At 67.6% G+C, this 53,482-nt stretch carries 64 protein-coding genes (1 of these 64 cut by a window edge); 14 read left to right on the forward strand and 50 right to left on the reverse strand.

Translation table 11 applies throughout. The features are described from left to right. Positions 1–120: 120 nt before the first annotated feature. The 14 genes from ACWGH1_RS13035 to ACWGH1_RS13100 form a co-directional block, all read right to left on the reverse strand. A complete protein-coding gene (locus tag ACWGH1_RS13035) occupies positions 121–1,155 on the reverse strand; it encodes a hypothetical protein (RefSeq protein WP_453357470.1) in 1,035 nt (344 codons plus the stop codon). A 107-nt stretch (positions 1,156–1,262) separates the two neighbouring features. Continuing rightward, complete coding sequence (locus ACWGH1_RS13040) at positions 1,263–2,033, reverse strand: hypothetical protein (protein WP_453357469.1); 771 nt, start codon at positions 2,031–2,033, stop codon at positions 1,263–1,265. Between the two features lie 332 nt (positions 2,034–2,365). Continuing rightward, positions 2,366–2,605, reverse strand: a complete 240-nt coding sequence (locus tag ACWGH1_RS13045; protein WP_453353877.1) for a hypothetical protein — start codon at positions 2,603–2,605, stop codon at positions 2,366–2,368. Positions 2,606–2,674: 69 nt separating this feature from the next. Next, the gene (locus tag ACWGH1_RS13050) at positions 2,675–3,439 is read right to left on the reverse strand and encodes a hypothetical protein (protein WP_453353878.1); all 765 of its coding nucleotides are present in this window, start codon (positions 3,437–3,439) and stop codon (positions 2,675–2,677) included. Positions 3,440–3,569: 130 nt separating this feature from the next. Further along, positions 3,570–6,374 (reverse strand): hypothetical protein, encoded by a 2,805-nt coding sequence (locus ACWGH1_RS13055; protein ID WP_453353879.1) that lies wholly within the window; start codon positions 6,372–6,374, stop codon positions 3,570–3,572. Positions 6,375–6,599: 225 nt separating this feature from the next. Further along, positions 6,600–7,106, reverse strand: a complete 507-nt coding sequence (locus tag ACWGH1_RS13060) for a hypothetical protein (RefSeq protein WP_453353880.1) — start codon at positions 7,104–7,106, stop codon at positions 6,600–6,602. Between the two features lie 189 nt (positions 7,107–7,295). Further along, entirely contained in the window at positions 7,296–7,553 is a 258-nt protein-coding gene (locus tag ACWGH1_RS13065) for a hypothetical protein (RefSeq protein WP_453353881.1), read from the reverse strand. Positions 7,554–7,555: 2 nt separating this feature from the next. Further along, positions 7,556–8,383 carry a hypothetical protein gene (locus ACWGH1_RS13070; RefSeq protein ID WP_453353882.1) on the reverse strand — a complete coding sequence of 276 codons (828 nt, stop codon included), beginning with the start codon at positions 8,381–8,383 and terminating at the stop codon, positions 7,556–7,558. An 87-nt stretch (positions 8,384–8,470) separates the two neighbouring features. Continuing rightward, positions 8,471–8,866, reverse strand: coding sequence for a hypothetical protein (locus ACWGH1_RS13075; protein WP_453353883.1), 396 nt, complete (start codon positions 8,864–8,866; stop codon positions 8,471–8,473). 81 nt (positions 8,867–8,947) lie between these two features. Next, entirely contained in the window at positions 8,948–10,192 is a 1,245-nt protein-coding gene (locus ACWGH1_RS13080) for a hypothetical protein (protein ID WP_453353884.1), read from the reverse strand. Between the two features lie 120 nt (positions 10,193–10,312). Further along, entirely contained in the window at positions 10,313–12,379 is a 2,067-nt protein-coding gene (locus ACWGH1_RS13085; RefSeq protein WP_453353885.1) for a hypothetical protein, read from the reverse strand. 120 nt (positions 12,380–12,499) lie between these two features. Then, entirely contained in the window at positions 12,500–14,275 is a 1,776-nt protein-coding gene (locus ACWGH1_RS13090; protein WP_453352303.1) for a hypothetical protein, read from the reverse strand. 480 nt (positions 14,276–14,755) lie between these two features. Next, entirely contained in the window at positions 14,756–15,016 is a 261-nt protein-coding gene (locus ACWGH1_RS13095; protein ID WP_453352304.1) for a DUF3263 domain-containing protein, read from the reverse strand. Further along, entirely contained in the window at positions 15,013–16,071 is a 1,059-nt protein-coding gene (locus ACWGH1_RS13100) for a hypothetical protein (protein ID WP_453352305.1), read from the reverse strand. Before ACWGH1_RS13100 ends, ACWGH1_RS13095 begins: the two co-directional genes overlap by 4 nt. A 221-nt stretch (positions 16,072–16,292) precedes the next feature. Here ACWGH1_RS13100 and ACWGH1_RS13105 point away from each other — a divergent pair, with 221 nt between their 5' ends. Next, complete coding sequence (locus ACWGH1_RS13105) at positions 16,293–16,496, forward strand: hypothetical protein (RefSeq protein ID WP_453352306.1); 204 nt, start codon at positions 16,293–16,295, stop codon at positions 16,494–16,496. On the opposite strand, the gene ACWGH1_RS13110 is transcribed toward ACWGH1_RS13105, so the two are convergent. Continuing rightward, entirely contained in the window at positions 16,471–16,974 is a 504-nt protein-coding gene (locus ACWGH1_RS13110) for an ATP-binding protein (RefSeq protein WP_453352307.1), read from the reverse strand. The two genes, ACWGH1_RS13105 and ACWGH1_RS13110, sit on opposite strands and share 26 nt — an antisense overlap. 305 nt (positions 16,975–17,279) lie before the next feature. On the opposite strand from ACWGH1_RS13110, the gene ACWGH1_RS13115 reads away from it, so the two are divergent. Beyond that, the gene (locus tag ACWGH1_RS13115; protein WP_453352308.1) at positions 17,280–18,167 is read left to right on the forward strand and encodes a Scr1 family TA system antitoxin-like transcriptional regulator; all 888 of its coding nucleotides are present in this window, start codon (positions 17,280–17,282) and stop codon (positions 18,165–18,167) included. A gap of 29 nt (positions 18,168–18,196) precedes the next feature. Next, complete coding sequence (locus tag ACWGH1_RS13120) at positions 18,197–18,397, forward strand: DUF397 domain-containing protein (RefSeq protein WP_453352309.1); 201 nt, start codon at positions 18,197–18,199, stop codon at positions 18,395–18,397. A 67-nt stretch (positions 18,398–18,464) separates the two neighbouring features. Here ACWGH1_RS13120 and ACWGH1_RS13125 read toward each other — a convergent pair whose 3' ends face one another. Continuing rightward, on the reverse strand, positions 18,465–19,160 hold the full coding sequence (locus ACWGH1_RS13125) for a VVA0879 family protein (RefSeq protein ID WP_453352310.1): 696 nt from the start codon (positions 19,158–19,160) through the stop codon (positions 18,465–18,467). 23 nt (positions 19,161–19,183) lie between these two features. Next, on the reverse strand, positions 19,184–19,372 hold the full coding sequence (locus ACWGH1_RS13130) for a hypothetical protein (protein WP_453352311.1): 189 nt from the start codon (positions 19,370–19,372) through the stop codon (positions 19,184–19,186). 508 nt (positions 19,373–19,880) lie between these two features. On the opposite strand from ACWGH1_RS13130, the gene ACWGH1_RS13135 reads away from it, so the two are divergent. Beyond that, a complete protein-coding gene (locus tag ACWGH1_RS13135) occupies positions 19,881–20,384 on the forward strand; it encodes a hypothetical protein (RefSeq protein WP_453352312.1) in 504 nt (167 codons plus the stop codon). Positions 20,385–20,388: 4 nt separating this feature from the next. Next, a complete protein-coding gene (locus ACWGH1_RS13140) occupies positions 20,389–21,189 on the forward strand; it encodes a hypothetical protein (RefSeq protein WP_453352313.1) in 801 nt (266 codons plus the stop codon). 640 nt (positions 21,190–21,829) lie between these two features. Here the strand turns inward: ACWGH1_RS13140 and ACWGH1_RS13145 are convergent. Further along, positions 21,830–22,285, reverse strand: a complete 456-nt coding sequence (locus ACWGH1_RS13145) for a hypothetical protein (RefSeq protein ID WP_453352314.1) — start codon at positions 22,283–22,285, stop codon at positions 21,830–21,832. 189 nt (positions 22,286–22,474) lie between these two features. Here ACWGH1_RS13145 and ACWGH1_RS13150 point away from each other — a divergent pair, with 189 nt between their 5' ends. Next, positions 22,475–23,497 (forward strand): hypothetical protein, encoded by a 1,023-nt coding sequence (locus tag ACWGH1_RS13150; protein ID WP_453352315.1) that lies wholly within the window; start codon positions 22,475–22,477, stop codon positions 23,495–23,497. An 82-nt stretch (positions 23,498–23,579) separates the two neighbouring features. Here the strand turns inward: ACWGH1_RS13150 and ACWGH1_RS13155 are convergent, their stop codons facing one another. Then, the gene (locus ACWGH1_RS13155; RefSeq protein ID WP_453352316.1) at positions 23,580–23,807 is read right to left on the reverse strand and encodes a hypothetical protein; all 228 of its coding nucleotides are present in this window, start codon (positions 23,805–23,807) and stop codon (positions 23,580–23,582) included. Positions 23,808–24,011: 204 nt separating this feature from the next. On the opposite strand from ACWGH1_RS13155, the gene ACWGH1_RS13160 reads away from it, so the two are divergent. The 3 genes from ACWGH1_RS13160 to ACWGH1_RS13170 all read left to right on the forward strand — a co-directional run bounded on the left by ACWGH1_RS13160 (position 24,012) and on the right by ACWGH1_RS13170 (position 26,493). Further along, complete coding sequence (locus ACWGH1_RS13160; protein ID WP_453352317.1) at positions 24,012–25,013, forward strand: LuxR C-terminal-related transcriptional regulator; 1,002 nt, start codon at positions 24,012–24,014, stop codon at positions 25,011–25,013. Between the two features lie 65 nt (positions 25,014–25,078). Further along, positions 25,079–26,056, forward strand: a complete 978-nt coding sequence (locus ACWGH1_RS13165; protein ID WP_453352318.1) for a tyrosine-type recombinase/integrase — start codon at positions 25,079–25,081, stop codon at positions 26,054–26,056. A gap of 71 nt (positions 26,057–26,127) precedes the next feature. After that, positions 26,128–26,493, forward strand: a complete 366-nt coding sequence (locus ACWGH1_RS13170; protein WP_453352319.1) for a hypothetical protein — start codon at positions 26,128–26,130, stop codon at positions 26,491–26,493. A gap of 47 nt (positions 26,494–26,540) precedes the next feature. On the opposite strand, the gene hemC is transcribed toward ACWGH1_RS13170, so the two are convergent. The 5 genes from hemC to ACWGH1_RS13195 all read right to left on the reverse strand — a co-directional run bounded on the left by hemC (position 26,541) and on the right by ACWGH1_RS13195 (position 29,702). After that, positions 26,541–27,476, reverse strand: coding sequence for a hydroxymethylbilane synthase (gene hemC / locus ACWGH1_RS13175; RefSeq protein ID WP_453352325.1), 936 nt, complete (start codon positions 27,474–27,476; stop codon positions 26,541–26,543). 18 nt (positions 27,477–27,494) lie between these two features. Beyond that, positions 27,495–28,088 carry an O-methyltransferase gene (locus ACWGH1_RS13180; RefSeq protein ID WP_453352320.1) on the reverse strand — a complete coding sequence of 198 codons (594 nt, stop codon included), beginning with the start codon at positions 28,086–28,088 and terminating at the stop codon, positions 27,495–27,497. Beyond that, the gene (locus ACWGH1_RS13185) at positions 28,081–29,064 is read right to left on the reverse strand and encodes a hypothetical protein (protein WP_453352321.1); all 984 of its coding nucleotides are present in this window, start codon (positions 29,062–29,064) and stop codon (positions 28,081–28,083) included. The genes ACWGH1_RS13180 and ACWGH1_RS13185 overlap by 8 nt, the downstream gene beginning before the upstream one ends. Positions 29,065–29,256: 192 nt before the next feature. Next, positions 29,257–29,460: a hypothetical protein gene (locus ACWGH1_RS13190; protein ID WP_453352322.1), complete on the reverse strand. Its 204-nt coding sequence runs from the start codon at positions 29,458–29,460 to the stop codon at positions 29,257–29,259. Next, positions 29,457–29,702, reverse strand: coding sequence for a hypothetical protein (locus ACWGH1_RS13195; RefSeq protein WP_453352323.1), 246 nt, complete (start codon positions 29,700–29,702; stop codon positions 29,457–29,459). Before ACWGH1_RS13195 ends, ACWGH1_RS13190 begins: the two co-directional genes overlap by 4 nt. A 215-nt stretch (positions 29,703–29,917) precedes the next feature. Here ACWGH1_RS13195 and ACWGH1_RS13200 point away from each other — a divergent pair, with 215 nt between their 5' ends. The 4 genes from ACWGH1_RS13200 (at position 29,918) to ACWGH1_RS13215 (ending at position 32,549) form a co-directional block, all read left to right on the forward strand. Beyond that, complete coding sequence (locus ACWGH1_RS13200; RefSeq protein ID WP_453352324.1) at positions 29,918–30,538, forward strand: hypothetical protein; 621 nt, start codon at positions 29,918–29,920, stop codon at positions 30,536–30,538. A 712-nt stretch (positions 30,539–31,250) separates the two neighbouring features. After that, the gene (locus ACWGH1_RS13205; RefSeq protein WP_453357762.1) at positions 31,251–31,739 is read left to right on the forward strand and encodes a hypothetical protein; all 489 of its coding nucleotides are present in this window, start codon (positions 31,251–31,253) and stop codon (positions 31,737–31,739) included. Between the two features lie 222 nt (positions 31,740–31,961). Beyond that, positions 31,962–32,120 carry a hypothetical protein gene (locus tag ACWGH1_RS13210; protein ID WP_453357761.1) on the forward strand — a complete coding sequence of 53 codons (159 nt, stop codon included), beginning with the start codon at positions 31,962–31,964 and terminating at the stop codon, positions 32,118–32,120. 171 nt (positions 32,121–32,291) lie between these two features. Then, positions 32,292–32,549, forward strand: coding sequence for a hypothetical protein (locus tag ACWGH1_RS13215; protein WP_453408673.1), 258 nt, complete (start codon positions 32,292–32,294; stop codon positions 32,547–32,549). A 236-nt stretch (positions 32,550–32,785) separates the two neighbouring features. Here ACWGH1_RS13215 and ACWGH1_RS13220 read toward each other — a convergent pair whose 3' ends face one another. Then, positions 32,786–33,805, reverse strand: coding sequence for a hypothetical protein (locus ACWGH1_RS13220; RefSeq protein WP_453351496.1), 1,020 nt, complete (start codon positions 33,803–33,805; stop codon positions 32,786–32,788). A 408-nt stretch (positions 33,806–34,213) separates the two neighbouring features. Here ACWGH1_RS13220 and ACWGH1_RS13225 point away from each other — a divergent pair, with 408 nt between their 5' ends. Beyond that, entirely contained in the window at positions 34,214–35,083 is an 870-nt protein-coding gene (locus tag ACWGH1_RS13225) for a hypothetical protein (RefSeq protein WP_453351495.1), read from the forward strand. Positions 35,084–35,124: 41 nt separating this feature from the next. Here the strand turns inward: ACWGH1_RS13225 and ACWGH1_RS13230 are convergent, their stop codons facing one another. The 25 genes from ACWGH1_RS13230 to ACWGH1_RS13350 all read right to left on the reverse strand — a co-directional run. Next, a complete protein-coding gene (locus ACWGH1_RS13230; RefSeq protein ID WP_453351494.1) occupies positions 35,125–35,850 on the reverse strand; it encodes a hypothetical protein in 726 nt (241 codons plus the stop codon). 168 nt (positions 35,851–36,018) lie between these two features. Then, positions 36,019–36,606 (reverse strand): hypothetical protein, encoded by a 588-nt coding sequence (locus ACWGH1_RS13235; RefSeq protein WP_453351493.1) that lies wholly within the window; start codon positions 36,604–36,606, stop codon positions 36,019–36,021. 154 nt (positions 36,607–36,760) lie between these two features. Next, positions 36,761–37,819 carry a DUF2637 domain-containing protein gene (locus ACWGH1_RS13240; RefSeq protein WP_453351492.1) on the reverse strand — a complete coding sequence of 353 codons (1,059 nt, stop codon included), beginning with the start codon at positions 37,817–37,819 and terminating at the stop codon, positions 36,761–36,763. Between the two features lie 146 nt (positions 37,820–37,965). Further along, positions 37,966–38,475, reverse strand: a complete 510-nt coding sequence (locus ACWGH1_RS13245) for a hypothetical protein (RefSeq protein WP_453351491.1) — start codon at positions 38,473–38,475, stop codon at positions 37,966–37,968. Positions 38,476–38,555: 80 nt separating this feature from the next. Next, a complete protein-coding gene (locus ACWGH1_RS13250; RefSeq protein WP_453351490.1) occupies positions 38,556–39,290 on the reverse strand; it encodes a hypothetical protein in 735 nt (244 codons plus the stop codon). Positions 39,291–39,321: 31 nt separating this feature from the next. Further along, on the reverse strand, positions 39,322–40,107 hold the full coding sequence (locus tag ACWGH1_RS13255) for a 2'-5' RNA ligase family protein (protein ID WP_453351489.1): 786 nt from the start codon (positions 40,105–40,107) through the stop codon (positions 39,322–39,324). Between the two features lie 41 nt (positions 40,108–40,148). Next, positions 40,149–40,286 carry a hypothetical protein gene (locus tag ACWGH1_RS13260; RefSeq protein WP_453351488.1) on the reverse strand — a complete coding sequence of 46 codons (138 nt, stop codon included), beginning with the start codon at positions 40,284–40,286 and terminating at the stop codon, positions 40,149–40,151. Positions 40,287–40,410: 124 nt separating this feature from the next. Beyond that, a complete protein-coding gene (locus ACWGH1_RS13265) occupies positions 40,411–41,151 on the reverse strand; it encodes an HNH endonuclease signature motif containing protein (protein ID WP_453351487.1) in 741 nt (246 codons plus the stop codon). After that, positions 41,129–43,228: a GNAT family N-acetyltransferase gene (locus ACWGH1_RS13270; RefSeq protein WP_453351486.1), complete on the reverse strand. Its 2,100-nt coding sequence runs from the start codon at positions 43,226–43,228 to the stop codon at positions 41,129–41,131. Before ACWGH1_RS13270 ends, ACWGH1_RS13265 begins: the two co-directional genes overlap by 23 nt. A gap of 337 nt (positions 43,229–43,565) precedes the next feature. Beyond that, entirely contained in the window at positions 43,566–45,686 is a 2,121-nt protein-coding gene (locus ACWGH1_RS13275; protein WP_453351485.1) for a hypothetical protein, read from the reverse strand. A 116-nt stretch (positions 45,687–45,802) separates the two neighbouring features. Further along, complete coding sequence (locus ACWGH1_RS13280; protein WP_453351484.1) at positions 45,803–46,054, reverse strand: hypothetical protein; 252 nt, start codon at positions 46,052–46,054, stop codon at positions 45,803–45,805. Continuing rightward, on the reverse strand, positions 46,054–46,488 hold the full coding sequence (locus ACWGH1_RS13285) for a hypothetical protein (protein ID WP_453351483.1): 435 nt from the start codon (positions 46,486–46,488) through the stop codon (positions 46,054–46,056). Before ACWGH1_RS13285 ends, ACWGH1_RS13280 begins: the two co-directional genes overlap by 1 nt. Then, positions 46,485–46,919 carry a hypothetical protein gene (locus ACWGH1_RS13290; RefSeq protein WP_453351482.1) on the reverse strand — a complete coding sequence of 145 codons (435 nt, stop codon included), beginning with the start codon at positions 46,917–46,919 and terminating at the stop codon, positions 46,485–46,487. The genes ACWGH1_RS13285 and ACWGH1_RS13290 overlap by 4 nt, the downstream gene beginning before the upstream one ends. Further along, the gene (locus ACWGH1_RS13295; RefSeq protein ID WP_453408674.1) at positions 46,916–47,296 is read right to left on the reverse strand and encodes a hypothetical protein; all 381 of its coding nucleotides are present in this window, start codon (positions 47,294–47,296) and stop codon (positions 46,916–46,918) included. Before ACWGH1_RS13295 ends, ACWGH1_RS13290 begins: the two co-directional genes overlap by 4 nt. An 11-nt stretch (positions 47,297–47,307) precedes the next feature. Further along, the gene (locus tag ACWGH1_RS13300; protein ID WP_453351480.1) at positions 47,308–47,598 is read right to left on the reverse strand and encodes a hypothetical protein; all 291 of its coding nucleotides are present in this window, start codon (positions 47,596–47,598) and stop codon (positions 47,308–47,310) included. A 14-nt stretch (positions 47,599–47,612) separates the two neighbouring features. After that, complete coding sequence (locus ACWGH1_RS13305) at positions 47,613–48,605, reverse strand: hypothetical protein (protein WP_453351479.1); 993 nt, start codon at positions 48,603–48,605, stop codon at positions 47,613–47,615. Between the two features lie 56 nt (positions 48,606–48,661). After that, entirely contained in the window at positions 48,662–49,309 is a 648-nt protein-coding gene (locus tag ACWGH1_RS13310; RefSeq protein WP_453351478.1) for a hypothetical protein, read from the reverse strand. Further along, the gene (locus tag ACWGH1_RS13315) at positions 49,306–49,608 is read right to left on the reverse strand and encodes a DUF7236 family protein (protein ID WP_453351477.1); all 303 of its coding nucleotides are present in this window, start codon (positions 49,606–49,608) and stop codon (positions 49,306–49,308) included. The genes ACWGH1_RS13310 and ACWGH1_RS13315 overlap by 4 nt, the downstream gene beginning before the upstream one ends. Continuing rightward, positions 49,605–49,988: a sigma factor-like helix-turn-helix DNA-binding protein gene (locus ACWGH1_RS13320; protein ID WP_453351476.1), complete on the reverse strand. Its 384-nt coding sequence runs from the start codon at positions 49,986–49,988 to the stop codon at positions 49,605–49,607. Before ACWGH1_RS13320 ends, ACWGH1_RS13315 begins: the two co-directional genes overlap by 4 nt. Positions 49,989–50,140: 152 nt before the next feature. After that, complete coding sequence (locus ACWGH1_RS13325; RefSeq protein ID WP_453351475.1) at positions 50,141–50,830, reverse strand: hypothetical protein; 690 nt, start codon at positions 50,828–50,830, stop codon at positions 50,141–50,143. After that, a complete protein-coding gene (locus tag ACWGH1_RS13330) occupies positions 50,827–51,462 on the reverse strand; it encodes a hypothetical protein (RefSeq protein ID WP_453351474.1) in 636 nt (211 codons plus the stop codon). The genes ACWGH1_RS13325 and ACWGH1_RS13330 overlap by 4 nt, the downstream gene beginning before the upstream one ends. Before the next feature lie 44 nt (positions 51,463–51,506). After that, positions 51,507–52,232: a hypothetical protein gene (locus tag ACWGH1_RS13335; protein WP_453351473.1), complete on the reverse strand. Its 726-nt coding sequence runs from the start codon at positions 52,230–52,232 to the stop codon at positions 51,507–51,509. Beyond that, positions 52,229–53,068, reverse strand: a complete 840-nt coding sequence (locus tag ACWGH1_RS13340) for a hypothetical protein (RefSeq protein WP_453351472.1) — start codon at positions 53,066–53,068, stop codon at positions 52,229–52,231. The genes ACWGH1_RS13335 and ACWGH1_RS13340 overlap by 4 nt, the downstream gene beginning before the upstream one ends. Then, the gene (locus ACWGH1_RS13345; protein ID WP_453351471.1) at positions 53,065–53,448 is read right to left on the reverse strand and encodes a hypothetical protein; all 384 of its coding nucleotides are present in this window, start codon (positions 53,446–53,448) and stop codon (positions 53,065–53,067) included. Before ACWGH1_RS13345 ends, ACWGH1_RS13340 begins: the two co-directional genes overlap by 4 nt. After that, positions 53,445–53,482: the 3' end of a hypothetical protein gene (locus ACWGH1_RS13350; protein WP_453351470.1), read on the reverse strand. Its footprint extends 211 nt past the window's final position; only the last 38 of its 249 coding nucleotides appear in the window; the start codon falls outside the window, past its right edge; it ends in the stop codon at positions 53,445–53,447. Before ACWGH1_RS13350 ends, ACWGH1_RS13345 begins: the two co-directional genes overlap by 4 nt.

A 53,482-nucleotide genomic window follows, 5' to 3' on the forward strand; every position in this document is an offset into this window, starting at 1 on the left:
TTGGGGCCGGGGGCTGGGGGGGTGTGGTTTGAGTTGTGGTGCTCCTTTCTGTGGGGGGGGGGGGGGGGGGGGGGGGGGGGGGGGGGGGGCGGGGCGGCGCGGCCGCCCCCCGGCGGGTGTTCAGGTGGTTCGGCGGTCCGGCCCCAGGTCTTTGTCGTCCACGGCGACCGCCCATGTCTTGTCACCGGCGGCGGGGCGCAGCTTGCCGGGGTGGTTGTCCATGCCCTGGGGGGTGCGTCGGGCGGGGGCGGCCTGGTAGGCGTCCTCGGTGAAGCGCAGCTTGGGCTGGCCGGTCTCGGGGTCGTTGAACAGCTCGGTGACGGTGCCGTGGCGCCAGAAGCCGTCGCGGGTGCGGTAGGTGACGCGTGCGCCCGGGGTGTAGGGGGTGCCGGTGCGGCTGTGGGCGCGCGCCATGGGCTGCGGCGGGGCCGGGACTGCCTGCGGTGAGTCCGGGGCCTGTACGGGCTCCGTGGCGGGCGCCTGGGGCTGTTCGCGGGCGGGTTCCGGCTGGGCCTGCCGGGTCTGCTGCGCGCGCTGCTTGCTGGCGCGGGCGCGGCGGTCGGGGGTGGAGCCGGTGATTTTCAGGGCGTAGTGCTGGTGTGTTTCGGACTGTTCGAAGATCCATCCCTGGGCGTGCAGCGTGTCGGTGACGGATTCCAGGTGGATGTCGTCGGCGACGGCGATGCGGGTGTGGTCGGGCTGGTCTACGACGGTCGCGGCCCGGTAGTCGGTGATTCCCGCGTGTTCCAGGGCCTTGCGGACGAGGGTGGCCCGGGGCACGCCCTTGGGGCGGGCGGGGAGTTCGGCGCGGGCGGTGACGTACACGCTGCCGCCGCTTACCTGGACGTTGTAGCGGGGGGCGAGGGCTTCGGCGTACTGGCGGGCGATCTGCTCGCCGTGGGGGCTGGTCGGTACGTCGGCGACGTCGGTGAGGCCGAGGGCGTCCATGCGCTGGAAGTAGTCGTGGTCTCCTTCGCGCCAGCGGACGTCGACCTCGCCGGGGCGGCCGCTTTCGCGGACGTAGAAGCCGGAGGAGGTGGGCTTGCTCCTGGCGTCGGTGAAGCGGGAGTGCTGGAATCCGGCTGCTTTCAGGAACTTGATCACGGCGGTGACGGTCGGGGTGCCACCGGGCTTGGGCGGGGTGGGGGTGGTCATGTGGTCCTCCTTGGCGGGCTGTAACCACACCTTAGTGCATACCGAAGTGCGATGGCTGGTGTTTTCAGAACTGTGTCCCTCCCGTTACCAGTGGCCACAGCAGCCGATCAGGCCTGCACGTCCGGGTGCGAGGCGTCGATGTACCCGCCGCCACCGGCGCGGTCGCACCAGCCGCGCACGGTCAGGGCCGTGCGGGCCGCGTCCAATGCGCCGGTGGCGTCACCCTGCCCCGCCCGGCGACTGGGCTCGACGGCCAGGGACCCGCGCAGCACGCTGACCGCCAGACCGTTGTACTCCATCCAGGTGCGGCGGCCCTCGGGGGCCGGGGCGCCCAGGTGCTCCAGTCCCAGGGCCAGCACACGGGCGTCCAGGGTGCGGCGTTCCTCCCGCCCCAGGGCCTGGTAGGCGGCGGTCCGCTCCTGCTCGGCGGCGCGGTGCTTGGTCTCCTGCTGCCACCTCTCGGCGGCCTGCATGATTTCTGCTTCGAGGGCGGACTGGGCGGCGGGGTCGGTCAGGCGGTATTCGGCGGGCCACGCGGGCGTGAGGCCCTTCTGTGCGGCGCGCTCAAGCATCTTGTACCCGGCGCGCCCGGCGGCGGTGTCGGCGCCGTCGGTGCCGCCGCCGAGTTCGGTTTCGGCGACTCGCCCGGCCAATTCGAGGAACGCGCCTGCCAGGATGCGGGAGATGGTCATGACCCGGACGGTGCCCTTGCCCGCACTGTGCTCCCTGGCGGCCGTCCAGGCGGCGGCGATGTCGCGGTAGACGGCCGCGTCGGGGTCGGTGTTGTGGGCGTCGTCGCCTCGGCTGCGGTCCCAAGCGCGTCCGAACGCTCCCGGGACGCGGATGGTGATGGTGTCGGCGGCCGGGGTGGTGGTCATCGGGGCTCCTTCTCGGCGGGTATACCCACACCCTAGCGCATACCGGAGTGCGCTAAAGGGGAAATGAGGCCAAACAACGGAATCAGTTGCTGACGGCCCACGAGGCAACGAAAACCGTGTCTCAGTCCCTAGGGGCGGACAACGGAATCCGCATCCAGCGCGCAGAGCAGGCACCGCCCAGCCTCACGGTCTGGGGCGGCGTGCCGGGCCGTGGGTGGCCCGGCACGCCAGGGCGAGGCTGTCAGGCGCACGGACGCCGGGGCGGCATCCAGGGATTCGAAGCGGCGGGCGGCGACTAGGGCGGCGCGCCCTGGAAACGAATCCGCAGCTTCCTAGCCGGTGAACACCACGTCGTCGTTCACCTTCACCCGCAGGGGCACCGTGCCGTCCGGGCGAGCCAGCGCGGTGACGTCGCCCGCGTCCAGGTGCACGCTGACTCGCAGCGTCCCGGACTCGTCCACGTACGCATACACCTGCGCCCCGGCGATCTCGATGCACGGCAGGGTGTCCGGCTCTTCCGGGTCCATGGGCAGGTAGGTAGCGGCGGCGTTGTGGGCGGTGGCGTCGGTCATGATGGGTCCTCCTGAGGTGAGTGATCGTTCGGGGGACGGCCCGGGGCGGGGCCCGGGCCGTCAGTTGGGTCAGGCCGTCGCCGCTTCCAGGCGGCGGGCGGCTACCAGAGCCGCCGTCACCCGCTCGTACTGGAGGATCGCGGACATGCAGGCGGTGGGCCCGTTGTGCTTGAGTGCGCGCCGCATGACCGCGCCCGCCCTCTCGAGCTCCGCTGCCAGCGTCACGGAAGCGGGCTGGGTGCGCGCGGTGTCACGGTGGGAGAACGGCAGCCACTGCATCGCGTCCTCGACCGCGTCAGCCACGTCGTGAGGGGTCATCTTGGCCGCACGCTCCTCCGTACCCTCCGGGGCCCCCTTGGGGAGCGGCTGGGGCGCCGGGGCGGGCGTCTTCCATGCCTCGGGCAGCAGGGCCGGAGCCGCGTCCACGGACAGTTCGAACGGCGTGCCGCCCCCGGGCACCCGGCGCGCGTAGGCCAGCGCCTCCGCGTGGGTACCGAACGAATGCGACTCCTGCCCGTTGGGGCGGCGCACGGCGTACCGGGGCGCCGGGGTGCTCGCGGGCGCCACGGGGGCGGCGGGGGCGGGTGCGGAGGCCTGCTCCCCCGCGAGGCGGCGGGCCTTGGTCAGGCCGTCCTCGGTGAGCACCAGGCCGTGCGTGCGTACCTGGTGACCGCGCTTGTCGGTGATGCGGGTGCGCAGCTTCTGGTGACTGACCAGGCCGCGCTCGATCATGGCGCGTTCGGTGTTGGTGGCGGCGCCGATCATCTCGTGGTTGTCGTCGGTGAGTGCGGCGAGCAGCTTCTGGGTCATCGTCTTGCTGATCTTGGCGGCCATGGGGTGCTCCTTGGTGGTGGACCTTGGCGGGTGACCCCACTCTAGTGCACTCCAGAGTGCGATGGAAGGGGTTTGCGGAAACACGAAAGGGGCGGGACAGCCAACCGGCCGCCCCGCCCCTCCCCCGCACCTACCCCGCCAAGGGCCGGAACGTGGTCTCAAAATCCCCGAACGCCATACGCAGCACACCGCCGGTAAAACCCTCCAGAGTGCCGCCCTCCGTGATCCCCGCCGCCAGCAGCGCCACCGCCCGCGCACGCCCCAGCGCCAGCGCCTGCGACTCCACCCCGCCGCGCACCACCCGGTGCTCATACCGGGCCGCATAAGGCAGAGTCAGTTCCGCCAACCGCTCAGCCGCCGCCAACTCCCGCACGTCGGTGCAGTTCAGCAAGTAGAACGCGTGCAGGTGAGCCACCCGCCCGCAGTCCACGCACCGCAGTTCCGCCACCGTCCACTCCGGCCGCCCCATCGGCACCGACTCCCCCGTGCCGAACACACGGTGCCCGTAGACCTCCCACGGCGCCTGTACCGTCCCCACAGCCACCGCCGGACCCTCCGGGGCCACCACCGGCTCCACGGCCGCCGCAGGGGCCTCCGCGCCCGCAAGGTTGTGGGCCCGCTCGAACGCCACCCGCTCCGCCTCGGTCGGCTCCACCGGCTCATCACCCCCGGTCGGCTCCCACAGCAGAACGAACGGCTCATCCTCGTAACCCAGCTCGTTGCCCGCTGACATACGCACCTCCCCGTACTCGGCCAGCACCTCGTCGTGGTGCCGCTGGCACATCGCGCGCCCCGGCGCCTTGCGCTCCCCGCAGTACTCGGAGCCCATCCGGCCCACCGTCACCTGATAGCCGCACACCTGCCCACCCCGCCACGGCTCACGGGGAACCAGCACCGGCACGGCCACATCCACGGGGGCCGGGGTCGGCTCCACCGCCTCCACCGGGCGCTGACGGCACCGCATGGACACCCCGCCCTCACGCTCCGCCGTCTCCCGCACTACAGGCAGCCGGTACGCCTCCCGCCGCGCTTCCTCCACGAACACGCCCTCGACCGTGGCCAGAACGTCACCAGCCTCATTCTTCACGTCCCACACGTCCGACAGCTCCAGCGGCGTCAGCACCACCGTGCGCTCCCCCACGATGTTCGTCGGCGACTTCGTCACCACGATCACCCCACCCGCCCGGTACGAGACACTCGCCGTCGTGTGGTGCCCCACGATGCGCTCCGCCTGCTCCCCCTCGATCACCACCGCCGGGTGAACCAACTCACCCGCACCGGTGCGCACCTCCTGCTGGTAGGCGGCGGCGAACACGTACTGCGCGCCCCCGGGGGCCACGTCGGCGTGCCCGGCCGTGTCGATCACCGGCTCGAAGAACGAGTAACCCACCCGGATCACACCATCCCCCAGCGGCTGCGCGTGGTTACCGCGCTCCCACCCGTTCATGATCGCCGTGCGCACCTGGGCCGCCGACACCTCGCCCATGTCCTTGGCGTCATCCCGAAGCACCCCGACGAACATCCGGTAACGCGCGCCCTCCACCGGCTCCACCATCTCCCCCTGGGAGTCGGGCACCGCCACGGCCGCCGGGGCCGGGGTCGGCTCGGACGCGCCCCCACGCTCCGGAACGTAGCGGCGATCCTCGACGCAGATGGCGCCGTCGGCGTCCTGCCAGAACTCCTTCTTCTTGAAGCGCAGGTTGCTCACGAACGTCCGAACGCGCTCACTAGGCAGACCCGCATGGCGCAGCGCGCCGCCCACGTACAGGGAGTGCGGCGCATCCACCACGTCACCTACCGTCACCGGCGCCGGGGTCGGCTCGGCCGCCGGGGCGCCCCCGCCCTCGGAACGCCGCCGGTAGGAGAACGCCATCTCACCCGGGCCGCCCTGCACCCCGCGCCAGTCGACAACGAAGAGATCCGCGTCACCCTTCACCCGGGCGCCGTCCCCGTGCTTGATGCCCACCTCGAGCGCCAGCCGCTTGCCGTCCTGCTCGGGGCACGGGTGCTCGCCGTCGGCGTCGTGCCGCGTGACGTCGTACACCACGCCATCCATCTCAGCCGCGCACAGGGAATCGACCAGCGCCGAGTACTCCGCCGTAAGCCTCTCGGCCCGCTCCTCCCACATCTCCGCCACCTCACGCCCGTACCCGGCCAGCGTGTCCAGGTGCGTCGTCTCCAACGCGTACTGCATGCGCAGCCGGAACGCGACGGGCACCGTGCCCCGGATCGCCTTCCGCGTGTCCAGCACCCGGAACAGCTCGGCCGCCCGCTTCATCAGCAGGGCCAGGCTGCTGCTGTTGTTGGTTCCGGTCATGGAAGCCATGCACGTCTCGAAGCTGCGCCGCACTTCCTCGATGGCCACCGGCTCACCCTTCACCGGGATGTACGTCACGTTCATCGTCATCCGGGTCCACATGGTGATCCGGCCGTCGTCGCTGAACGTGAGCCGCTGGCCGTTGCTCAGGATGTTGCCCAGCTGCCCCACCGCGTCCTCCACGGTGAGCTGCTCACGGAAGTCCTCCTTGGAGTCGGCACGGTTACGGCCCACGGTCTCAACCGACTCCACGCCGTCGCCCAGCATGAACGCGGCCACCGCCTCAGACTGCTCGCGGCTGCTGGCGATCACGTCCTGGTACGCCTGGTCACGGTCGCTGCCGCTCTTGGCCAGCACCACCGTGAGCGCCTCACGCAGGAATGCCACGCACTCATCCGTCAGCCACACATTGGTGCTGGCGAACCAGGCGCTGTCGTTCGCTCCACGGATTTCCTTGGCGGCGCCGGTCTCGACCTTGCCCCGCGCCTGGAGCGCCCGGGTCGTCGAAGCCGAGCACTGGACCTGATAGACGGTCTTGCCGTCCATGGTGGTGAAGCGGCGGGTAAGGGCTTCGAGGATGACGCGGATCATCGTGTCGCTGAGCTTGCTGGTAGCCATGTGGCGCTCCTTGCGGGTTGGTCTCCTTGGCGGGATGACCCCACCCTAGTGCACACCTGGGTGCGCCACAAGCCCTTGCGGTGAACTTGTCGAGCCACACCACGGCCCCACCCACACCCGTACTTTCAGGTCATAGACCCTGATAGACCCACATGAACGCATACAAAAAGCAGGGGCGGGGGATCATGTCCCTGCCCCTGCTTCAATGTGCTCTCTGCCCCTGGGTCACTCCTTGGTAGGGAACCCCGGTACCCGTTCCTCGATCCTGCGGAATCCTGCCTGCCCTACCCGTGTCGCGTCCAAGACGTACTGCCACCCGTGGGTGATCAGATCCTCGCTGGTGAAGATGTCCGCGTGAGCCAGGGAGTTCACCGTCATGTGCCCAAGGGGGTCGTGACCCAACAGCTCCTGCAATGCCCCTCCTCTGCACCTGCGGCTGTCGCACGCGCTTGGGGGCTCGGTGGGCTTCTGACGGCCCTCCAGTGCGTTGGCGACCGCTACGGACTCCCGTTCCACCATGAAGCGCGCCACGGTCCGCAGAGCGCCATCCGTGGCTCCGGGCATGAACTCCTTCAACTGCTCGGCCATGTCCTCTATGGCGAGCGCGGCCCGGTCGTAGTCGTTGCCCTCGTAGAACTCCCTTGCGTGACTCAGGGACGACTCGAACCGGCCCAGGTGATCCTGGAGCGGCGTGGTCCGGTGGAACAGTTCGTGTCCGTCGGCGTCAGCCATCAGTGCCCCACCCACCGGCCGAGGAGGAGAGCACCGAAGATGATCGGTGAGAAGATCCCGAGCAGATTGATGGTCGTCATCAAGGGTCCGTCGCCCCTGCGGATACGGACGCGGGTCACGTGGTTCGCTCCCTCTGCAAAGTGGTACGGCGCGGGCGCTTAGGTCTGCGCGGGCGGCGGGGGTGTGCGGTCACTGGTCGGGTTCCTGGTCCTGCAACGAGGTCTCGCTCAAGTACGTCTTGGGGACGCTGTTCCAGCGGCCGGTTTTCGAAGAGCGGTAGTACAGCTGTTCCCGGTTGCCCCACTCGGGCCGCCATTCGTGCTCAGCCGCACTGGCACCCAGTCTCGCGACCGCCTTTGCCTTCACCTCCTCCTTGTCGAATCCGGCGTCGAGCACGAAGCCGGATTCGCTAGTGGTGACGTACAGAGGGCGGGAAGCCTGGCTCATGATCAGCTCTCCTTGACGGCCGTGTTCAGGCCGAGCGTGCGCAGGTGTTCCAGAGCGGCGGCGTGCTGGGTGTCGTCGAGCCTGCCGACGGCGTTGAGTCCGGCGAGGTAGATCCGCATCCGGTTGCCCTTGCGGAGCCACTCCTCCTGAATGTCAGGGGACTCGTCCCAGACGCTGAGCCTCAACAGCTTCTCACCCGCGATCCGGTTGAAGTCGGCGACGGCGGTCCGCAGCGGGGCGAGGCGCTTTTCCTGCTCGGCGACCCACTTGGCCGTGTCGGCCGCTTCGGCCTTCTCCTCGATCAGGGCGGCGGCGTAGGCGGCTTCCCACTCGGTGTAGAGCGGGTGGGCGGCCAGCTTCGCCCGGATGTCCTCCACGGTGCCCAGACGGGCGAGGAGGCGCTTAGCGGACGGCAGCCGGTACGACACCGTCTCGGAGTGATCCCGGTCGGCCCCCAGCATCCTGAGATCAGCCCCGGCGATTCCGCCCTGGGGGTAGTTCACCATATTGCGCACGCGCAGCGTCTTGTCAGCGGCGGATTCCACGCGTACTACGTCCGCTTGGAAGTGGCCGACCGCTTCCCGGGCGGTGTGGGTGAGCAGGGACTCGGCGGTGTAGTGGTAGTTCCGATCTACGCGGAGCGACAGCACCAGGTCGCCCGGCTTCACGTCGTTGCCGGACGTGAGAGGGGCGAGGCGAAACGAGGGATCGGGGCGCTGGTTGTCCCGGTGGCGGCGCTGGGGGATGTCGTTCATCTCGATATGGGGCCAGATGCCCCGCCAGATGTCTCGGGCCAGATTGGCGGCCTTGGTGCGGGCTTCGTTGCTCATGGGTGTCCCTGGGTCTTGGCGGGCTTGGATGGCCCCGGGCGGGATTTGATCCCGCGCCCTCACGGCGTGGATGCCGGGGCCGGTGGGTCACTCGAAGTCGACGAACGCGGTGTCGGCGAGGAACTGGCGGGCGGCATTCTCGCTGGCCTTGTCGGCGACGGCGTAAATGCCGGGGTGGGCCGGGCGGTTGGCCAGGAGGTACTGGAGGCTGGTCCGGCGAGCGTCGGTGATCCGGTCGATCACCTTTGCGTCGTCGAATGAGGTCTGCCCGTTCTCGTCGAGGTTGAGGGCATCGGAGTAGATCCGGTACTTGGCGCGGGCTTCCAGGAAGCTGTCGAGATGCATCCCGTCGATATCCAGCGTCTTACCCAGAGTGGTGCCGTCCGTGGTGAAGATTTTCGCGGCCGTGACGAATCCATCCCAGGCGTTACGGGCGTAGGTGCGGACACCGGTGGCCGCCTGGGACGTGTCGAGCTCGGCCATGATCTTGTTCTCCTCGTGTGGTGTGGCGGGCTTGACGGGCGGGGTGGGCCGCCGCCGCTCGGGGCGGCGGCCCGGGTGGTCCTACTGGTTCATCTCGTTCATGACGTGGGCGGTGTAGCCCTCGGGGCGCTTGAGGCCCTTGGCGGAGTCCACGGAGGAGTACTCATCCGAGTCGAGGATGTCCTGACGGATGCGCTCGGCGGCGGCGACCGTGAGGTTTCCGTCCTCGTCGTAGTCCTCGTCCCCCTGGATCAGGTCGGCGACCTGCTCGCCGGTGGCGTGGACGGTCTGCGCGCCCTCGTAGTGCTTGTTGGTGGTGGCGATCACCCACAGGGGCTCGGTGCCGTCCCGGTGCTCGGCAGGCATGGGCACCAGCACGTTCTCGCCGTACGCGTTGGCGAGTTCCTGGATGTGCTCGGTGGTGATCCGAGCGCCGACGCGCCGGAGGGCGACCGTGCCAATGTCGATGATCTCGTGGCCCGGGGAGGCGGATCCGTCGATGATCTCCACCCGGGCGATGCCGTTCAGCTTGCCGTCCGTGTTGCGGTGCAGGTCGATCACCTGCACGCGCTTCTTGCCGTCGGTGTAGATGCGGCCGACCTGGACCCCATTGAGGTTCGCGCCCTCGGTGGTCTCGTTGGGGTACTCCTCGAAGTCGAGCTGCGCAATGTGGGCGCGCAGTTCGGCGGGCTTGACCTTGTAAGCCTGAATGGTTCCCTTGGCGTGAGAGGCGCCCTGGATGGTGCGGAGGCGGAAGTCGGGGGTGTTGCGCAGGCACTTGCGGGCCCCGGCGACCATGCGGCCGAACTGGGTCGGGCCGTACCCGCTCATGTCAGCGTGCAGGTGGTACTGCTCGGCCGCGCCGAGGAGGTACGAGGCGACGTTCTGCGGGCTGTCGGTCAGGCGCTCCGGGTCGGTCGGGATGAAAGCGCATCCGGTCAGCTTGTCAAGGTAGACGCGGATGTCCTCGATGTCCTGGGGCGTGATCTCGGGGGTGGTCTCGGCGTCGAGGCCCTTGAAGTGGCGGCCGTCGGCGATGCCCTTGTCGTACCACTCCTTGAGCTTGTCGTCGCTGGTCAGGGCGTACAGGTCCGTGTACTGCTCGGGGAGTTCGCCGTTGTAGGCGACGATCACGCCCAGGTGGTACGCGATGGCGGCGCGGCCCTCACCCTTGGCGCTCAGCCAGACGTGCTGGTTGGCCTGGTTGCTCTGCCAGCGGGAGCCCGTCCCGTCAAGACCCGCGCCGCTGGAGGCGTCGAAGCGGCCGTTGCTGGCGGCCTTGGCGAGGGCGATGACGTCGTTAACGAGCTTGGCGGTGGCGCGCATGGTGGTTCTCCTTGATTTTTTGTGGCGGTCTCTCTTGGCGTGATCCCCACCTTAGTGCACACCAGAGTGTGGTGCAAGTGGCTGCTTTGAAGGTGGGCCACGCCGACACATAGCGCCAGGTCAGAGCGGGCGCTTGCTGAAAATGACCCCCTCGTCGGTCACCTGGACCTCGGTCCATCCGTGCCCCCGGAGAATGCTTGCGTAGTCGTCGGTCTCCTCATCCCAGCGCGCGGCGGCTTCGGGGAAGGTCCCGCCGTCGGGGCGCCGGTGCTCGCCGTTGGCGACGCGGGAGACGATCACGCGGTCGGCGTGGCCGGGTACGGGGCGCACCCAGGGGCCAAAGGCGCGGGTGTTGAGGGTTTCCACGGGAGACAGCAGGCTGTACCCGGCGCCCATGATGATCTGTCCGGCGTCCGCCACCACGGCGGGCACGACACGGCGCGTCCAGGACTTGGACGGGCTGCGGTGCCCCTGCTCGTTGAAGACGACATGGACGGTGCGCCACATGGCGCCGTTGCGGGTGATCTCCAGGTACGGCCCGGCGTTCGGCCGCTCCTCCCCCGACTGGTCGCGGTCATGCTGCAACAGTGCGCGCACGGCGGCGCCATCAAGGCGCTGGGGCGCCCCCTGGGGGATGCCGCCCCGGGTGGTCGTTACCTCGTAAAGGGTGGCATCGTCCAGGGAGTCCAGGGCGGCGCGCTCGGCAAGGGCCGCCTGACGCGCCCGGATCATCCCGGAAGCGATGGAGCGGTACGCGTCGGCGCTGCGGTTCCACGTCTCTACGCTGTAGGCGGGCACTCCGTGGCCCTTCTGCCACAGCCGGACGGTTACCTTGCCGGTAGGCCGGTCGTCGGCGGTCACGGTGACCTGGTGGCCTTCCAGGGACGGAAGGTCAAGCAGCGCGGCGCGTACGGAGTCCCAGTCGGTCTCGTCCATCTGCTGCTGGCTCATGCCGTACGCGTGGTAGGCGACGAACCGGCCGATGTCCAGGCCGTCCTCCGCGCGCTCCACGATCTCTGCGCGCTTGGCGTGGATCTTGACCGTGTCCACGATCTCCTCCACGGTCGGCAGGGAGGCGGCACGCACCTGGGCGGTGGTGGGGCTGTCCTCGGCGTACATGCGGACCACCATGGCCGTGCGGCCGGGCATCCGGGGCGCACTCCAGCCGTCGAGGTCGGAGAACAGGCGGCGGTACTGCTTGACGGCGGGCCAGGTGTCGCGCTCGGGCGTGCAGCTGGCGCCCTCGACCAGGTGGTGAATGTTCATCCGTCCGTTGCCGCGCGGGTCGATCATGAAGCCGGTGCCGCGCGCGGTGTCGTTGTCGTCATCGTCGTACTCGCCGGAGACCAGCGCGGGGGTGTGTCCGGCGGCCGTGAGTACCGCGACGGCGGCCACGGCGTCCGGGTTGTTGCTGTGCTGCGGGGCGGTGCCGAGTGCCTGTCCGGCGGGGACCAGCGTGCCCTCGACCACCTTCTCAGGGGTGGCGGCCGGTACCGGCGCGGTGGTGACGGGGGCGGGCTCCACGGCGGCCGGAGCGCCGTCGGCGTCGCCAGGGATGGGGAAGAGCAGCAGGTTTCCGCGCTGCTTGCTGTCGCGGACGTACAGGCCGGTGACACCCTCCTGGCGGCGGTATTCCAGGTCTCGCATGATCGCGTCGTCGTCGAGGACATCAGTGCGGGGGTTGCGCAGCAGGTTGGCGATCTTGGCGACGACGTCAGCGCGGGCGAGGGTGAGTTCGCGGCGGGCCCAGTCGGGGAAGGTGGTGAGGCGGACGCGGACGCGGGAGGTGGAGGGCACCATCTCGTCAGCGAGGGCGTCGGCGTTGGCGGCGCGCTCCTTGCGGGCGGCGCGGTCGGCCAGTTCCTCGGGGCTGATCACCAGGACAGCAGCCTTGGTGACGGCGCCGCTGGTGGCGGTGACTCCACGGCGGGCGGGGATGTTGGCGGCCTCGGCGTGGTACCCGGCGGCGGCCAGAACCTCGATGGCGCGCTCGGCGTCGTCGGCGGGCAGGGTGACCTGCACGACGGGGAAGCGGGCGCCAATGGACTGGTTGAGGTTGAAGTCGATGCGCTGGCCGGTCTCGCGGGTGACCTTGTAGCCGTTGGTGGTGCGGTTTGCCTTGGTGAAGCCGTGGGAGTTCAGGATGCGGCTTACCTGCTGGGCGTTGGGGTTCTTGATGTCGGTCATTCGGTGTTCCTCCTTGGCGGGTATGACCACACTCTAGTGCACACTAGAGTGTGGTGCAAGGGGTTCCAGAAACCAGGAAGGCCCGTCGCGGCTGGTACCGCGACGGGCCTGGTGCCAAGGTCACCCAGAGCGCTGCACCCCAGTGACCAGCTCCCCCTCGCTGTCGGCATACACCCACCCGAACCCCGGGAGGTCCGCCCCCGCCACCATCCCCACCGTGCTGCCCCGGCCGTGCTGCATAGCCCGCAGGAACGCCCCCAGCGTCGAGGTGAATGACACGGACGGCAAGAAGTCGGCGGCCACCCTCTGCGCAGGGGAGTAGCCCCCATCTGCCTCCCTGGTGAACAAGGTGACGTCCACGGTCATTACAGGGGGGTGGTCAGCCTGCTTCTGCTTGGTCGGCGCCGGGCTGGACTTGCCGTCGGCCTTGCCCGTCACTTTGATGACCGAGCCGAAAATGGTGTCCTTGCGGGTGAAGGCGTAACCGGCGCCGGTAAGGGCCGATTCGGCGGTGCGGGCGGCCTTGTCGAGCGCCTCGGGGGTGAAGCTCCCGGCAACGCCCCAGGGGCAGACCTGGACGCGGACGTGGTCAGCTTCCTGGACCGTGGAAGCGCCGTGGTGGTTACTGGGGCCGCTGCTGTAGCTGGCGGGCACGCCCCCGTCCCGCAGGACCTGCTCTACTTCCTTGGCCGTGGGGCGCCCCTTGGCTGCTTTCGGCTTGTTGGGCAGCGCCGATACCGTAATGCTGCTCCCGTACACGTCCACGGTGTAGCGGGCGGACAGTGCGTCCGCGTACGCGGCGATGCACTCGGAAGTCTGGGGCGCTTCCTCCAGCTTGGAGAAGTCGGCGAGGCCCGCCTTGATGCGGCGCTCGATGCTGTCATCGAGGCTTTCCACGTAGCTGACCGACACGGACCCCCTGAGGGAGGTGGCGACCTTGAAACCGCCCGTGGTCCGCTCCGCGCTCTGCACGCTCCGCTTGAACCCGGCCTTGGCCAGGAACCGGGAGACGGACATAAGGGTGGGCGCAGCGCTGGGCCTGGCCGTCGTGTCGGCGGGCTGGGACGTCTCCGCCTCGGGTGCGGGCTGCGGGGGTGCTTCGGCGGCGGGCGCGGGCTGCGGGACGGCCTTCGTGTCCGGCTCGTGCTTGCGCAGCTTGCCCGTGGATGTCACGTGGACATCGGGCTTGCCGCAGTGCGGGCAGGTGACCCAGTTCGACCGGCGCTGGCGCTGCTTCGCGGTGAGAGTCACGGCCGTGCCCGATCCCGCGCAGAACCCCTGCTCTTCCACGGTCTTGCCGCGCGTCCACTCCACGGGAGCGCTGGGAAAGCAGACCGTGCACATGGTGGGGCCGAGTGCCTTCACCGCCTCCTGCTCGGTCTTGCCGGACAGGTCCGGACGCCACTGCAAGACGGTGGTGAACCTGAGGGTGGGGCAGGAGGATCCCCAGCCGGAAGCGTTCTCCTTGTGGATGTGGCCGTCCTGGACGGTGAAGAACCGGCTCCAGCCGCCGCGCCGCTCCCACTCGCCTACCAGGGTCTTGCGGGGCCCCTGGTTCAGCTTGAGCGTTTCCTCACCGAGGGAGTCCAGCCGCGTCAGGGCCTTTTCGATGTTCCCCCGGGACAGGGCGTCACGGGTTCCGTCTTCCAGGATCTTGCGCGCCCTGGTCTCCAGCTCGTCGCGGCGGGAGGGCCAGGCCATGTCGCCGTAGCTGTTGACCTTCCTCTCTCCGGCGGCCCGGTGCAGCTGGTCCCAGGCCGACTCGGTCAGGCGGCCCAGGCGGCCGTACTCCACATACAGGGCCTCGAAGAGCCGGTCGGCCTCGACCGGGGTCATCTCGGCCAGTGTCTCGGGGGTGGTGGCCAGCACGTCGTCCATGGTGCGCTTCGTCGTCATCGTCATCTCCTTGGCGGGCTACTGACCACACCGTAGTGCACACCTGAGTGCGATGTCTACCAGGTCGGGCAATCCGACCCCCGGGCAGCGTCAGGGCAACGACCGACAGCGGCCACGGCGCATGAAGCCGTGGCCGCTACCGTACGGGCCAGCCAGGACAAGGGCTCATCCCGGCGTGCCACCAGAGTGTGGTTACAGCCCCCTTCTACCGCCTCTCCTTCCCTGACTCCTGCGCCCACGCCCTCACCGCATCGGCGGCGCTCCCCGTACGGCCCGTCCGGGAGGCACGCGCCGCCAGCTCAGCCAGACCCGTCCGTCCCGCACGGCGACCGTCCGGCAATGGAGCCGCTTCCCAGAAGACCCCGACCGCGCGGCAGTGGTGGAAGCCGGTCATGTCATGTGGGGCCCGGTCGCACGCCACGCCTTCCAGGTCCGGGTGCTGGGCGCCGCATGCATCGCTCACGCGATCTCCGTGGGCGCTCACCAGTACTTCCTTCGGTTCTCCTCGCGCAGCCGACGGCGGCGCTTGATGGTCTGGGGCTTGTACTGCCAGGCGTCGGGTTCGTCCAGCAGCCAGCGCAACAGTTGGAAGTAGCGAGCGGGCTGCAGCCCGAGAACCTCGCGGATGTACTTCTCGCGGGGGCCAGCGTCGAGTGCGGACAGCCTGTCGTCCACGTCGAGGATGGCGCGGTGCAGATCCCCGAATACCTCCGGTTCCAGCCCCGCGCTGATGTCCGTCATGCCGGAACCTGCACCAGTTCCGGGGTGACCTTGAAGGCGGGCGGCAGCGCGGCCCGGTGCAGGACGTAGTAGCGGTTTTCCAGCCCGGTGTGAGTGCGGTAGTGGCGGCCGTCGACACCGGTCGATTCGACGTTCATCGTGGCGCGTACGGGCTGGCGCCAGACGTCATCGACGACGGCGACCGCGCTGTACGGGGAGCCGTACGAGGTGATGACGGTGTCGCCCGGCTCGATGTCTGCGGCGCTTACCAGTTCGCCGGGGCGCGGGTCCGTGGCGTACAGGGTCCGGGTCCGGCCGGAGTCCTCGTGCTGCCCGGTCCCTCCGACGGCGGTGCTCCACATGAAGTGCCGCATGGGATGAAGGGACTTCTGCAACAGACGCACCGTGACGGTGGTGGAGTGCAGGTGCGGGACCAGGTCTGCGACCTCCAGCCGACCGCCGCCGGGCAGCCGCATGACGTCGCCTACGACCAGGTCACCGATCGCACGGGCGGGCATCGGAATGCCATCCACGTACAGGTGCGGGGTGTGCCCGGCGGGCAGGTAGCTGTACCAGCCGTAGGGGCTCGACTCGCTCGGGTTGCTGACGACGGCCGCGATGTTCCGGAACGGCGTCACCACCATGCCGGTTTTGCCGTGGCTGATCTGCAGCCACTCCACGCCGTTGAACTCGAAGGCGTTGCCGACGCCCAGCCGGAGCGCGTCGTGCCAGTTCATCAGGATGCGGTCACCGGCGGACGGATCGCTGGGAACGAAGCAGCGGGGTACAGCGGGCAGGCTGCCGATCGAGGCACGGTCCAGGCGGTGGCGGTAGATCGTGACGGTCTTCGTGCGGGTACGGCGCAGCTTGATGTTGTGGCCGCCGTGCAGGTGCCGGACCGGGACCAGGGTCGAAGTCTTGTTCAGCGGCTGCAAGGGGGCGGTGACGACGTGGCGCGCCCACTCGCCGTCGGCGATGACACATCCCGGCGTGAGATGTTCGGTGCGGACCTGGACGGTCTCGGCGTTCGGAGAGCGCAGCTCGTAGAGGAGCTGCTCAAGGCATACGGGGTCCATGGGGACTCCTGAGGGTGGCGGGTAATTGGTGGCGGGCGAGTCACCCCAGGGGTCCGTTGAATTGGCGGGACGGACCGGTGAGGCGTTCTCGATGGCACCAGTCTCACTCAAGAGTTGCGCTAACGCAACTAGTTCGGGAAAGTGATCCTGGCATCGCCAAACCCAGCGAAGGGAATCCATATGAGCGAGTTCAAATGCCAGGTGATGATGGGGGCATCCGGGTGACCGCCACCTTGATCACGGTGACCGGGCTCGCCCGCCGGTTCGGCGTCACGCCCTCGTACGTACGGAAGCTGATGCAGGAACGGGACTGCCCCGTCCGCGAGGTCGAGATCGAGGGGGCGGACCGGGCTGCGGTCTACCCCCTCGCACAGGCCGTCGCGTGGCTGACGGGAAGGATCAAGCAGCAGATTCCGGCGGGTTGACGTCGGGCGCGGCTTCGGCCGCGCCGTCGTCCAGACGGAACTCGCACCAGACGGACTTTCCGTGGGCGCCCCGCTCGGCGACGACTCCCGCGCGGTCGGACAGGGCGGCCACGATGGCCAGGCCGCGACCGCTCGGGCTGTCGGTGTCCATGTCGAGCAGCATCTCCGGCGCGAGGTCTTTCGGCGGGAAGGTGGGCACGGCCGCCTGATCGGGGTCGTGAACCTCCAGGCGAAGGTAACGGCGGCGCTGGCCGACGAGCTTCACCGTGACGATGAAGCGGGGGCGCGGCCGGTCCTTTATGGCGTGCCGGACCGCGTTGGCGGCGACTTCGGATAAGCACAACAGCGCGGACTCGGTCAGTTCCTCGTTCAGGCCCGCTCGCTGGGCGGCCATCTCCAGGTCGCGCCTCGCGACCGGGACGCTGTCGGCGATGCCCGCGTACGGCTTGCTGTACCTGACGTGTCTGAGGCGTCCCATACGCAGCGGCGGTGCGTTGAACGGCTGTTCTAGTCGCGAAGTGCAGGGCAGGTCGAGACTGCCGAATGCGATGCTGGCGGTAGAAGGGGAGTGCATGGTGTTAACTCCCGGGGCGTGGTTGGCGGGTGGGACCTGGCCACGGCGTGTTCGGTACCTGACGCTTTACCAGGCTAGGATCTACCGTCCCGCAGGTTTCACGATTCTGCAAGCCCTCGGTATCGAGAATTCTCACCATCGAGTGGTGGCCGAGTCGCAGGGTTTCAGGGCACACTGAGCCGGACACACCGGCCCACCAGGGGAGGGACATGGCCGCCTACCAGAGACCAACCATCGGCCGCAAGATCCTGGGTAAAAAGCTCCAGAAGTGGCGAGAGGCCGCCGGGCTGCCCGTCGAGGTCGTCTCGAAGGCCGCTGGCCAGTCCGAGGCTGCAACGTACCGGCAGGAGTCTGGGGCCACTGCGATCAAGGAGACTTCAATCCCCTTCTTCGCGAAGCTCTACGGCATCGAGGACGAGAAGGAGATCCAGCACCTCGCCGACTGGTGCCGTAAGGCGAAGATCAAGGGAACGTGGACCACTGCTGGGACGCAGGTTGGCCCGACCTTTCACGACTTCGCAGACGCCGAAGAACTCAGCGACGAGATGCGACTCTTCGAGCCCCTGGCTATCCCCGGGATCATGCAGACCAAGGAGTACTCCGAGCGGATCATCACCCACGCCGCAACGGTGCGCCCCGGAGAGATGCCGTCAGAGGCGACGCAGGCTGAGATTGATCAGCGTCTCGCCCTTCGTGAGGTGCGGAAGGAACTTCTGCGGCGCAAGGACCCTGCGCCGCCTAGGATCGGGGCTGTGCTCGGGGAAGCGGCGGTCATAACGCCGCCAAGGCTCGATGACGGAGGCAAGGCACACAGGGAACAGATCCAGCATCTGCTGAACCTGGGTGAAGGCCTGGCGACGATTCAGGTCCTCCCGTTCTCCACGGGGCTCCACAACGGCATGTCAGGCCCCTTCTATGTCATGACCCTGGGTGACGTAGAGCTGGTCTTCCGTGAAGGCTATGAAGCCGACGGAGCGTTCATCGACAACGAAGAGCAGGTCCGTTCCTACCGGGCCCGGTACGAACGACTGCTCAGCCAGGCGATGACCATTCAGCAAACCCGCCGGTTCCTGCTCGACGTCCTCGCAAGCCTGTGAGGGCGCAACCAGAAGAGAAAGGCAGATCCATGCAGCACCAGCAGTACGCATTCAAGGACTGGACGAAGTCGTCCTACAGCGGAGGAAGCGGCGAGGCTTGCGTCGAACGCGCCGTCGACAGCGACTGGGGTGTCGTCGGCATCCGTGACTCCAAGCTGGACGAGAGCCCGGTCCTGCCGGTTTCGGCGACGGCCTGGACCGCGTTCATCGGCGGCGTGACCGCCCAGTAGTAGCTCTCCGCACAGAGCAGGGCCCCCGGCATCCAAGCTGCCGGGGGCCCTCTGTGTGTAGCGTCGGTCAGTTCTTGCCCGACCTCAACCCCGCCTCGATCAGCAGGTCATCGACATTGTCCTGGTGCCCGCAGGGGTTGGTCCACGCCTGCGCGACGTAGCCCTTTCCGGCCTCGGCTTCCCCGTGGAAGCCAACGGGAGTCCCGCGTCGCTGACCGCATGCGCAGAGGTCGGGAATCCGCAGCATGCGCGTCACGGGCTTGCGGTCCGTACTGGCGGCGCTGTCGTGGACCGTGACGATGTGGGTTCCCTCAACGTCCAGCTCGCCGAACCTGCCCGGGTTGTAGAGGTGCACGGCCGTCGCGGGGTCGTCACCGGCGGCGAGAGGGAACGACCAAGCGGAGCGCTCGGGCGTGCCGTCCATGACGATCTCCCACGGCCCACGGAAGAGACCGTAGGCGGTCCAGTCGCAACCGCGCCCCTCCCACTCGTTCTGAGGGCCGTCCAGGGCCCCCAGAATCCGGCCGAGGCACTCCTGGCCGATCAGCTCGCCGGGGTTGTCGACACGCTCGCCCCTTCGCATGGTGGGGTGGTCGGTCAGGGCTTGGCGCCAGTCGGCGATCGAGGCGACGTCGGCGCAGTTGGGGCACTGGAAGGCCCACCGGTCGGTGGCGTCGCCGAATCGGCGTCGGGTCTCGGCGAGGAGATCCCTGTGGGCGAGCTTGGGGTGGGCAGTGGGGTTCTCGATGGTGGCGGGTTGCATCAAGTCCTCCAGGGTGGCGGGGATTAGTTCTGGCTCTGGACTCGGAGCCAGGTGGTGCAGTGATCGGTGTCGAAGAAGTCGCCGGGCTTGAGGAGCACGTACGTGCTTCCTCCGGACTCCACATCGGTGGCGATGATCGAGCCGGACTCCCCCGACGCGTCCTTCGATCGCTTCCAGCTGCAGGCGCTGCTGTTGGTCCTCGACCGGTACAAGCCGGGTGCGACATCGGTGCCAACCCAGAAAGTCCCCGTCCCCGGGATCTCCCGGGGGTTAACGGGCTTACGGCCGACGGGGGGCGTAGTCACAGCCGAGGGGATGCTGTCCGAGGCGATGGAGAACCCGATGAACAGGCCGCAGACGAGGGAGCCAGCAACCCAGGGCCAGCGACGGATGATCACCTTCGACTGGGCCGCTTGTGCGGAGCTGCTCGATTTGGCCGAGTTGTCGGCGGTTTTCCCCTTCTGCACTAGCCTCTCCGAATCAACGCCGCCGTGGCCTTGCTTTTTGGCGGTATGGACTGGTGCCCGCTGGCGGGTGCGGGCAGCCTGGGGTGGACCCCACCAGGGGTGTGGTCCGAGGGGCTCCTGACTGACCGTGAGCCACCCCGGCATCGTGTCCGAGGGACGTTCCTCTGTCAACTAAAGTACGCACCTGGGTAGGGTGGGGTCGTGGAGTTGGCGAGGTGCGCGTGACGAAGCAGAGCGGCGGGGGTGGGCCCTGATGTCTTCGCTTGCCGCCAAGTTGCGGTATCTGGCCCACCGCCTCTCTCCTGGTTCTCCTCCGTCGAGCCGCCAACTGTCTGCCGCCTTCCGTGCGCTGCCTGGGCATACACGAGGCGGCTCGCATGCGGCCATCGCCAAGCTGCTCAGCGGGGACGACACGAATCCCACCGTGGCGACGGTGGTCGCACTGGCCGAGATCATGAACGTGCCCGCCGCTTTTCTGCTGCCCGGTTCGCCGGACCTCAAAGCCCTGTCGGTGTTGGAGCAGAGCGAGAGTGTTCGGGAGGTTGTCCGACACCTTGAGGGACTACCGAAAAGCGATCTTGACGAGCTGTTGGCTCAGATCAAGAAGCGCCGGGCTGACCTTGGCCTCCAGCCGGAATGTCCGATTGAGGTCGTTGTTGACGTCGCGGTCGATCCCAAGGATGATCGCCGCGACAGACGGCGACGCACCCCCGAGGAATCCGCGAGGTACGCCGCAGATTCTCTGGAAGGGATCTAGAAATTTGGACAGCACGTCAACTCCGCTCGATGGCGTCATATTCGGCTTTTGCGCCGCCCTCGGAGTCGTTGTCACCGCGCTCTGCGCCTACCGGGCCCGGAGAAAACCAACGGTCGTCAATTGGTGCATATCCTTCGCCTTCGGCATATGCACTGTCGGCGTGTTCTTCGCTGTTCCGTCCGTGGCGAAATGGGCGGAGAACATCACAGGCGTCGAGAACATAGCGAAACTCGTCGCCCACATCTGTGCCATCCTGTGGTGCGTGTTCCTCCAGCTCGCCATGGTCGACATCGCCTACGCCCCCACCTATCTGCGGGTGGCCATCGCCCGGCGGGCGTTCGTCGCCGTTGCCGTCCTGGCTGCCATGGTCCCGTTGTGGCTGAGCGCCAACGCCCCCAACGTCGACTTCACCACCGCTTTCGCTTCGAATGTCCCCGTTCGCGTTTACCTGATCACGTACCTCTTTTACGTGTTCTTTACGTGCAGCGAACTGGCCTTCATGTGCGGCAAAAGCGCACTGCAAAACTGGCCGGGGCGCCCCTGGAGTACATTCGGATACGCGGCGTCTGCCGTGGCCGCCGCAATGGGACTCGGATACGCGGCATCCCGGGGCGGCTACCTGATCGCCTACACCGTCGGCACACCCTGGTCGCTCCAGGTCGAGGAGAAGCTGTCCCCCGCCCTCGCGGGCGTCGCGGTCATCTTCTTGTTCCTCGGCCTGACCCTGCCGTTGATCGGGACGCTGATCCACGAGTGGCGGCGGAAGTCGGCACGGCAGGTCGTGGATGAAAGCCGAAAGAGTTAAGGATCGAAGGCTTCTCTGAGAGCGATTCTCCGCTCAGGCTCTACTCTGGCTCCAGCGGTCTCGACATCCGAGGTGTGCCCGGATGGCTATGGCCGGGCTGCGGCGGCACTGCTGTTGCTCTTAGACTATTCCTCCCTCGCCGTATAGACGTTCGGCGAGAGGAGTGATGACGTTCATGGCCTCCCAGACGTACACGCCCAGCCATGTGGCTCGTCCGTAGTAACTCTGGTTGAGGAGGTGCCGGTTGGGGCGCCAGGATCCGCCTTCGAGGCGGCCAACCCAGTAGGTGCACCGTTCCGACGGTACGGGAGGCGCGGAGGCCCAGAAGAGCTCGACGTCGCTCACGGCCTCCGGCTTGTGCCCCCATGGCGGTGCGCTCATAGAGGGACTGTACCCAACCAACCGACATCGCACTGCGCCCCCTGGCGGTCGGACACCAAGGGGCACTGGTTGTGGGGTGCACCCACACTGTGCAGCGGCTCCTCAGCGTTCTCAGGCGAAGGGGAGCCGTTGTGGCGCTCAGGCTACCAGCAGCGGTGGGACAGGCGGCAGTTGTGCTCTCCTCCTCGAAGCTCTCCGATGCGGCGGTCTGAGAGGCCCAGACGGGCGGCGCGCTTCACGGTGTCGGGGGGGGCGAGCCTTAGCGTCGGCTGCCGGGGGCGCCGATGATGCGCCGGTGTTCGAGGGCCTCGCTCAACAGGCGGCGAATCGTCTCGGGCATGTCCTCGGCGTACATCTCCGAGAGGTCGGCGATCTCGTTGTGCGTGCGCGCGGGAACGGTGGTGATCAGGCGTTCTCCGATGGCCGGGCGACCGCCCTTGGGGCGCTCGAAGTACCTCTTCAAGGCTTCCGGGTGCTTGTTCTCCTGCAGCCACGTGCGGGCGTCGTCGGCATCCAGCTTGGTGTAGGTGCTGTCCGAGCCGTTGGCCTCGTTTAGGACCCAGTCGTCGTCGGCGGTCAGGTAGAGGTGTTCGGTCATGGAGCGGCTGTCGAAGTCCGGGTCCTTACCCTCGAACATGTCGGCGTCGTCGGTCTCGAACCAGCCGCCGTTGTAGGTGCAGCCGTTGTGGATGCCGTTAAACGCGACGCGAGCCATAGCAGCCTCCGTTGGTGGTTTAGATGTCGTAAACGTAGCGCCTGGTTTGAGTGATGTAAACCCTCACCGAACTCCCTGCGGACTCTCGGCTGGTCGAGCAGTTGTTGGCATGCTCGCGACAGGTCGATAATTGGCATTATTGACTGGTTCCCCCTGGGGGTATGACACCGCGCATGTAGCCTGATGTGTATGACAGACGAGACCGGAACCGTCGACGGCCCCGTGACGATCAGGAACACCATCCAGGTCTGGGCGCGGGAGATGGATTCGGGCATGGCGAGGGCTGCGGTGCTCCGGCGGCGCTACCGAGCGCGGGGAGGACATTGGGGACCTCCCGGCGGAGCCAACGGCGGGCCTATGCTCATCGCCGAGCCAGGCCTGAGCAACGTCGAGATGGCGGTCGCAGCAGTATGCGCTGCCCTCCGCGTGACCACGCCTGGCGAAGAGGTTTATCTGTCAGTCAACTACGCCACGTCCCTCAAGCTCCAGGAGCTGATCCGAGGTGAAGGTGTTGCCGACTTGCCGCAGGTGGTTCAGCGAGTCATTGAAGAGGCAATGCCTATGCTGGCGCAGGCACATATCGAGGCTCTAGACCGCCGGGCCTTCCGTACGTTGGCCAAGCAAGTAGGCGACTCTGTCGACGACAGCCGCTTTGAAGGCATCAGCAAGAAGGTTCGGCAGGTGGACGCGGGGCGTCGGTCCAGGACCCATGCACCTGATGCCGTCTCGGTGGATGAACCGGGGTGGGCCGTCGACTGGGGGTGCTCTAGAAAGTACGAGGCCGCCTCTGTGGCCTTCGTCGAGGTTGAGCCTCCGGGCAACCCTGTTTCCCACTGCAAGGTTATGGCCATCCCAGCCGACTCAGCTGCCGTACAGCACGGAGAACTTGACGCCGTTCTTGCTGCTTACCGCTACTCCCTGACGTGTGGACGGCCTGGGGAGATCTTCTACACGGACAGTCGCGACACGGCTCGCCGCTTGAAGGCGTTCGTGGAGCTTCGGCGCCCAGTCAGCTTCGGCACGCTCCTTGTGGAGTTGGCGGCTCCATTTTCTGACGAGGAGTTGCTTGGTCTGGACGTCCGTTGGGTGTACCGGTCCTCGAACCGGGCCATGAGGCTGGTCGATCTTGCTGTCCGCACCATGTATAGAGGCGAGGCCGTCTTGGAGGAGTCGGTGGTACAGCTACCTTGGCTTCTGCACGCCGACAGCTGAGTGGTCCGATTTGGGGTGGTGGTCGGCCGGTGCGGGCTGGAAGGTGGTAGGGCCCTGGAGCCCGCACCGGCCGGTGGAGGGGTCAGCCCCAGATGGAGTCCTGAGGGGCGACCGGGGTTTCGGAAGACGGCGCGGAGGTTGTACCCGTGCTGCCGCCGGTGTTCTCGCCCGGCGCCGGGTCGACCTGGACGAGGCCCCAGATCGAATCGGCCTGGGTGCTGGTGCTGCCGCCGGTGGTGGCGACTGCACCCAGGATGGCTGCGAGAGCCAACAGACCGACGGCGAGGCGGTTTCGGGTTGCGATGATCACGGGAACTCCCTGGGTACGGATTGGGCGCATAACGTTGGCGGGTAAACCCTCTCACCAACCCGCTGGGCTGCACAGGCGTTCGCAACCAGTAGTACCTGTGTGCGTTCGGGCTGGCTGAGAGCTAGGTTGTCCGACAGATAGTCATCGGATCAACACGTCGGAGGGTGCGTCTGAGTGCACTGCTCCTACACGAAGGCGCAAAGGGTGACAACAGCAGACAACATCGTCGCAGACGACGAGAACTACGTGCTCTCCGAGATCGACGTCCAGGTCTACCGGGATCTGCTCGACCACAGGAGTGTCGACGAGCGGGACCCTGCGGTCCAGACGTCCGTAGCGAAGCTGACGCGATTGCACCTGCTCACCCCCAACCCCCACCAAGAGAACGCGCTCCCTGTGCCACTCCCGCCGGAGCACGCCGAACGTGCCCTCATGGAGCGGGAACGTGAACGGGTGGCCGAGGCCGCACGGCGCATGGAGGCCACTGCAGCACTGAGGAGCGCGCTCTCTCCCTTGTACGAGCGGGCGCGCTTGAGCAGTGATGGTGGCGGAGTAGAGACGCTGCGCGGCGTCGAGGCAATCAACATCCGTATCCGCTCGGCGGCCGAGCAGGCGACGGCGGAGCTGTTCACGGCGCAGCCTGGGGAGCGTCCGCCGGAGATCCTTGACAAGTCCCTGGACGTGGACGCCGCCATCCTCCGGCGGGGCATCTCGCTGCACACCATCTACTCGGCCAGCGCGCGCACGCGTGCCCCCGAGATCCACTGGGCCACCGAGATGTCGAAACTGGGGGCGCAGATCCGGACGCTCCCGGACGCCTTCAACCGGATCATCCTGATCGACAAGAAGCACGCGTTCATCGACGACCCCTCTGCGGAGGGGTCGGTGCACGCCGCACTGCATGTCACGCACCCGGGGATGGTCGCCTACCTCGCCGCCCAGTTCGATCTCGCCTGGAGGCGTGCCGACATTTGGACAGGCGGCCGGGCACCGCTGACCCAGCGGGACCAGCTGACCGGGGTGCAGATGACGATCTTGCGGTCCATGGCCGAGGGGCTGCAGGACCAGCAGATCGCCAGGGAGATCGCCTGCAGTAGGCGAACGATGTCCGAGCACTTGAAGCGGCTCTACGAGCTTTTCGGAGTCGAGTCCAAATTCCAGCTCGGCCAGAGGTGGGCAGAGATCAGCAGCAACCTGCCGGAGTAGCCCGGACAGGCCACCTGCAACGGTCTCAGGGTGGGAGTGCAGGGGGGAAGCGGCAAGATGTCTGCATGTCCCTGATGACCCTGGCCAGAACCGACGTAGCTGTCGCACCGACGGGCTCCCTCAGCACGCTTGCCGAGATCGACCGGGTACGTCTGGTCTGCGAAGAGATCAAGCGGCAGTGGCTGCTGGAGTACAAGAACGCCAGCACCCGCCGCAGCTACGGCCGGAATCTGGATGCCTGGCTGAACTGGTGCCTGGACAACGCGGTCTCCCCTCTGGCCGCCCGGCGTGAGCACTCCGCGCAGTGGTCGGCGGACTTGACGGAGGTCTTCGCCCCGTCGTCCACGAACCAACACTTGAGCGCGATGAATGCCTGGTACGAGTACGGCCTTGATGAGTACGAGCGCGTCTTCCAGGTCCAGCGCAGCCCCTGGCGCAAGAAGCACCGCCAAGAGGTCTCCGACGAGTCGCAGACTCTCGGCCTGGACAAGGCGGAGGCCCAGGCGCTCGCAGCGATGTCCCGGGAGTACGGACCCTTCGACGCGGCCGTTGTCGAAACCCTCCTCGGGACCGGCCTGCGGTCGGGGGAGCTGGAGGGCGCCACTATCAAGGACCTCGGGCGCTCCCGGGGGCGCCGTACCCTGAGCGTCGTCCGCAAGCGGAGCAAGAAGCAGACCATCCCGCTCCCCCCGGCCGCCGAGAAGGCCATCTACCTCCACCTGGCCTCGCGTCTGCATGCCCGCCCCAGCGATCCGCTTCTCCTGTGCCACGACGGCGCACCCCTGACCAACCGGCGGATCGACGTCATCATCAAGCGCTGCTGCCGGGCCGCCCGGATCGAGAAGTCGATCTCCCCCCACGGGCTGCGGCACACCTGCGCCACGCTCATGCTCGACGCTGGGGTTAGCCTGCGCATGGTCCAGCGCATCCTCGGCCACTCCAATCCGGGAACCACGAACAGGTATGACCTGGCCCGCAACGACCTGGACGCCTCCCCGGTGTACGCGCTCGCCGAGTTTCTGGGCACCAGTGCTGCCACCTGACTATCGAGCTGCTCGGCCATTGAACTATCCGGATAGACTGGCCCCTCGTCGACCCACGTGAGGATCCCCGTATGGCTGAGAGTGCATCCCGGAAAGCCCGCCGCCTCGACTTCACCGTGCCCCCAGGTGGCCTGCTTCCCGCCGAAGGCTCGGTCAAGGGGCCGCCTGTCAAAGTGAAGACGGTCAAGGTCCCTGACGCGCTCAACCGGCACATCATGAACTTCATGGCGCGCCACCCCGTCGACTTCGCGAACGTGGCCCTTGCGTTGTGGCGTGCCCTGATGCGTGAGGAGATTGCCGAATTGGAGGCGGCCAAGGTGGCGCAGAGGCGGGAGGGTGGTCCGGTGGCCCCCAAGACCGGGCCGATCTATCAGGCAATGGCCGCCGAGCTGCAGATGATGAGGGACGAGCAGTCCGGCAGAACCTCCGACCAGTGATCATGACGGTGGCCCTACCGGATGGTAGGGCCCGCGCCGTTTTCGAGCTAGTGGGGAATGCCGTCGATCAGCTCCCGGGCGCCCTGTCGCAGGAGGGCGACGGCTACGGCGGTGCCGAGCGTGGCGGGGTCGAGCGGTCCGGCCCACTCGTGCGCACGCAAGACGCGCTTGCCGTCCGGGGTGAACACCTTCGCGTAGAGGGCAAGCTCGCCGTTTTCCTCGGTGCTCGCGTAGCCCGCGATAGGGCTGTTGCAATGCCCCTGGAGGACGTGCAGAAGCATCCGTTCCGCAGTGGCCTCGCGGTGGGTGGCGGGATGACCGAGTGCGCTGATCGCCTTGATCAAGGCGGCGTCGTCCTCGCGGCACTGGAGGGCAAGAATCCCGGCTCCGATCGGCGGACACATGGCCTCGGGCGACAGGATTTCGGTGATGACGTCCTGGCGGCCGATCCGTTCCAGCCCGGAAACCGCCAGCAACAGGGCGTTCGCCTCGCCTGCGGCGAGCTTGTCGAGTCGACGATTTGCGTTACCCCTAATCGGGACGCATTCGAGGTGCGGGTGAGAGGCGGCGAGCTGGGCAATGCGCCGTACGGAGGATGTGCCGATACGCGTTCCGGCCGGGAGGTTCTGCAGAGTGAGGCCCTCGGGGTGTACGAGGGCGTCGCGGATGTCGTCGCGCTCCAGGAAGGCGGCGAAAACCGTACCTGCGGGCAGGGGGCGATCCGCAGGGATGTCCTTGAGGCAGTGCACGGCCAGGTCCGCGCCACCGGCCAGGAGCGCGGCGTCCACTTCCTTGGTGAATGCTCCCTTGCCCTCTACGGCGGCCAGGTCGCCCATCCACCGGTCACCGGTCGTTTTGACGGGGACGACTTCGGTGACCGTTCCGGGGTAGAGCGCGCCGAGTTCGCGGCGGACGCGCTCTACCTGGGCCAGGGCCATGGGTGAGTCTCGGGAGACGATGCGGATCAGCTCAGGGGCGGACATGCCGCCCACGATAGCCGCTCAGGTCCGAACGCCGAGCACCAGACCCGACGCCCAATTCAGCGTCATCGGGCGGAGATTGGCCACGGAGGGGAGTTCCTCCAGGTAGCGGTCCACGCGTTCCTGGTGGTCCTCGGGCCACGTCTCCTGGGGCAGGAGGTCGTCTCCGACGTAGAAGCCGCCCGGCTTGAGCAGGGCGACGGCATCGGCCATGCGGCGGTATTTGCCCGGACGGCAGTCGACGAACACGAGGTCGAACGCGGGTTCCCTGCCCGCCTGCGTGTCCAGCCAGTGGTCGACGTCGGCGTGCATGAAGAAGATAGATCGGCCCGGTTCGTCGCTCCACAGGTGCTTGCGGGCGATCATCTGCGCGTCGGCGTCCCGCTCGACGGTGATCAGGCTGGAGTGGATGTCCATGCCGTCGCTGATCCAGGCGGCTCCGGCTCCCACGCCAGTGCCGAGTTCCAGGAACTGCCCGCCCGGCTTGGATGCCGCGAGGATGGACAGGAGAGCGCCCGTGCGCTCGTCGCAGGACATCCGGAAGTCGAAGGTCTGCGCGTCGGCGAGGATGGCGTCGAGGCTGGCCGGGCGAATCAGAGAGGTCAGGTCATCCACGGTGGTCCTCCAGGTATGCCGCGACGGTGGCCGCCGCGTACGTGAGAATCGAGTCGGCCCCGGCGCGCTTGAGTGATGCGGTGTACTCGGTCATGCCCGCGCTTCCGAGACACTGCAGGGCGGCCCATTCCCCCGAGGTGCTGTAGGCCACGAGCGGGACCTGCGTGGTGTCACGGAGCCGGACGAGGACGTCCACGGCGGTCATGACGGGCTGGAGCGTCAGGGAGTCGGCCCCTTCGGCGAGCCACCGCTCCGCCTGGATGAGGGTGTCGCGCTGGGCGCGCCCTCCGGCGGACAGCTGCAGTCCCAGCCGGTTGCCGGAGGCGGGGTTGGTGCCCATGAGGTCTTTGAACGGACCGTACAGGGACGTGTGCAGTGCGAGGTTCGGGTTGATGCCGACAGCTCGATGGCCGCCCTGGTTCAGGCGCTCGCGGACGGCGGTGATCATGCCGTCGAGCATGGCGGTGGGCGAGATGACGTCGGCTCCGGCGTCCGCGTGCTGCATGGCCATGGTGCGGGCGAGGCCGTAGGTGGCATCGAGGTCGATGTCCCCGTCGTCCGTGCGCAGGACGCACTCACCGTGGCTGGTCCACGAGCATCCGCAGACCTCGGTGGTCACAGCCAGGTGGGGGTTGCTGTTCTTGATCGCGCTGATCGCACGGATCATCAGGTTGGTCGGCTGCACGGCGCCGGAGGCGTCTTCGTCCCGGGCGTCGCCGCCCCAGGCGAAGAGCTTGACGCCTCGGATGCCGAGTTCGCTCCACTTGGCGACGGTCGCCTCGACGTCGGAGATGCCTACGGCCCCGGGCAGAGACCCGCGTCCGATGTGGTCGTCGGGCAGGGCGAGCAGTGGCGCCATGAGGTGATGGGCGCCGAGAGGCGTGTGGTCGTAGAGATTGCGGACGGCCGCGCGGGCCCGGGACGGGTTGATGCCCTCCGGATAGAAGGCGGGTAAGCGGGAGATCGTGTCGGTCACGGGGTTCCCCTTGGTGGCGGTGGGATGTGTGACGAGGGGCGGCGGCTGGCCTGTGCTCGCCGCCGCCCCCGTTGCAGGAAGTCTGCTCCTCACCGGACCAGTGCGCGACAGTTTCTCGATTTTGGTTATATGTCAGTCGGAGTTGGTATGTCAGCCTGGCATATGCCCTGTAACGGGTGTTGAAGGCCAGGGTCAGCGGGTCTCTGGCGGCACAAGTGCCATGAGCCGGATGGCCACATCCACAACCGATTCGCCCTGGGCGGCCGAGGCCAACCGGCGGGGGCGTTCGACCGCGAGGTAGTTGTGCAGTCGCTGCAGCTCGGCCACTGCCGTGTCGTGCAGCGCCACTGCTGGATCGCTGGCGGGCGGCGGCGGGAAGGCGCCTTCCGTGGTCACGAGACGTGGAAGGGGTCGGAAGCCGAAGTCGGCTCCAGCTTGCCGGGGTTCTTCTTCTCCCAGGCGGCTCTGAGCGTCACCGACTGGGGGACGCCCAGGGAGGCGTGAGGACCGAGGTGGCCCTCCACGACATCGCAGGAATAGTTGGCGTACTCACCGGTGACCAGGTCGCGGCAGGCACGCTCCGGCCAGACGGGGGTGCGGAAGGCCAGTGGGGTGACGGCTCGGTTGCGGGTCGGCATGGGGTGCTCCTCTCTCCACCCCTTGCCTTGGCCAGAGCGCCCCGGACAGGGCTGGCTCGGACTGGCATATGCCAACCTTCGCCCGAGACTTCTCATTTTTGAGAATTCTCATAATCTCGTGAAGGAAGGCAGCGCCAACTGCCCACAGCCCAGGAACGCCCCCGCCAACGCTCTCAGCCTGCTGGGACGAGGCTTCCCCGGAAGGACATCACACCGTGACCGCAACCATGATCGAAACGACCCCCAACGTCCGCGAACTGCTGGAAGAGAAGGACTTCGCAGCCCTCGTCGCCCTGATCGTCCGCGACAACGGCGGACTGGAGAAGGCCGTAGCCGAGGCTGTTCTCAGCGAGGCCCGACACCTGCTGTCCGACGCGGACTTCGACCGCCTCGTCGAGAGGGCCGTCAACAGCAACCCCGGCGTCGATGAGCCCCTCGCGGAGATGATCGCCGAGGAGACCCTCAAGTGCTGGGTCGCCGCCGCGCACCGCGCCGAACTACGCAGGCAGGACCCGACGCTGGTCCACACCAGCATGCTGCCGTCCGCCATCGTCGATGCCGGTTGGCACGCCCTGCTCCTGTGCTCGACGATCGCCTGGAAGCTCAGCGTGAAGCTCGGCCACTTCATGCACCACGTGCCCGAGATCGCGAGCTACAAGCGGAACGAGGCGGGTCTGCAGGAGTCCCAGGACGCCATCCGCGCCGTCGGCTACGAGCCGAATCCCCTCATGTGGGACCCCAAGTCGGACCGTCTCGTCAAGATTCACGGGGTGAGCATGCACTCGGAGTGCCACGAAGGCGGCTCCGCCTGCTCGGCTCCGCCGGTGACGCTGTAGTCCAACCAGACTCCGCAGCCCTGCGGTTGCCCCTACAGTAGGGCCAACCTTAGGAGGACCTGATGGCAGCCAACTGGGTCGATCCGCAATACCGGCCGGTGGTCGCCCTACGCGAGAGGGCGCTATATCTGCCGAGCGGGAGGCACCGACGCAGGCGTGTGTGCCCCGAATGCGGGCTCGGGCTCGTCATCATGGTCGATCTCCAGACCAAAGATCCTGTGCAAGTCTGCCCCTGTCGAACCATCAGGCTCTCCGACTGATGGCGACACCGACGCCCCGTCCGCCTCATGGCGGGCGGGGCGTTCGTCTGACACCCGCCGGGGTGCGGGCGCCCGGTCCTCATCACTCCAAAGAGTGATGAGGCCTTTCATTTCTGAGAAACTGTCACTAACGTACTGGGTGTCGGCAGCCGACGGAGCGTCACTCCATCTGCGCCTCGGCGGCTGTCGACAGCACCCGAACCCAGCGGGACAAACCCATCCGGGCAGCCCGACACCGGCAGACATGCAGGTGCGCGCCACCCGGCCCGGCCCCGCTCGCCTGATGAGGTGCCGCGCAAGCGGTGAGCTGAGGGTGCACCCCACAGGCTCCCCCGCATCCACCAGCTGTTCACACTCCATGGGGATGCGGGGTCAGCCTTGTCCGGCGCCCTCGCCACCGCGCCACAGATCCTGCGCACGAGCACCCCCCAACCCGCCATGGAGGTCTCGCCATGAAGCCCGCCACCCGCCCGATACGACGCATCCTCGCCGTCAGCGGCGTCGCCCTGACCATCCTCGCCGCCACCGGTGCCGAAGAGGGGGGATGCGCCGCCCCCGGCAATCAGCCCACCGCGCAGAACGGCTACCGCTGCTCCGCGAGCCTGGAGAAGCCCTACCTCTACAACCGGCGCCTGTCGGGCAAAGCCGTCGCCCAGTGCAACCCGGCTCCGCGCACGCACAAGATCACCGTCCAGCTGTGGTCGGAGAACGTCAAGACCGGCGTCTGGAAACCTGAGGGCGAGGCCCGGGTCTCCTACGAAGTGCCTACCAAGGGGCATACGGTGGAACTGTCGGTTTTGGCCCGCTGTCAGCCCGGCCTCTGGCAGACTCGGGTGACCGTCGAGACGACGGCGGTCGACCCCGCCACTGGCAAGGTCACCACGGACGTCAAACACCATGAGACCGTGATCACGGACACGACGAGGCGAGATGACTGCTGACCGGCTCACCTTCACCTACGGCCCAGGCGCCGTGCGAGACATCCGCCGCCCCCTCGCCTTCCTCCGCACCACCCTGTGGCTACTCCAGGCCCGCAGGAGGGCGAGCAGGCTCCTGGACACCCTCACGTGCGAGGAGTACCGGGCCCTTGGACACGACTGCGCCCGAGCCGCCGTCCACCGGCACCACAGGCCCACGAGCAGCCACTCCGAAAGGACATCCGTATGACCTCCCCCGCCGACACGCCGTCCGAGGAGCAGGCGCTCGACGCCGTGCTGACGACCCACATGCAGGAGATGCGGCAGGTGGTCGGCGAGGCCCTTGACGTAGAGACGGGCCTGCGGAACCTGAACGGCTCCACAGGCTCTCACCAATCCTCGTAACCCAACCGCCCCGCCCCAGGTCCACGAAGCCCCGCCTGCCCCCTCCCCCAGCAGGCGGGGCTTCGTGCTGCCACCCAGCCGTCATCCGGGGGAAGAGGGGCCGTGTCGCGTGTCGGGCTTGGGCGCCTGCTTCTAGCGTCGAAGATCCAACTGACGAAGAGAGGACGGCTGATGGCGGGTTACTGGGTTGAGGTACATGGGGCGCCCGATCCGGACGGCACGGAGACCCCGCCGTGGCTCTCCTCCCGGATGGAGTCCGACCTCGCCCCCACGGGTCTGCCCCGCTGGGTGAAGGAGGACATCAAGAGGAAGATGGGGCCGGTGGCCGACATCCTCGTGCACACCGTCAGAGTGTGGGGCGCGAGCAGCGCCACAACGACAAGGCCGTCCGCGCGCCCCTTGGTCGTACAGCGCGCGGACACGCTCTAGAGGGCTCTCCGGGGCTGCTCTGCGGAGCTTTGCACGGCCGGGTGCGCCGGGGCCTTTCGTGTTTGGTCCCGCACCACCTCGGCCGTGGCGTGGCCAACAAGGTAGGTCTTGGCCCAGGCAGCCCACGTTGGTAGGCCCCTTGCGGCGCGCGAAGTGCCTGAGGAAGTCGAGGTCCTCGGCGGTCATGTTGAGCGTCAGTTTGGCCAGGCGCCCTCAACGAGGCGGAGTCCGTGTCGTTACGCGGGGAGCGGCTGTCCGAGACCGGGCACCGGGCTGGGGTCGACCGCTTCTTCGTCTCCGTCGCAGTCCCGGCACCAGGGACACCAGGGCTGGAGTCGGCTGTGGGCGCGTCCGAGGACGAGCCAGATGACGAGGATCGCGGCGGCGGCGCCGAGCAGGGTGCGTCCGGCCCAGGTGTGGGGGAACACCCAGGAGAGTGTCCAGGCGGCGAGGGTGGTTACGGGTGCGGTGAGCCGGAGCAGGTGGTCGGTGCGGAGCATGCGCTTGCGCAGGGGCCGCTCGGCGATCTGGCTGCCGTTGGCGGGGATGCGCCGCGCGCAGACCATGCAGGGGTTCTTGGAGTGGTACTGCAGGTGGTAGTTCATGGCCTGGAGGGTGGCCAGGACGCCAAGGGCGTAGGTGATTTCGAGGGAGGGGCGGCTCAGGGCGGCCATGCCGAGGGCGGTGACGGCGGGGATGAGCGGGAGCAGGACCCACAGGGCATGGTGGCCCACCTCGTGCTGCCAGCGCTTGTGGGGCACGCGCATCTGACCGGCGCGGCACCTCTCCAGGAAGCATTCGTCGCGGTGGCGTTCGTGGGTCTGCTCGTTCATGAGAGCGCGTACGACGATTGCGGCCAGCAGGAGGTATAGGGGGGCGAGGACTGCGGGCCGCCATGGGCCGAGGGCGTTCAGGTACGGCTTGGGAAGTACGACCGCGCAGACGAACGCCTTGGCGCTCCAGCGGATCACGAACCTCTTGGCGCGGCCGGGGTGGACGAGACGGGCGAGACGGAGGCGGGCCTCGGGGGTGGCTTCCTGGCGGGGCGGCTTCTCGCAGTGTGAGCAGATGTCCCACTGGTGCGCGGCGGCGAAGGCCAGGAAGACGAAGGCGAGCGCCCAGGCGCCCGTCGCGCCCACCCGGTAGGCGAGCCCCCGGTCCTGGGCGGCCGTGAGGCATGCGGCGGCGACGAGGGGTGGCCACAGTGCCGTACGGGCGCGGTGGGCGATGGTCGAAAGTTCGGGTCGGTCGTCCATGCGGAGATCTGCCTCGGAGGTTTGGCGGTGGCGGGTCCTCTCAGTTTCCCAGAACGCGTGGTGTCGTTGGGGGCCTTCGGGCGGATCTCCATGTCTGGAGCTCTCGCGTATCTGTGCGGCGAGGTGTTGGCGTCGGGGTGTGCCTTCGTGGCAGACTCGGTGTTCCGCCAGTACCGCCACCGCCACACCTTTCGTACCGCACTTCCGCAGCTCTCCCCTGCCCCGGGTCGACGCATTCCCCGCCCGTGATCAACCTTACAAAACCTCCCGGACCACCACGTTCCGGCGGCTGGCTGAGGTAATACGTGAATGTGCGGGGCCGGGCCGCGCGCGCTACAGGTGAGTGGGTGGGACTCGCGAGGTTTTGTAAGGTTGACCTGTCGTGTGAGTGGGGCAGGATTGGGTGGCGTGGAACCTCTTGTGCTGCTCGATGCCTGGCTGGAGAACTCGGCCCTGCGCCCCTCGACCCGATCCGAGTACCGGCGCGAGGTCGGAAGCTGGCTCACCTGGTGCGCTGCCCAGAACAACCCCCGCGTCAACCCGTACGCTGTCGGGCCCGAACACGTCGCCCGCTGGTGCGATGAGACCTTCCTTCGCCCCTACCTCGCGGACCTCCCCTTCGACGGGCCCGACGCCCTGGCCGTCATCGCGGCGGAACACCCCGAGATCGCCAAGAGCCACGACCGGCGCATCACCGCCCTCGTGCAGTACTACCTCGCCGCCCGAGACCAACGCCTGGTCCTCACGCCCCCGCACCTGCACGACCTGCGCTCCGGCCTCACCCGTGCCACCGATGAGCCCAACCGGCTCAACCCGCGCGAGCGCGCCGTCTTCCTCGCCGCCGTCGGCGCCTGGGGCCCGGACAGCAGCCAGCACCACCTACGCGACCAGCTCATCGCCTACCTGCTCCTGGACAGCCTGCGCCCCGCACAGGTCGTCCGCCTCGACACCCGACTCATGACCGAGCAGCCCGACTTCTCCTACACCGTCCGGCTCCCCGACGACCACGACGGCCCCGGCCGCACCATGACCCTCGACCCCCTCACCGGAACCGCCGTCAAGGCCTACCTCCGCGTCCGCCCCACCCCCAAGGACAACGAGCACACCCTCCTCCTCTCACGGACCGGCAGACGCCTCTACAGCCGCTTCCCCAACGAACTGATCAGAGCCATCACCGACACCCACCCCCTCCTCCTCCAACGCCACCCCCGCATCACCGCCGACACCATCGCCCACACCGGCCTGTTCGACGAACCCAAAGAGGCACCGGCGCTGTAGATGCGGCTGCCAGTCCCGCAGGACCGCTCAGCAGGCAGCCCTTACGCCTGCGGCGGCGCCGGGTGGACCTCCAGCCACTCCCTCGGGTTGACCGGGCCGATCTCGTCCTCATAGCCGGGGTCGGTGCGCTGCAGCTGCAGGTAGGGACGGTAGGCGCCGGGGTCCGGGGCATCCTGGTCGGCGGGGACCAGGCCGTGGATGGTGTAGTGCGTGCCGACCAGGGTGACGTGCTGGCCGCGCAGGTAGCCCCAGTCGATGCCAGTGGGGTAGCTGGAGAGCCGGTAGCAGTAGGGCGGGGTGTGGACCATGTGGTCCTCGAAGCCGTCGGGGTAAGGGATGCCGCACTTCGGGCAGCGGGTGTAGTCGGCGCTCTCCTTGCGCCCGTACTCGCAGAGGTAGCAGTCAGGGTCGTGCCGTTCGTGCTCTGCGTGGGCTTCGTAGGCCAGCGTGGTCTCGGCGTCGATGCGGGCTTCCTCGGCGGCCTCGCGGCAGTAGCAGCCGTCGCAGGTGATGCACACGCCGCAGCCGCCGCACAGGGCGCGGTAGTGGTGACCGCAGGCCGGGTTGACGTCGTTCCAGAGGTTGCCGTCCCAGTAGGAGACCCAGGGGCCGCCGTTGCCGGGGAACGTCTTGGGCTTCTCGGCAGCTGGCGGAACCTGGTCGCGGAGGGCGGTCGTGTACTTGGCGCCCGCGCGGGCGGCGGCGCGGGCCCTGGCGGCGGCGGTGGACTGCTTCTTCGGCACGGTGTACTCCAGTGCGGCGGTCACCCACGCTTCCCGTCGACTGTGTACGGCACGGACCGGATTCAGACGGGTGGTGAACTCGCGGGCCCCTGGAGACCTTGGCCGGTGAGCCCTGGGCGGCGTGGGCGCCGGGGCGACAGCGGACGGCAGTACGCGGCTAGCCTTGTGCCGCCGATCATAGCGTCTGGCCGACTACAGCGGGGGTGACTGGCCGTAGGGGCGGTAGGCGTCCTGCCCGAGGGCGGCGTTGATCTGGGCCTGTTGGGCCCAGGTGGCCGCTGCCCACTGCTGCAGGGTGTGGGCCTGTGCGGCCTGGCGTGCGGCGGCGTGTTCGGCGGCGTTCTGCTGAGAGTTGACGAATGCCTCGTAGGCGGCTTGCTGCGCCTCGGCGGCGGAGATCTCGTCGTGGGGGGTCAGCGGTCCGGTCTGGGCAATGGTGGCGATCAGGAGGATGATCGCGACGGCCACGGGGGTGGCGACGTTGGCCATGATGGGTGGGTGCCCGGAGAGCATGAGGGGGACCAGGACGGCGGCCACGGCCGCGAGGCCGAGGAAGAACTTCGTTCCCTGGCGCAGCCGGAACGGCAGGCGTGAGGGAACGAAGTTCTGCTTGGCGTCGTCGTAGACGTGGACGGTCTTGCCGTACGGGGGCGCAGTGAGCGGGACCAGGCGAGGGCTTCCGTCGGGTGCGGCGCCTCGGCAGTAGAAATAGTCGCTGCCGATCTGCAGCCAGATGCCTGCGACGGTGCCGCCGCTCGTCGGTATCTCCCCCGGTGTCATGCGGATACCGTAGCGAGGGCGTCAAGGGCGGCTGTGGAGATACGACGAAGCCCCCGGCGTAAGCGGGGGCTTCATACGTATCGGTTGTGATCCTCGCGGCCCGTTGACCTGGTCGGTTCCACGCGGGCATTCAGCGTTCTCGGATGCTGGTCCGTCAGCTGGCAGTGGCAAGCTGCGGGAGAGCGATCCCGCCCTCGCGCAGCTTTTTGCGGACGCGGGAGACGGCGGAGGGGGCGATTTCGAGGAGGGCGGCGAGCATCAGGCCGGTCGGCTCGATGCCGAACTCTCCGGCGAGCTGCTCGACTCTGAGGATGTAGGCGGCCAGGTCCTCCGAGGTGCGCCATCCCCGGTGGTCCCTCTCCGGCGCTGGCGGGAGGGCGGCCAGGAAGGCCTCCGTGATGTGGCCAGGGGCATCTTCGCCGTTGGTGAGGCGCATCCGGCTGAGGGGGTCGAAGTGGGCCGTCGGCTCGATGGGCGGTGCGGCCGTTACGGGGGCCTGGGGCTGAACGGCGGGGGGCTGTTCCTTGAAGGCGCTGATCGCGGGGATGATCATGCCCTGCAGGCGGCGCGGCGCCTGTGCAATGAGGGTGTGCTGCCAGGCGACGGGGATGGGCTTGTTCTGCATGGTGAACTGCTGGGCGAGCTGGCGGACGGCGATGTCATGGCTTACCTCCCAGAGCTTCATGCGACGCCATACCTGGAAAGCGTGGATGGGGTCGAGGAGCCACCAGCTGCCTCGGATGCGCGGCAGCGGTGCGGGGCGCAGGCCGCTGGCGATCTGCTTTTTGCGCAGGGCCTTGCGGGCTTCACGGAGCTTGCCGCGCAGCATCATCTCGTGGCCGATGATCCATACGGCCGGGGGGAGGGCGTGGAAGCCGACGCTGATGGGGTGGGGCCAGGCGGCGCGGAGCTGGAGGCCGAAGCTGCTGATGGAGAAGATCATTACGATGAGGCGGATGCCCCAGGCGCTGCGGCCTTCGTTGACTTCCTCGACTGCCTTGCGGGAGTAGACCAGGATCGCAAGGTCGGCGATGGCTGCGACGACTGCGGCCTGCTCCTTGGGGTAGCCGACGCGAAGCGCCAGGTCGTACAGGGTTTGGTAGCCGAGGTAGAAACCACCGAGGGCCAGGATGTAGATCGCGACATCGGTGAGCACCTTGTCCCAGTTTTTTCTGGGATGCGCCGATTGATCCTTGCTGCTGGATGCGGGCATTCGGTCCGTGGTGCGGGTACGCTTGAGTCGCACGTCGATTTCTCTCGTTCTGCCTTTGGCGGGCTTGAATGCGGGGACTGTCGGCTCATCAGCGCCTTCGGCAAAACGCGATCCGAGCAGGGATCGCAGCCGGAGGCGCTGATTTTTTAGCCTGCCTTGCGTTCGGCGAGTTCCTTGAGCGCTTGCTTGCGCCCATCGAGAACGCGCTGGTGGAGCCTCGGATACTGCCGCGCCCGGCTCTCGGTCATCCGCTCGATCCGCTGACGCAGCCGCAGGGCCTCTTCCGCGATCTCCTCGAACTCGGGATCGGTGAGGTAGGACGGCAGGGGGCGCGGCTGGATGGGCTCGCGCTTGCGGTGGTCGTTGAACCCTCCCTGGCTGGTGTCGATGCCCCGGTTGACCATCTGCTTGTAGAACGCGGCGGTCTGGTTGGCGGGCTTGCCCTGGACGCGGGCGATGCTGCTGGCGTTCTGTTTTTCCTCACCCCAGGCCACTTCGCTTGCGTCGATGGCGCAGGCGCTGAGGTGGTCGGTGACCGCCTTGAGGTCGGCTGCGGCAGCACTGAGGATCTGCATCTGGACCATGGCTGGGGTCATGGGGATGTTGGAGAGATCGGGGCTGGCGGGAGCCTGGGTGCGGCGCGGGACGGCGGGCATTCTGCGCCTCCTAGAAGATGTGGACGTAAACCACACCCTAGCACACTCCGCACTGCACTAACAGGACTGGGCTGCCTCAGCTACTTGTCGAGGCCAAAGCCATGGCCACCGAGCTTTATGATCTTGACGACCGTCTGGATCGGGGCCTGCTCCTGGTTCATCACCTCGGCCTCGACCCTGTCCCGGAAGCGCGCAAGCGTGCGGTTCTCGGCCGTCAGAGCCTTGATCCGCTCGTCCTTACCGCTCTCACGCGGCTGCGCCGCACGGGCCTCCAGAGTCCGGATCCGCGCCTCCAGGTGCCGGTTCTCGGCCGCCAGACGCTCGTTGTCCTCCCGCAGATCCTTCATTTTGCCTGCGGCATCCTCGGCAGCCCGGGACCCACTGAGGACCAGGTTCGCGCTGATCCTCTCCAACAGGGTGTGCGCCGCCTGGTTGATGTCGTCGGGGAGGCCGGTGCCGCTGATGTTGCCGGGGATAGTCGTCGTATTGCTGACGCCATGAGCCGCGCGCCGGTGCCTCCACAAACCCTGCCCACGGCCGTAGAAGTTGCCGCATTCGGGGCAGGGGACCTTGTCCACCGCAGCCTTCTCCACGGTCGGTTCCGGCTCAGGGGTTAGGTGAAGACCCGCCTCCTGCAGCCGCGCCCGCACGACGGAGTCCTCCAGCGGCTTGTTCAGCTGCAGGGTCACCCGCTTGCCCTGCTCAGGAATGAACTTCACGCTCGCCGCACTGCGCACCACTTCCCACCCTGCCTCGGCCGCTGCCTCCATAGCAGTCTCAACGATCTTGGGGTAGTTGGCACTGGAAGTGGTCATGTCGTCTCCATATGGCGGGCGGCCCTTGAGCCTATGGCGTGATGTGTCCGCTGGGGAGGGTGCCGAGCCGGGCTTCGTGGCGGGTCTGCCCGACATAGGTGTAAACGGCGTTGGCGGTCCAGCGGTGTTCCGGAACGTGAGGCATGAACCGGTAGTGCCGATCAACGTACCTGAGGGTCATATGAGGGGTCCACCCATGTTCACTGGGCAAACGGTATCCGTGCCCCTCCAGGTAGTTGGCGAGGCTCGTGTGGAGCTGCGCGCCTCCGGGGATGTCGATGGCCGCGTACAGGACATGCTGGCCCTGGGCGGGGTTCGCGAACTTGCCCACGCCGCCGGTACGTAGGTACACAGGCTTCTGGCGCACTGCCCAGGCGCTGACGAGCTGCGGCAACGCGGCCAGCTGGCGCTCGGAGTAGTCGGCGGTGTTGCCGAGGTAGGCGAGGGTGACGTGGAGATCCTCGGGCGGCTGTCCGCCCTCGTGCGCAAGGTCATCGGCCACGGCCGCCGGAGGCAGCAGGGCCACCATGACCCCTTCGGAGTGGTCGACTGCCGCAGCCTCCAGCTGTCGGAAGAAGTCGACGGCGCCGAGGCGGCGTTCAGCGGTCTCGTACTCGTGAAGGCCGACGTATCCGACGTGCAGGGTGCCGTCGTCCAGGTCGCGGTGGATAATGCGGTGGCCTCGGGTGGCTTTGGTGGCCTGCCACCCCTTGAGCACGCCGTTGAGGGCGTGAGTCTGCATGCCCCCCTCTCCAGCCGCAAGGCTGTCGATGGTCGCGGCCACGCGCTTGCGCGAGGCGCCGTCGAGCTTGGACATTTCCTTGTGGGCGGCCGGATGAAAGGAGACCGCGCGCGGCTCTACTCCAGCTCCAGGTCCTCCTTCACCTTCTCCCACGCCACGTGCTCCTCGGTCGGGGTCTTCGCCCGATCCCGCAGAGTCTGCGACAGGGCGGGGCTGATGCCGGGGTTTTCCTCGTCCTGCGGTTCGCTGGACATGGCTGTCCTCCTCGTGTTCCGTGGTGCACAGTCTGGTGCCGGGCAGCTGGCTCGTCTGCCGGAAGAAGGCGGTGGCGCTGGTTTGGGTCATGCCTCGGTCTCCTGGGCTGTGGAGGCGATCCTCTTACGGTTGCGCTCGGCGAGGCAGGTCCGGCAGTGCCTGCCGCCTCCCTTGCGCAGGTAGGTGTTCTCCGAGGTGCGTCTTGGCGGCGTTGTGGGCGGCGAGTGTCTTTCCCCGAAGCGTGTTCTCGCTGGAGGTAGCGGGCTCTAGATGGTCGGTGTTGATGCACCGGCGATGAGGGCAGTCCTCGCCAAGATCACAGTCCGGGTCTTGGTTGTGGCATCGGTGGTCCAGCTGCATCCCGCCCGGGACCGGCCCGACCTGATCTTCATACGCCACAACGTGTGCCTTGCGCATCTTGCCGTTGGCCCAGATCTGGCCGTAGCCCCTCGCAGTGCTGCCGGTCCAGTGGATACAGCCGTTCGGCGCGGACTCGGAGTTCGCCTTGAGCTTTTTGGAAACCGATGCGTAGAGCGGCTCCCGGCCGCGTCCCGCGTACTTCCGCAGGGCCTCGAAAACCTCTGCTACCCCGGCTGGCTGCGAGGCCCCAGCGAACGGGTCGGCAGGGGCTCCGGCGATGGTCCAGTGACGCACGCACCCGGCTGCCCCGCAGGTAGCTTTGATTCGCACTCCACGTCGGAGCCTGCCCTTCGTGTACTCAAAGAGGAAGCGGTGCACCCCGACGGCACGCCCGTCGATCTTGACGTTGGGGTAGCCGTTGGAGAAGCCTCCGTTCCAAACCCAGCACCCGCCGCTTTCGGTGACCATGCGGAAGATGCGCTCAAGCGGTTGGGTCTGCGGCATGGGCCATCTCTCCATCGTGGTCGTGCTTCCACTGGATGAGCTGCTTCAACGGCGAACCTGGAGCAGCGTTGAGGGCTTTGAAAATCACGTTGGCGGGGTCGTAGAGGCCCGTTCCGTCGGGGCCGAAGGCGCTGTGGCGGTCAGCGTGGAGGTAATCGTACAGCGCGGCACCCTCGCGTTCCCGGGTTCCTCCGGGCAGTTCCGCGATGGCCTTGATGAGGGTCTGGAGGGCGTCGAAGACGTCCCAGGTGGATTCGGGGAGCTTCTCGGGGCCGAAGTCGTCGGGGACCTCGACGGGGCGTACGGCCCATTCGTCGCGGGTGATGTCGTAGGCGGCGTAGGGCTTTATGACCCGTATGTCGTACGACCCTGGATTCACGAACCAGGTGTTTTCGAAGGGGCCGGTCTCCTTGCCGTTGGAGCCGGGGAGCATCCGTGCGGGGTTATTGAGGCCGTGGCGCAGCTCGTTGGTGAGCCTCTCGTCGATGGAGTTGTCCGGCTCGCCAGTGAAGGCGTCCACGTGGTGGCGGAGCGCGTCGTGGTTCACGCCGATGAGGATGTCGAGGTCGTCGTTGCCATAGAAGTGGCTGGCTTCGGATCCGGCGAGGTAGACGCGGGCCCAGGTCTGCCAGGAGTCGCCGTAGCGGGGCGCCCAGAAGCTGTGCAGGAGGCCGAGGAGGTGTTGGCGGACTTCGGGGTGCATGTGGTCGCCGTCGAAGAGGCGGTCGTCGAGGTCCGGCTTGCCGGGGGCGAAGAAGTGGTCGTGCGGAAGCCAGTCGTGGTGGTGCTCGTATGGGGCGGTGTTGTCGGGGACTGGGGTGGTGAATGCCTGTCGGCGGATCGGTTCGCCGTGAACGTGGACGGCGTCGCCGGTGCCGGTGCGCCACTCGTGTTCGGTCTTCATGGGGAAGCCGTGGGCTCCCGGGTGGGGGCGCAGGTGCAGGACTGCGAAGTTGGAGGGGTCCTTCTTGGCGAAGGCTTCGCGGTCGTTGGAGGTGAACAGGATCGAAGGCTTGCCTTGGCCGTCCCACTGGCGGGCTCGGGAGAATGCGCCGTATTCGTCGTGGCGCTCTTCCACCCTGGGCTCTCGTTCCCAGCCAGTGCCGAACTCCTGGCCGTCCTTGCCGGTTCCGAGGTGGCGATGGAGGGTGGGGTGGGGTGTCCAGCCCTTCTCCTTGGCTTCGTCGTAGGAGGCGAAGCCGGGTTCCAGACGCTTGTCGCGTCGTATGGAGTCCTTGGCGTGTTCGTTGTGGCCGCCGGAGGCGCCGTGCTCGAACGCTTCGTGGAACGGCTGCTCGGCGCCTTCGCCGTTCTGGGCTGCGCGGTGCAGGTCGGCGAAGGTGGTCTTGCCGCTGAGGTGGGCGTGGTACTCGTGCAGGGCATCGAGCATGTGGTGGGCGTGGTCTTCGCGGTCGGTGAGGGACAGCCACTCGGGGGTGCCGCCCAGGCCGTGGCCGCGCTGCTGGCCGAGTTCGTTGCCGCTCTTGAGGCCGTGCTCCATGACCCCGGCCGCGTCGGTGGTGGTGTGGTAAAGCTTGTGCGGCAGGGGCTGCCAGCCCTTGCCCACTTTGGGCTGGCCGGTCCAGTCGTCCCGGGTGTCCTCGCGGGCGTCGCCGGTGTAGCCGTGCTCTCGGGCCTGCGTGTAGTCGAGGTGGCCGAGGGACAGGCCGCGCCGAACGCGCTGCTGGTGGTCGTTCCAGTCTTCGCCGTCCCCACGTGCGAAGGACTCCGGCCCGGCGGCTGTGGTGCGGGTGGCTATGGTGCGGCCTCGGGTGACCTTTTTGCCGTCGGTGTAGCCGTCCCACCAGGCCTTGCCTGCGTCGGTGCGGTCGCCGTGATCGATGGGTGTGGCGGGGTGGCGGCGCTGCATTTCGTCCATGAGGGCGGAGCCGACGCCCCTGCGGCGGTGGTTTTCATCGGTTTCGAGGCGGTCGATGTGGATCTTGTCGGCCTTGCGGCGGGGGACCTTGTAGGTGAGGGTGCCCATGCGCTCACCGGTCTCGGGGTGGACGGCGTGCAGGGCCATCTGGGTGGGCCATTTCGAACCGCCGGTTTCACTCTCGTCGTGTTCGAACATGGGTTCGAGTGATGCGGTAGTCTGCCGGAAGAAGCTGGTCGCGCTGAATCTCATCCCTGGTACCTCCAGCCCTTGGCGGCGGCTGCGCCGGGCTGGACATGAAAATGGAGCCTCCCGGTGGTACCAGCCGGGAGGCTCCGTGTGTCTCGTGGTGCGTTCGGTCGAGGGGTTTACCCGCCAAGATAGACCCACCGTTTGGAAGGGTTCACCGACCTATTCGGTCTGTCGTGCTGCCTTCCGCGCGCCAACTGCGTTGCAGTCCATCCACGAGACGAGGCCATCGTGCCACGAGGATCGCGAGACGGCAAGGACGCCCGCGTTTTCCGTTTCCCGCAGGTCAGCGACGCCGGTACCCGGATCGGGACCGCCCCATGCCCGCGTCCCACGCATCGCGTCCTGCCCTCGTGCGGCTGAACTGCCTGAGGGCGTCGATGGTGGCCTGGGTGTTGTGGTCGGCGTTGACTGTCTCGGCTGTCCGGAGGCTGGAGCCGTGCAGGCCGCCCTGGAGTGCGCCCAGAGCGCTGGCTTGGACGAGCTGCTCCTTGTAGCCGGTGATCCAGTCACCGATGAGGGACCACGTAGTGATCATGATGGCGTCAGCGATGTCCTTGGTCTGGACGGGGCCGACGGTGGGGTGGTCGACACGCTTGATGCCGGGGGGCTTCTGGAGGAATTTCAGCTCCAGCTGGCCTTCCTCGTAGTCGGGTGCGTGGACCAGGCCCATGTTGATCGCGGCCTTGAATGTCTCGGCATACGTCCAGTTGATCGTGTTGGTGGCGGTGCGTTCGAACACGCTGACCTGCTTGGGAAGGCGGGCCTTGGTGACTCTCTTGATCAGGTTCTGGATGGAGCCGACGGACTGGTACTGGTCGAAGGTGAACTCTTCGGGCTGGTAGACGGAGATGATCTCGTCCCAGATCCAGTCCTCGACCGTGGCGTAGTCGATGGTGTGCTTGGGGAAGTCGGCCGGGTCGAAGTGGTGGATCTTGTCGAAGACGACGTGGGGGCGGCCTTCATCATCTGTCTCGGTATGGGCGACCGCGAGGCCGAACCTGCAGTTGACGGAGCTGGGGTCGGCGTGGCCCTTGTAGGCGTAGGCGAGGACGCCCCGGTCGGTGGGAACGATCAAGGGGGTTCCGTACCGGGCCGGGCGGTCGAGCCAGGGGCCGAAGGCGGCATCGACCTTGTCGGGGTCGAGGTAGGCGTCCATGACGGTGGCCCACTGGGCGCGGCGTTCGACGGCGAACGTGTCGGGGTCTGCCTTCTCCAGCTTCCTCATGGGTTCGTCGTAGGTCTGGATGGCGCCCTTGAGGACCTTGAACCCAGGCCGGGGCTGCTGCTCGGCGTACTCGCCGTTGTCGCCGGTGAAGCCCTCGGGGAGGAGGGGCAGCTCGTGCGCGCGCTCCCAGTCGAGGTAGATGTCCCAGGAGGCAAGCTGGATCATCATCATCGCCGGGTAGGCCGGGGTACCGTCCGCCTCCAATTCCACGGCGCGCTCGTAGTTCGAGTAGAACTGGCCGGTCATCTGCCAGGGGGAGCTGGGCTCAATGAGGAAGCCGTCCTTTTTGAACTGGTCAAGGCTCGGCACGGAGGCGGTGTAGACCTCCTCGGCGGACCGGTTCGCGCCGGAGGCGACGACGTGGGCCATCTCGTCGAAGCCCATGATGAAGGAGGCCGGGCCACGGCCTGCCATGAGCGTGCTCTCCTTCGGGAGGATCTCGAAGGTGGCCAGGTCAAGGGCGGTTCGGATGCCGCGCCGGGCCATCTCGTCCATGCGGACGAAGTCATGCGGGGCGTAAACGGAAAGCTTCTCGCCGAGGCTGGAGGCGATGTAGGGGGCAAAGCAGGGGCCGCCGGTGACGACGTTGACGAAGTCTCTCCACAGGTTGGCCTTGGCCTGCTCGCGCTTGCCCGCGAAGATCAGGGCGGCGAGCTTCTTGTCGCGGTCGACGCCGTAGTGGTCCTGGGGGTCGCCCTTGGCCATGTAGGTCCACAGGACGTAGGCCATGGCGAGGGCTGAGATGTGGCCCTTGCCTGCGCGGCGGCCCATGACCAGCAGGATTTCGCGGAACCACTGGTAGCCAAGGGCCTTGGCGGCCCGCATGCGCCCGAGGAGGTCGGGAGTGCCGCCGATCGGCATCTTGGGCGCGTCTTCGTTGCGCTCCAGGTCGATCTGGGCCTGGTCTGCCCCCCGCTGCTCATTGACGGTCCTGGCGGTGCGGTACTGCTGGTCCCACTCGGCGACGACCTCGTAGTCATAGGCCGTGAAGAGGTCCTCTCGGAGGAAGAAGCATTTCAGGAGGGTGGCCTGGCGGGGGTATAGGTTCGGGCGGTTCAGGTATTCGGGGCTGACCACGAACGTGATGGGGTCCGGGACGTCCAGCCCGAGAAAGAGCTTGTGGATCACGGCGGGGTCGAACGTGGCGAGTGGTGAGCGGTCCTCTGATGTGCTGGGCATGGTGGGCGGCCTCCTCGCCCTTTGGGGCGAGTCGGCCGCTCCTGCACATCACCAGCCACCGTGCGAGATGTGAACGCCGCCCACAACACGGTCAACCATTTCGATGGTTAACCATCTCAATGGTTTGGGCAGGAGTGCAGGTGGTTCAGCACCGCCGCGACCCGGATCGCCGGGCAGGCTGTCCGGTACGGGCCGCCACAGCAGGTCGTCTCCCCCACCGTGCGGATGCCGAGGAACCCGGATGTGCTGGAGGTGACGGGTTCGAGCGACAGGCGCACGCGCTCGATGCGGCCGCCGCAGCTCGGGCAGTCCTGGGGGATGACACCGATGGTGATGCTGTCGTCGTCGTGGGCGTAGAGGCGGTTCATCAGTGGGGGTGCCCCCCGCGCGCCTCGCCGGACTTGATCGTGCCCGGGGCGTGGTCCAGCTCCAGGACGTTGCGGGTGACCTCGTGGACCTTCTGGTCGTGGTCGAAGGCGGCCTTTTCCACGCGGCCGACGATCTCGATCTCCGGCCGCTTGCGACCGGTGAGTTTCCGGGTAACGGTGTCCAGCTCGTCCCGCCATCGGATGTCTATGGCGAACCCGATCTTGTGGCAGCGCTCCTTCGCCTCCCGCTCGAACTCCTCCCGGGTGAACGACCTGGCGCTGTAGCGGTAGAGCATCCGGCCGAAGAGGTCCTCCAGCTCCAGGATCTCGGTGTCGTGGACGTCGCCTTGGGCGGTCTCGCTGCGCTTGTGGACGCCGCCGTACTCGCGGTCGAGGCGGTCGGGCTGGTTCTGTCCGAGGATCGGGATGTTCACGGCGAGTGTTCCTTGTCGGTGTCTGGGGCGGGGCTGCTGGCGCGGAAGTGGACCAGGCCGGGTCGCATGCTGTTGTCCTCGACCAGGGGGAAGTCTCCGTAGTTGCCGTGGCCGGTGATGACGACGTGGCCCCTGGGGAAAGGCAGGTGGCGGCGGAGCCGGTGCAGCGTGACTGCGTGAGCGACGACGGTCTGGGAGTTCGGGTCGATGACGATGTCGAAGTCGTTGCCCGGCGCCCGGAAGCTGTCGTGGCACGCCTCCCAGGCCTTGAGGGCGTCAATCGCCTTCCGGGCCTGCCCCTCGAAGAAGCACTCTGCGATGCGCCAGGTCAGGCAGTCCTGGCCTTCAAGGGCGTAGTGGACGGCGCGCACATGGTCAGGGTGGGCCCACGGTCCCTGGACCGTGATCGAGGCGCCTTCTTCACCAGTCATGACGCCCCGTTCGTGCCGCAGTTGGTGTGATGCGGGGCCACGAGAGCCTGGCGTGTCGGACAGGGGCCCGTTGCGCGGCAGGTGACGCACATGCCGTTGTCGTTCGTCACGTGCAGGCGAAGGGCGTTCCGAATGCCCTTCGCCTGGGCCTCCTGCTCCATCTCGATCTGGGTGAGGTAGGTGGCCAGGTCGAGGGCTTCTTCGAGGGCGTCCTGTACGGCGTTGCGGCCGTTGAACGTCTCCAAGGGGCGGCCGTACCGCTGGATCCCCAGCGCGCGCCGCTCCTTGATCATCTCGATGAGGCGTTCCTGGACCGGCTCGCCGCCCTTGTGGGGCAGCGGCTGGTCGCCGGGGCGCAGCCGGAGCGCGCGATCCACGTCGGCCGGGCTCATCGGGCGCCGTCCGTACCGCAGCTGGGGTCCTTGGGGACGACGGCGACTGCCTTGCCGCCGCCGGAATCGGCTCCGCGCGTGGTGTAGATGCGGTTGCCGTGGTGGTCGCACTTGGTGGCGACGTTGGCGAAGCCGTCGGGCATTGAGTAGACCTCGGCGGGGTCGTCGTACTTCTTCTCGATGGGAGCGTCGTTCCAGGGTTCGGTGAGGCTGGCGCATCCGGTGAGGCTGGCGAGGCCGATCAGGGTGGCGGCGGTGAGTGCGATGAGGCGAGGGCGGCGGGCCATCGGGTTCTCCCGGGTCAGGCGGCGAGGGTGGCGTGGCAGGTGGTGCAGCGGTCGGCCTGGTCAGTGATGACCGAGCCCGCGATGGCCTGGAGCTTGGTGCGGACGGTGCGCTTGTTGGGGTCTTGGAGCTTGGGGGAGTTCGCGACGTTGGCGATGGCGATGACCAGGTCGGCCATGGTGGGCTCGTCCGTGCGGGAGATGGCCGCTGTGATGTCGGCGAGCGGTCGCACGGGCAGGCCGTGTTCGGTGGCGATGCGGTGGAGGCGCGTGGTGCGGTCTCCGGCGATGCCGATCTTGAACAGGTCGGCGTAGTGCTGGGCGTCGTTGGAGAGGCGGGCGTCGGCTCGCAGGGCCTCGGCGGCGAGACGCTCGGCGATCTTCTCCGTGGCGACTCTGCGGGCGTCGATACGCAGGGAGGGGTCGTTGATCTGGATGGTGGTGGTGGTGGCCTCGTCGTAGAGGATGGGGCTGACGGTGGGGGCCAGGTTCTGGCGCCGGTTCTGGGCGAGGCGGATGCCCCCGAGGAGGCCGTTGCCCAGCTGGTGGCCGACGACGTCCAGGCGGAGGTCGTCGGAGGTGACCCAGGAGTCGAGGACCGTGGCGCTGGACGGGTACAGGCGGTGGGCGACCTGTAGGAACTCGCGTGCGTCCAGGCGCGGCTTGGAGGGCTTGCGGACGTCGGTGACGCCGGTGGCGTTGTAGTCGATGGTGACTTCGCCCTCGGCGTGGTCGATGCGCGAGTTGAGGTTGTAGTGGCGTTCGGCCGGGGTGATGCGGCCGAAGAAGGCGTTGGGCACTTTGTAGAAGGCGCAGAGGCGGGCGGTGGCCTCGTCGTCGAGGTTGATGGTGTGGTCGCCGAGGCTCAGGGTGGGGGCGACGCCCGGCGGCTTGTCGTAGTCGACTGTGGGAACGCAGGCGTCGGAGGTCCAGGTGCGGTCGTGGCTCTTCCAGTCCTCGCTGACGTGGGCGAGGGTGATCGGGAAGGCGGCGGTGGGGCGCTGGTGCATGGCGGGCTGTTCTCCTCTTGGCGGTAAGGAGTTCGTCTGGTGGCGGGGCCAGATTTTTAATTGTGGTTCTGCTGGGCGTTCTTGGAGAGTGCGGAAAGTACGGGGCTCGCATTGAGGGCTGCGGCCAGCTCCTTCCGTTTGTCGAGCGGGATGAATCCGAGGGCGATGCGCATGTACTCCATGAGCGCGTCACGCCAGACGTTTGCGTCGACTCCTCCGTCGGCGGAGGAGTCGATTTTATGCTTGAGGTCGATGGCCTTCATGAGGGTCGGCGCATCTACCTGGATTTCGCCTCGCTGCAGGGCGTCGAATCCCTTGAGTACGACGATATCCAGTGCGGAGAGGTGGTCTGCGACACGGCCGCCGTATTTTTCTATCTCTTCGCCGAGCTGTTCTGCGCGGCGGTCGAGGATGGCGGCCTGGGCGCGGGCGCCGAGGGGGATGTGCTTGTTGGTGTGGTGGCGCAGCGACTTGTCGGTGGGGTGTCCGTGGGGGCCTTCGTCGAGGTCGGCGAGGTAGCCCAGGATCGTGGGGCGGGTGTAGCCCTCCAGGATCCAAGTCTCGATCTGCGCGCGGTGCGGTGACTGGCAGACACGGCATCGTGGTGCGGTTTTGGCCGGGACCGTACGGCCGCCGACGCGGACGAGGATCATGCTGGTGGGGCCGGTGTCGTCCGGGTCTACCGGTACGGGCAGGTTGGTCACGGTTCGTCGCTCGTCCGGGGCCGCCTGGGTATCCGGGGCAGGGGGCGTGCGACACCCTCGATGGCGTTGAGGTGGGGGTGCGCGTGGTTGAGGACGCGGTGGAAGCTGCCTCGGCGGATCGCGCCGTCGGGAACACCGTCGGTGGTGTAGACCTCGCGGCGGATGCGGTTTTGCAGCATGTAGCCGGTCAGGATGAGGCTCTTGGCCTCGCGGTCGGGTTTGTCCAGGAAGGACTGCTTGAGGAAGAGGTCGGCGGCGGCCTCAAGTTCGGGGTCAACTCCGTGACGCAGGCGCTTCATGCGGGGCCCTCCTCCTCTCCCTCGTCGTTGCCGGTGATCTGACCGAGGGCGATGAGTTCGTTGATGCGTGCGAGGCCCTGGGTGGCGTAGGAGGCGACGGGGTTGTCCTCGCTGACGCCCATAAGGCGTGCGACTTCACGCTCGGAGCGGTTTTGGATGAGGAAGAGCTGGATTGCCTGTCGCTGGCGGGGCGAAAGGAGATGCTTCCCGTTCTTGTCTTTTCCGTCGACTGCTTGGATGTAAAGGCGGGAGATGTCGTGGATGCAGTACTCCGTGCCGTCCGGCCCCTTGATGGTGTCCTTGCCCTCACTTTCGTAAAGGGCATTCCATGCCTGGAGGTGCCGGAACAGCTCTCGAAGCACGCGCACGGGGATTGTCATGCAGGTGGATTCCTTTGCGCTGACGCGTGGCGGTCGCGTCGTCCCGAGGGTCTCCCTTGGCGGCGGGAGATCACTGGAATTTTTCACAGCATAGGATGGCGCCTGCGAGCACTTCCACTTTTTGGTCTATCGAATCTGGCGGCCGGACAGCATCAGGCGGTGAGCGAATCCTTGAGGCGCTGTCCGAGCAGTTCCATGTCCCTGACCAGGCGGTCGGCCTTGCGGGACAGGAGGTGGCGGTAGACAGCGCGGTAGCGCTGTTCGGAGGCTGCCGCCCGGCCACGCTGGGTACGTTCCTCGACGGTGATGCGCCCAGTGGGGGCGATGAAGCCGTCGGCCATCGCGTCTTCCCAGCGGACCTTGCGCAGCTGGGACCAGCCTCGAAGGTTCTCCGCTTCCTGGCCCCACTCGGCGAGCAGCGTTGTGATGCGGAGCAGGAAGTCGTCCTTCTCCCGGTTGGTGAGCCGGTTGTAGTCCTCGGCGTAGGCCCCCGAGGGCAGCTTCGTCCACAGGGGCCAGCCGAACAGGTCCAGCTGGATTTCGCCGGTGTGCTTGTCGGTGAGCGGGATGCGCACCAGCATCCACAGCTCGTTCATCAGCAGGTAGACGCCGGGGAAGGTGCGGTGGAGGACGCCTTCGGCCTCGGCGAGAATGCCTTGGATCTCGACGTCGTCCTCGTCGAGAAGGTCGCGACGCATGCGTGAAAGGCCGCTGCCGGTGAAGGTACGAGCCCGGTCCGGGTCGATGTCGACCTCCAGGGAGGCGTCCGCGTCCTGGGAGATCTCCTCGATGATGCGTTGGGCCTGCTGGGCGGCCCGGTTCTGGTCGAGGGCCTCGCTCATGCGGCGGCCCCGGCCAGCTGGAGCCGGAGCTGGCGCTGCTTCTCGTCGTACAGCCACGTCAGGGCGAGCATGACGGCGTCGCGTATGTGCTCGTTCCACGGCATGAGGGAACCGCGCGGGGGCGGGGTGATGTACCGCTCGACGGCCTCCTTGACGTCAGCCTTGGTGACTGGGTCGGTCTTGGTTCCGGCGCGGCCGATGAGGATCTTCTTGGCGTGGCGGTTGTCGACCATGATGGCGCGGCCCTCGGTGGCACGGTGAATCTCACGTCCGGCCAGGGTGATTGAGTCCACCCGCCGCCCCTGGACCGGGGGGCGTTCGTACACCACGGCGTCGGCGGTCGCGGCGAGGCCGGTGCGGGCGCGCAGTACGCCCGCGAGGACTTCGTCGGCCTTGGCGTAGTTGCCCTCGGTGCTCTTGATGGCCTGGACGTCGGCGGGAGGGCGGATCATCTGGGCGGCCAGCAGGTGGATGCCGAGCTCGTTGGAGCGGATGATCACTGCGCCGGTGTTGACCAGGGCCTGGTCGTAGGCCTGGACGAGGCCGTGGGCGAAGTCTTCGTGGCGGGGCGGGGTCCAGGGCCTGCGGTTCACGAGGCTGTCGACGGCACCGATGGTGAGCTGCTGGTTCATTGGGGTTCTCCGTTGGCGGTCAGAGAGGATCGGGCTGTTGGCGGTCAGCCCTGACAGGAGGGGGTGCTGCAGGCGGTCTTGTTCTCCTTGCTGCAGGAGCAGTGCGGCAGCAGGACAGGCGGAGGCTGGTTGGGGTCGCAGCCTCCGCCGCAGGACATGCCGCCGTGGCCGACACACCTGCTGAGGCTGTTGTGGTAGGTGGTGCAGGGCACGCACGGGCAGCTGAAACCGTAGGGCTCGCCGGTGTGCAGGTGGTGGCCGTGGGCCAGTCCGCAGCGGCAGGGGCCGAACGAGGTGCTGATCGTGGTCAGGTCCGCTTGGTAGGCGTGAGCCTTAGTGGGGTCGGGGTGCAGCGGGCAGAGGTTGTTGTAGGTGGGAGTGGTGCCGTCGCAGGCCCGGCAGGTCTTGCGGTTGCCGCCGGTGTGACCAGCGGCCTTGAAGTCGTCCTGGATGGCCAGGCGTATCCCGAAGTTCCTGCCTCGCTTCTGAGCGATCCACCAGGTGTCGACGGTGCCCTTGTAGATGTGCGGTGCGTGCTTGACCAGGTCGGTCATGTCCGTCATGAACATCTTGTAGACGTGGCCGCCCTCGGTGCTGTGCCAGACGAAGCGGGCGGCCGACATGCCGCGCTCGCCGTCGTGGAGTTCGAGCATGGCGCGGAAGGGGCGGTTCGGCCGCCATTCGTGGACCCGGTCGGGGTAGCTGTCGACGTAGTCCATGAGGTCCCCGTTGCGGTTGTAGGGGGCCTTGGCGAGGCGGGTGCGGCTCATGCGGCGGCTCCGATCTTGACAGGGCAGGCGGTCGTGGGGCAGCGGCGGGTGGCGGCACCGCCGGAGCAGCAGGCGACCGGGGGCGGGGTGCCCTCCTTGACGTACGCGCGGACGGCCCGGTACTTGGCTTCGAGGCGGGCGATGAAGGCGTCGTCGCGGGGGATTGTGAACTCCCGCATGTCCCACCCCTCGCTCATGGCGAGGAAGAGGATGAGGGTCTGTCGCTTGCCGGTGAGGGCCATGTACTCCTGGGCCTGGGCCCAGTACTTCGGCCACTTCCTCTTGAATGCTTCGAGGTCGTTGTGGGCGATGCCCCGGATAACGGGAGGGGCGCAAGTTTTTAGATCAAAGATGCCGTCGCCGGTCTCACCCCAGCCGGGGAGTTGCAAGAGGCCGTCCATGTGACCGCGCCGACCCAGGGTGTCGTCGCGGACTCCCCATTCGTTGCACTCCCCCGCGCCGGTGCCGTGGGGGCGCAGGCAGCAGACGCAGATTCCCTTGGGCGGGATGAGCAGGCCCATGCGGATCATGACGTGCTGGAAGAGTTCGTGGGTGGCGGAGCCCATGAGGACGCTCATGCGCGGGCCGTACTCGAAGTCGTTTTCCTGCCAGGCGTCGGGCTGGGTGAGGTAGTAGAAGAGGGCCCGCTCATCCATCAGCGGGTGGGTGGAGGGGTGCAACCATCCGTCGGGTTTGCGGATGGCTTCGTAGCCCCGGAAGGTGACGGTGAAGGTTTCGGGGAACGCACATTTGCGGATGGCGTTCTCGATCAGGGGGACGAGGGCGAGGTCTTGGCTGAGGGCGACGACCCTGCGGAAGCTGGGGGTGAAGCTCACGCACTCACCAGCTTGGGCGGCTCGTCGTAGAAGCCCTCTCGTCGGAGTGCGGCAAGGACACCGTCGATGAACTGGCGCCGGATGTCGTCGGTGGCGGAGGGGTATTGCGCGTCTACGATCTCGGCGGCCAGCTGCTCGATGGTCTTGGTGGTTCCGCGAGCCCACTTGAGCCAGTTGCAGCTGTAGATGGCGAACTTGATGACGGCGACGGCGAGGAAGCCCCACTGGAAAGTGGAGGTGGAGTAGATGATCCAGACGACCTGGGTGACCATCGCCCAGAGCCAGCCGACGGCCTTCTTTCGGCCGACGGCTATGAGTGCGACCAGGCCGACGACGTCGAGGGCGGCCAGGAGGTAGTTCCACCAGATGATGCTGGTCACGCGTCACTCTTTTCGCTGGTCAGGGCGGGTTGAT

The sequence above is a fragment of the Streptomyces sp. NPDC054883 genome (assembly GCF_053610645.1).

Bases quoted from the DNA above. Each gene is read 5' to 3' on its own strand.
- ACWGH1_RS13250 (WP_453351490.1), bottom strand. From the start codon at position 39,290: ATGACCACTTCCAGTGCCAACTACCCCAAGATCGTTGAGACTGCTATG.
- ACWGH1_RS13265 (WP_453351487.1), bottom strand. From the start codon at position 41,151: ATGCCGCAGACCCAACCGCTTGAGCGCATCTTCCGCATGGTCACCGAA.
- ACWGH1_RS13070 (WP_453353882.1), bottom strand. From the start codon at position 8,383: ATGAGCAACGAAGCCCGCACCAAGGCCGCCAATCTGGCCCGAGACATC.
- ACWGH1_RS13260 (WP_453351488.1), bottom strand. From the start codon at position 40,286: ATGTCCAGCGAACCGCAGGACGAGGAAAACCCCGGCATCAGCCCCGCC.
- hemC (WP_453352325.1), bottom strand. From the start codon at position 27,476: ATGTCCGCCCCTGAGCTGATCCGCATCGTCTCCCGAGACTCACCCATG.
- ACWGH1_RS13080 (WP_453353884.1), bottom strand. From the start codon at position 10,192: ATGCGCGCCACCGCCAAGCTCGTTAACGACGTCATCGCCCTCGCCAAG.
- ACWGH1_RS13195 (WP_453352323.1), bottom strand. From the start codon at position 29,702: ATGCCGACCCGCAACCGAGCCGTCACCCCACTGGCCTTCCGCACCCCC.
- ACWGH1_RS13240 (WP_453351492.1), bottom strand. From the start codon at position 37,819: ATGCCCGCATCCAGCAGCAAGGATCAATCGGCGCATCCCAGAAAAAAC.
- ACWGH1_RS13205 (WP_453357762.1), top strand. From the start codon at position 31,251: ATGAAGCCCGCCACCCGCCCGATACGACGCATCCTCGCCGTCAGCGGC.
- ACWGH1_RS13315 (WP_453351477.1), bottom strand. From the start codon at position 49,608: ATGAAGCGCCTGCGTCACGGAGTTGACCCCGAACTTGAGGCCGCCGCC.
- ACWGH1_RS13330 (WP_453351474.1), bottom strand. From the start codon at position 51,462: ATGAACCAGCAGCTCACCATCGGTGCCGTCGACAGCCTCGTGAACCGC.
- ACWGH1_RS13095 (WP_453352304.1), bottom strand. From the start codon at position 15,016: ATGACGGACATCAGCGCGGGGCTGGAACCGGAGGTATTCGGGGATCTG.
- ACWGH1_RS13220 (WP_453351496.1), bottom strand. From the start codon at position 33,805: ATGGACGACCGACCCGAACTTTCGACCATCGCCCACCGCGCCCGTACG.
- ACWGH1_RS13050 (WP_453353878.1), bottom strand. From the start codon at position 3,439: ATGGCCGCCAAGATCAGCAAGACGATGACCCAGAAGCTGCTCGCCGCA.
- ACWGH1_RS13040 (WP_453357469.1), bottom strand. From the start codon at position 2,033: ATGACCACCACCCCGGCCGCCGACACCATCACCATCCGCGTCCCGGGA.
- ACWGH1_RS13300 (WP_453351480.1), bottom strand. From the start codon at position 47,598: ATGGCCCGCCGCCCTCGCCTCATCGCACTCACCGCCGCCACCCTGATC.
- ACWGH1_RS13090 (WP_453352303.1), bottom strand. From the start codon at position 14,275: ATGACGACGAAGCGCACCATGGACGACGTGCTGGCCACCACCCCCGAG.
- ACWGH1_RS13075 (WP_453353883.1), bottom strand. From the start codon at position 8,866: ATGGCCGAGCTCGACACGTCCCAGGCGGCCACCGGTGTCCGCACCTAC.
- ACWGH1_RS13305 (WP_453351479.1), bottom strand. From the start codon at position 48,605: ATGCACCAGCGCCCCACCGCCGCCTTCCCGATCACCCTCGCCCACGTC.
- ACWGH1_RS13145 (WP_453352314.1), bottom strand. From the start codon at position 22,285: ATGGCTCGCGTCGCGTTTAACGGCATCCACAACGGCTGCACCTACAAC.
- ACWGH1_RS13120 (WP_453352309.1), top strand. From the start codon at position 18,197: ATGCAGCACCAGCAGTACGCATTCAAGGACTGGACGAAGTCGTCCTAC.
- ACWGH1_RS13055 (WP_453353879.1), bottom strand. From the start codon at position 6,374: ATGGCTACCAGCAAGCTCAGCGACACGATGATCCGCGTCATCCTCGAA.
- ACWGH1_RS13170 (WP_453352319.1), top strand. From the start codon at position 26,128: ATGGCTGAGAGTGCATCCCGGAAAGCCCGCCGCCTCGACTTCACCGTG.
- ACWGH1_RS13115 (WP_453352308.1), top strand. From the start codon at position 17,280: ATGGCCGCCTACCAGAGACCAACCATCGGCCGCAAGATCCTGGGTAAA.
- ACWGH1_RS13060 (WP_453353880.1), bottom strand. From the start codon at position 7,106: ATGGCTGACGCCGACGGACACGAACTGTTCCACCGGACCACGCCGCTC.
- ACWGH1_RS13270 (WP_453351486.1), bottom strand. From the start codon at position 43,228: ATGTTCGAACACGACGAGAGTGAAACCGGCGGTTCGAAATGGCCCACC.
- ACWGH1_RS13035 (WP_453357470.1), bottom strand. From the start codon at position 1,155: ATGACCACCCCCACCCCGCCCAAGCCCGGTGGCACCCCGACCGTCACC.
- ACWGH1_RS13235 (WP_453351493.1), bottom strand. From the start codon at position 36,606: ATGACACCGGGGGAGATACCGACGAGCGGCGGCACCGTCGCAGGCATC.
- ACWGH1_RS13165 (WP_453352318.1), top strand. From the start codon at position 25,079: ATGTCCCTGATGACCCTGGCCAGAACCGACGTAGCTGTCGCACCGACG.
- ACWGH1_RS13335 (WP_453351473.1), bottom strand. From the start codon at position 52,232: ATGAGCCGCACCCGCCTCGCCAAGGCCCCCTACAACCGCAACGGGGAC.
- ACWGH1_RS13275 (WP_453351485.1), bottom strand. From the start codon at position 45,686: ATGCCCAGCACATCAGAGGACCGCTCACCACTCGCCACGTTCGACCCC.
- ACWGH1_RS13245 (WP_453351491.1), bottom strand. From the start codon at position 38,475: ATGCCCGCCGTCCCGCGCCGCACCCAGGCTCCCGCCAGCCCCGATCTC.
- ACWGH1_RS13085 (WP_453353885.1), bottom strand. From the start codon at position 12,379: ATGACCGACATCAAGAACCCCAACGCCCAGCAGGTAAGCCGCATCCTG.
- ACWGH1_RS13290 (WP_453351482.1), bottom strand. From the start codon at position 46,919: ATGACTGGTGAAGAAGGCGCCTCGATCACGGTCCAGGGACCGTGGGCC.
- ACWGH1_RS13065 (WP_453353881.1), bottom strand. From the start codon at position 7,553: ATGAGCCAGGCTTCCCGCCCTCTGTACGTCACCACTAGCGAATCCGGC.
- ACWGH1_RS13255 (WP_453351489.1), bottom strand. From the start codon at position 40,107: ATGTCCAAGCTCGACGGCGCCTCGCGCAAGCGCGTGGCCGCGACCATC.
- ACWGH1_RS13280 (WP_453351484.1), bottom strand. From the start codon at position 46,054: ATGAACCGCCTCTACGCCCACGACGACGACAGCATCACCATCGGTGTC.
- ACWGH1_RS13150 (WP_453352315.1), top strand. From the start codon at position 22,475: ATGACAGACGAGACCGGAACCGTCGACGGCCCCGTGACGATCAGGAAC.
- ACWGH1_RS13100 (WP_453352305.1), bottom strand. From the start codon at position 16,071: ATGGACCCCGTATGCCTTGAGCAGCTCCTCTACGAGCTGCGCTCTCCG.
- ACWGH1_RS13210 (WP_453357761.1), top strand. From the start codon at position 31,962: ATGACCTCCCCCGCCGACACGCCGTCCGAGGAGCAGGCGCTCGACGCC.
- ACWGH1_RS13045 (WP_453353877.1), bottom strand. From the start codon at position 2,605: ATGACCGACGCCACCGCCCACAACGCCGCCGCTACCTACCTGCCCATG.
- ACWGH1_RS13135 (WP_453352312.1), top strand. From the start codon at position 19,881: ATGTCTTCGCTTGCCGCCAAGTTGCGGTATCTGGCCCACCGCCTCTCT.
- ACWGH1_RS13125 (WP_453352310.1), bottom strand. From the start codon at position 19,160: ATGCAACCCGCCACCATCGAGAACCCCACTGCCCACCCCAAGCTCGCC.
- ACWGH1_RS13320 (WP_453351476.1), bottom strand. From the start codon at position 49,988: ATGACAATCCCCGTGCGCGTGCTTCGAGAGCTGTTCCGGCACCTCCAG.
- ACWGH1_RS13215 (WP_453408673.1), top strand. From the start codon at position 32,292: ATGGCGGGTTACTGGGTTGAGGTACATGGGGCGCCCGATCCGGACGGC.
- ACWGH1_RS13110 (WP_453352307.1), bottom strand. From the start codon at position 16,974: ATGGGACGCCTCAGACACGTCAGGTACAGCAAGCCGTACGCGGGCATC.
- ACWGH1_RS13325 (WP_453351475.1), bottom strand. From the start codon at position 50,830: ATGAGCGAGGCCCTCGACCAGAACCGGGCCGCCCAGCAGGCCCAACGC.